Consider the following 42438-nt stretch of genomic DNA (forward strand, 5'->3'; position numbering starts at 1 on the left):
TATTCATCAGACATTGTGCCGATTTTATCCGGTGGCGGCACACGCCTGTCCGCACATATCGGTATTCTGCAAGCGTTAAAAGACATGAATATTGCGTACTCGACACTGGTTGGGGTATCGGGGGGCTCTATTATTGCGTCGCTGTCAGCCTGCGGTTACAGCATCGACGATATGCTTAAACTAGCGGTTGATACTGACTTCAAACAATTCACTGAGTTCTCGCTGTACCGCCTGCTGCGGGAAGGCGGTCTGTCGTCCGGCAACCATTTCGAAAAGTGGATGGATACACAATTAGGCGGCATCACCTTCGCGGACTTACCAAAAAAACTGCATATCCTTGCAACCGACGTTAACGGCGGCGGACCGGTCTTGTTCAATGCCGCTCAGACCCCGGATATGAAAGTCTCCGAGGCCGTTCGTTATTCCATGTCGATACCGATTATTTTTGCCTTCAAACCGTTTAAGGAACACTTGCTGGTAGATGGCGCCATTCTGGCTGAAGATGCGCTGTTTGAAGACTGGCAGGGTGACGGAACACCGTCGGTCTGCTTCCGGCTACAGGCACAGCCACAGACCAAAACCCTGATAAAAAAAGGCGCGCTTCTGCTGCCTCAGTATATTTCCATGCTAATCAGAACGTTTATGACAGCAATTTCTCGCGAATACGTTAATGCCAAGTACTGGCATAACACCATTGTGATCCACACCGGAGATATTTCAGCCGTCGACTTTTCCATGTCTCCCGGGGACAAGCGCCGTCTGTTTGAACTGGGTTATGAGACTACGCGCGATTTCTTACCCAAAAAGCTCGCCAGTTTCCGTAACTATGCCATGAGCACGTCATTGTTTAATCAGGTGCTCAGGTAGCCACCCGCAGCCACGGCACTGTCTGTTATTTTCTGTTAATCAGCGCCAACAGCTCTTTTACCGGGACCGCGTAAGTAATCCCCGTGGGGGAGGACAACGCGCTTTCCTTGGTGTCCCTGACCAGCACTTTGCTGATCACACCTATCACCTCACCGGTGTCAGGCAAATATACCGGGCTACCGGAGTTCCCCGGATACGCTATCGCATCCAGCTGGTAGATCAGATCGGGTGCCTCAAGCCGTTCCAGCATTTTCAAAGACAGCTGCGATGAGTCGCGTGTGGGGATAGCATCGGGCGTGACGGCCGCCAGGACCCCGGTGTGCGTAGCATGATACAGGCCGTTAATCGCGCCAATAGGAAACCCGGTAAAGGCGATGGCACTGCCCGGACGCTCATAGTTCTTATCCGCCAGTGTCATTGCAGGCAGGGTTTCGTTGATGGTCAGCAGCGCCAGGTCGTGCTTGGGATCGACCTTATCTACCTTCGCCTTATACTGCATCACCTGACGTCCCTCACCACTTAATACGGTGTAATACTGGACGATGGTGGGATCGAGCACCTTTTCAACCACATGGTAATTGGTTACGACGGTGCGACCATCACCAATGACAAACCCGGTTCCCAGTACATTGGGCGCAGGACTGTCTAACGGAGAGTAAAGGCCAATGGCAACCACAGAAGGTGTTACCCGCTCAACCGTATCGGGCAATGACGATGCGTAACCAAAAGACGTGCTGACAGCCCATGTCAGCATCAGTAAAATGACTCTGTAACCGTATTTCATCCTTTTCTCCGTCACAGCGTCAGCAGGCTGACGTTGATGGATCGCGTTCACGCGATATGCGGTGATCTCTACTATAAGCCAGATCACCGACTTAATAAATGTTGCCGGCAGCTTTCCATTAGCCGGCTGGTACGTGATTTTTTCTACCCGGAACTTAGCCCCCTTTAAGTGGTGTAAAGCAATAAAACCGCTGCTATACTCAAATTCTGAAGTAGTTAGAGAGTACGGCGATGGAAAGGAATGGCTCGCGTTCAATGCTGGATAAACTCAGCAGCATGGTTGGCAAACAAAACCGGCTGGGTAAACTGCTGTCCGGTTATCAGAAGTTACGTGAAGCCAATTACATTTCTCAGCATTTCTCCAGCTATCTGACTCCTGTTCTGGCTGAAAACGACGCGCTTCGTTCAGAAGCCTACCGCATCCGTCATAATGTTTACTGTGAAGAGCTCAACTTTGAACCGGTGCGCGAAGACCAACAGGAAAAAGACGATTTCGACGCCTACTCGCTGCACAGCCTGATTCGTCATGCCGGAACCGGCGCCTATGCGGGCACGGTCAGAGTTGTGAGACCTCAGGAACCAGGTCAGTTACTTCCGATTGAAAAATACTGTCTGAACTCCATTACCGATAAAGAATTAAACCCGAGCAACTTCGATCGTAATGATGTGTGTGAGGTATCCCGCTTAGCCGTACCGAAAGACTTCAGACGCCGTCAGGCCGACCAGTTCCAGGGCGCGGCAACGGGTGTCATCAACCAGGCTACATACTCGGAAACCGAGCTTCGCTGCTTCCCATTTATTGCAATTGGTTTGTATTTCTCTGCTGCCGCGCTGATTGTAAACCGCAACATTGCCCATTCGTACGTGATGATGGAGCCAAGGCTGGCAAGAAGTATGAGCTTTGTGGGCATTAAGTTTAAACAGTTGGGGCCGGTGGTTGACTACCACGGCAAGCGTGCACCGTATTACATCAACCCAAGTCTGCTTTATGCTAACCTGTCCCCTAGTTTCCGGCTGATGCTGGAGCGGATTGAGGAAGCGCTCGAGAAAAGCGCTTCCTACTAACAAATTACCGTCAGATTTCGTCCTTGTAAAAGTCGAGGTACCACTCGACAAACCGACCAATACCCGTTTCGACTGGCGTCTGAGGACGGTAGTCGACATCCTTAACCAGGTCTTCCACATCGGCATAGGTATCAGGCACATCGCCCGGCTGTAGCGGCAGTAATTCTTTTTGTGCCGTTTTACCCAGCTTATTTTCAAGGTAAGTAATATAATCCAGCAATTCCGTGGGTGACTGGTTACCGATATTGTAAACCCGCCATGGTGCTTTACTGGTACCCGGATCAGGCGCCTTGCCACTCCAGTCAGGATTTGGCTGTGCCGTGTTGTCCAGTGTGCGGATGATCCCTTCAACAATATCATCAATGTACGTGAAGTCACGACGGTGTTTGCCATAGTTAAACACCTTGATGGGCTCATCATTCAGGATGGCCTTGGTAAACAGGAACAGCGCCATATCCGGACGACCCCACGGACCGTACACGGTAAAGAAGCGAAGACCCGTTGTTGGCAGGTTATACAGATGGCTGTAGGTATGTGCCATCAGCTCATTGGCTTTTTTCGATGCCGCATACAATGACAATGGATGGTCGACATTATCATGCACAGAAAATGGCATGGTTTCGTTCGCGCCATAAACAGAACTGGACGACGCATAGACCAGATGCTCGACCTTGTTATGGCGGCAACCTTCGAGAATGTTGGTAAAGCCGACAATGTTGGCATCAATGTAAGCGTGCGGGTTTTCCAGCGAATAACGCACACCGGCCTGGGCCGCGAGGTGAACCACCTTGTCGAATTTTTCCTGCGCAAACAGGTCAGCCATGTTGTCGCGCTCTGCGACGTCCATTTTAACAAACCGGAAGTTATCGGCCTGCTCATGCGCTTTGATACGATCAAGGCGCGCCAGTTTCAGGTTTACGTCGTAGTAATCATTCAGATTATCCAGTCCGACAACCTCATCGCCCCGTGACAATAAATACAGGCTGACGTGAGACCCAATAAAGCCTGCCGCCCCTGTCACTAATACTTTCATGTTTATTTCCTCTGTCAGGCCGCTTTACAGCCTGATATCCACATCCGCTTTATCGAAAACATATTTCAGGTCAAAGATAACGCACTTCTCTTTGCCAAGCTGACGCAGGTGTTTGCCACCCCATTCACGGAATTCATTGTGCGCCACGGCCAGCACGATTGCGTCGTACTTACCTTCTTGTGGTGCGTCAATCAGTGACACTCCGTACTCGTCCATCACCTCTTCCGATTCTGCCCATGGATCATAGATATCCACGTTCATGTGATAATCATTGAGTTCGGAAATCACATCGATCACTTTGGTGTTACGGATATCCGGGCAGTTTTCCTTAAAGGTAATGCCTAATACCAGTACGTTCGCACCATTTGCCATGATGCGCTCGTTCATCATTTTCTTCACCAGACGACTGACCACGTACTCGCCCATGTGGTCGTTGATACGACGTCCCGCCAGAATCACCTCAGGATGGTGACCAATCTCTTCCGCCTTGTGCGTGAGATAATACGGATCAACACCGATACAGTGACCACCGACCAGACCAGGACGGAACGGCAGGAAGTTCCACTTACTGCCGGCAGCCAGCAGAACTTCTTCAGTATCAATATTCAGACGGCTGAAGATCATCGCCAGCTCGTTGATCAACGCAATGTTCAGGTCGCGCTGGGTGTTTTCGATAACTTTTGCCGCTTCCGCCACCTTGATAGATGACGCTTTGTGGGTACCTGCGGTAATAATGCTGCGATACAGTGCATCGACTTTATCAGCAACCTCAGGGGTAGATCCTGATGTCACTTTAACAATGCTCTCCAGACGGTGCTTTTTATCACCCGGGTTAATCCGTTCAGGGCTGTAACCAGCAAAGAAGTCCTGATTGAATGTAAGTCCTGACAGAGCCTCGATAATTGGAATACAGTCTTCTTCTGTTGCGCCCGGATAAACGGTTGACTCGTACACAACTGTGGTGCCCTTACTGATCACGCTGCCAATCATTTCACTGGCTTTTCTCAGCGGGGTTAAGTCAGGTTGTTTATTCTTATCAATGGGGGTGGGAACGGTAACGATAATGTAGTCACAGGCTTGCAGGTCCTGCTTATCAAAACTGAACGTCAGGTGTGGCGTATCGGCCAGCTCTTCAGGCGAGACTTCCAGCGTATGGTCTTCACCCCGTTTTAATTCAGCGATACGTTTTTCATTAATATCGAATCCGACTGTGGCGTATTTCTTTCCAAACGCAACCGCCAGCGGCAAACCTACGTATCCCAGGCCAATTACCGCAATCTTCTCCTTACCCTGCAGAGCTGTCATTCTTATTCTCCTGATTTCTCTACCTGACGTTACAAAGGCTTACCGACCCTGTTTACCGCGTGCGCCTTTGCACCATCAGTCAGTGCATCCATCACTATTCACGCAGGCCCGGTCAGTGGTTTTGTAATCATACATTACCGTGCCACTGAAAAGGTAGCCACTTTAGCAACATATTCCTGTATTACTTCACTTTTCTTTATCCCATTGACGCAGAGAGTTGTTACTATGAGAGAAAATTGCAAAAACCTGCTTGCGCGGCTATATCATTAGGACGCTGCCGGGTGAGGCGACACACCAGGAAACGAGGACATATTGTGACTTTTTGCTATGAGGAAGCTTTTTCACGGAACATTGGCTGGGTAACGGAGCAGGAGCAGCAAAAGTTACGAAATATCAAAGTGGCCTGCGGCGGACTGGGCGGCGTGGGCGGCGATCACATGACCGTGCTGGCTCGCCTCGGCATTGGTAAGTTTCATATTGCCGATCTTGACGTATACGATCTGGCAAACTTTAACCGTCAGGCCGGTGCCTCCATGCGAACCATCGGAAAGCCCAAAGCAGAAGTGATGGAGGATATTCTGCGCGGGATTAATCCCGAAGCCGATGTAACCAATTTTAAAAACGGCATTACCCCGGAAAACCTAGACCAGTTTTTAGACGGTGTGGATATCTATGTCGACAGTCTTGATATCTTTGCTGTGGACATCCGTCGTAAGGTCTTTCAGGCCTGCTATGAAAAGGGTATCCCAGCGATTACCGCAGCCCCGATGGGCATGGGTACATCCATGCTGGTGTTTATGCCGGGCAAAATGAGCTTTGAGGACTACTTTTGTCTGGAAGGGCTGTCATTTGAAGACCAGATCATCGCCTTCGTCGCCGGCGTCTCGCCAGCCCTGTTACAGCGCCAGTATCTGATGAGCACAAAAACGGTTAATTTCACCCGGGAAGAAGCCAAAGTGCCGTCTACTTGTATGGGCATTTCGCTCGCTGCAGGTGTTTTGTGTACCAATGTACTCAAAATTGTACTGGGTCGGGGTGATGTCATTCATGCGCCCTGGGGCATGCATTTTGATGCTTACCGAAATAAGCTAAAGAAAACATGGCGTCCGTGGGGTAACCGAAACCCGCGTCAGGTTTTTTTACGCTGGTATATAAAGCGCCTGCTTAAGCAAACAGACCAGTAGCGTTGTCTAGTCCGGCTTATCGCTGACACTGAGCTCAATAGCCTGGTAGGCCAGACCGACATATTCTCTGAACGCCTTCGCCGCGTTATCCAGCTGTCTGGCGCTGGGCACATGCACTTTCCAGCGTATACCGGACGGCCCGGAGTGATCGACCGGAACTGGAATAACATTTATCCCATAGTGACGGAAGTAGTTAACTGCGCGCGGCATATGGCTGGCTGAAGTGACCAGCGCAATGTTTCTCCACCCCCCGGCGTATATTGCTCGGGCTTCCTGGTGCGTATTTTCGCCCTGCCCGATAACATGGATGTCTTCTTCATCCACCCCCAGATGTAACAGCAGAGTTCTCGCATGTTCAGCATAAGAATTTGGAGATTCCAGAATCATACCGCCAGTAACAATAATCGGCGTGCGATGGTGTTGATACATTAGTGCAGCCTGTAGCAAACGCTGCATTGAGCAACGAGGCCACTGGCTTATCTCTGGTAAGGTGACGTCGGGATAAGCAGTACAGCCAAGCACTGCAATGGCCTGTGACTGACGCCACTGCATACTGTCCGCTTTTACTGCCGGGTACTGTTGTTCCAGGGTATTCAGAAGTACCAGACTTGCAATGGACTGCGACCAAACCAGCCCCCAGAACACGGCCATGCCGGCTACCCATTTCGCCGCAGTGCGTTTGTCATTTCGACGCCAGAGCAGCCAGGCAAGTAAACCCAGCAGCAGACTCTGTACCAACGGAGAGATCAGGGCATGCGCAATCGGGCGAAGTACATAATCAATCATAGAACCACATTACGGTGTTACGGTCTTTGGATCAAAAAAAAGGCCGGACATTGTCCGGCCTTTTTGGGTATCACGTTATTTAATTAAGCTTTACGCTTACGTGCTGCTGCACCGAAGCCAATCAGGCTCAAACCCAGAACCGCGATAGTTGATGGCTCTGGAACATTCAGGCTGAAACGACCAGTGTGGTTAGCTGCCAGCAGAGCTGTGTCACCAGGTGCTGCGAACACGATGTCGCTACCTGAAGTTGGCAGACCGTTCAGGCCGGCAGTTACAGTCTGGTTGCTATCAAACAGAACGCGCTTGTCACCTGCTAACCAGTCAGACAGTGACATAGTTGTGCCATTCTGAGTCAGTGTGAAACCAGCACCTGCGCCGTTTTCCAGAGACGTTTCATCGATTTCACCCAGGAATACCTGCTTAGCCTGACCAAGTACCGGGTCATTACCACCAGACGCCAGGTCAATTGAGAACAGGTTGTTAAAGCCTGTGTCATACCAGCCAAACTGGATAGTACCGCTGGTGTAACGGAAACCTTCGCCATCCCAGTAACCCATCAGGTCGTTGAAATAGAAGCTGAAGATGTAATCCTGACCGTAATCAGCCGGCAGTGGGAATCCAGGGATAAAACCACTTACCAGGTTTTTGTCTACAGTTTCATAGTCAAGCGCTGTCAGCGGGCTTGCTGCACCCAGTGCGTCAAAGCCCATAGGACCGTAACCACCGAAAGACTGGATTGCGTCACCTACTGAGATAACGCCGTCACCGTCGCTATCTACAACAACTGACTGTGAGTTGTACGCGAATACAAATTCTTGAATAGGAACGTTGGAGTCACCAAACCCAAAGCTCCACTCAACATCAGAAGCAGACGCGCCAGTTGCTGCTACTGATAATGCTGCTGCGAGAATTAATTTTTTCATTTGTAGTCTCCACCGGACCTTGCTGATTTAAATTCCCTTAAACATATCCAATTAGCGTGCCAATTTTTAACTTTATGTTTTTAAAGGTTTTTTTATTTCCCTGTTTTTTCTTTGTAAAAAAAACTGACAACCTTTAATTGGTTAACTGCGTGTTCAGCGACTGATAACGCGTTGTACCTTTGTCCGTTTCTTTCACCTGAGCAAGCACCGCTGCAGCTCTTGCGGTGTTGCCCTCAGCAATCAGTGCTTCAGCATAATTCATCAGCAACGCAGGATCATAACGTCCCTTGTTATACGCCTGTTCAAAGAAAAACAGTGACTTCTTGGCATCCCCTGCTCTCAGTGTTGCCAGACCCAGCGTATCGAGCACAGATGGGTTTTCAGGCATAAGTTCAAATGCGCGTTTGGCCAGCGATTCAGCTTTAACGAAATCGCCCTGCCTTATCATGATGCCCGCCAGGTTATTGAGCGCAAACACGTTCTCAGGGTTGAGATCCAAAAGATAGTCGTACTGTTTAATGGCATCCTCTACATTTATTTTTGCCAGCAATGAGGCAAGCAGAGAACGCACCTTCTGATCATCAGGCTCTTCGTTAAGATAAACCTCTAATACCGATCGTGCTTTATCAATCTGGCCGTCAGCCCGCAATGCAAAAGAATACACTTCGGCACTCAGGGAATTATCATATTCATCATGAAACGCTTTAAGTTTGGGCAATGCCAGGGCAATCCGGCCTTTTGAAACATCAACAACTCCCTGAATACCCTGCGCCATTGGCGTAGTAGACCATGGCTCCGGGATTTTCCGGAAAATGCGCATCGCTTCTTCCAGGTTATTTTGTCTCAGTTCAAAATAGCTGTGCAGCAGGTGGAAAGGCTGAGGTGCCGCCACTTTTTCGGCTGCCCGCTTTGCTGTCAGCGCCGCGTTCGCATAATCCCCTACCAGATCATAGCCGGCAATCAGCTTCTGGTTAGCAATAATACTGGTTGGTTTTAACGCAACCCATTGACCAATCAGTTCTATAGCCTTATTTAACTGCCCGTTAAACGCCAGTGCATCGCTGTACACCATCCAATAAGAGTCTGGTAGCGGACCGTCTGTGTCTACCGACGCGAGTAAGGTTACCGCCTCACCAAAACGACGAGCCTGAACCAGTCGGGTGGCATAGGTGACCGCGAAGGTCGCGTTAGACGGGTTTGACTGAACGGCATTTTTCAGCAGCGAAAGTACGCGATGCTGATCACTGTCAGGCACCACTTCACTCAGTGCCTGCACTTTCAGCAAAGCGGCCAGGTTATCGGGTTTCGCGCTAAGGGCTTTTTCCAGCAATTCCAGAGCAACCAGTGGCTGACCGTCGTCTTTTGCTATATCACTCAGTCCAATCAGGGCCTCTGCGTTATCTGGCGACTCACTGAGCACACTCTCATAGGTTGCTCTAGCCTGGGCAGGCTGACCTACCTGTTTATAGACAGAGGCGGCGAAATTATTGGCATCAGCACTGTTATTCTGATGCTCCAGATAGACTGCAAGCTGATCCAACGCACTTTGCGTGTCTTTATTGACCAGGCTGGCAAGGATCAGGGCGCGTCTCGCCTCCGGTTGCTCCGGATCCATTTCAAGCGCTGTTTTTAAGTCGTTGACCCCTTCGCTGTCGTCCAGCGACAACTTCAGAATGCCTTTTTGTGTCAGTGCAGTGGGCGAATTAATCGCAGAGGCATCCAGACGCTTGAGCATAGTCAATGCTTCATCTTTGTTGCCTGTGCGGGTTAGAGAAAAAATATTGGAGGCGAGCAGGGAGAAGTCGGCCTCGGTCAAGGTATTCATATTCTCATAGGTTGCAGCAACATCGTTGTTATAGCCCAGTACGGTTTGTGTCAGGGCAAGCAGACGATGCGCATCATGATCCTGAGGTAATACCGATGACGCTTTCAAAAAATGAGAGTAGGCCTGTTCATAGTTTTGCAAACGGAAACTACTGGCGCCCGCTAACATACGATTGAATGGATCATCAAATCCTGCATTGATGGCTTTTTCAACGAATGTTTTGGCCGATTCAAAATCGTTTTTGTCAAAGCGCGCCATCGCCTTTATCTGATTCACGATGGGCTGATTAGGGTAGCGTTTGAGCAGTTCATCGCTAAGCGCTTCCGCTTTATCGGTTTGCCCATCGCGTATCAGTGCAGACGCGAGGTTCAGTTTCGCTGTTGGATTTGCGGGATACGTCTTAAGGTATGTTTCAAACGCACTCGCAGATTTACCAAATTCCCGCTTCGAAAGGTAAATACTCCCTTTCATGAAATTCGCCTCTGGCAGCAATGGCCGCTCTGCCAATATTTCCTCTACCAGCTGCAGTGCCTGATTGTCGTCACCATTGCTCAGCACAAGATAGGCATGAGCAAGTTTGGTAAACACAATTCCCTTAAGCGCACCAGACTCTTCATTGTAAACAGTGTCTGCTTTTGCCTGCTCGCGTTTGGTGACCAGCGCAAAAATACGGTAGGCAAGAAGCTCCGCTTTTACTTCCTCACCCAGGCCGCTGGCGTAATCCGTCAGGTCAAGGATCTCATCCAGTTTATTCTGCTGTTTGAACGCCTGGAGTAACTGCGGCAGAACTTTGTTTTTGTCGTCACCATTCTCAAGCGCTTTTACCAGCTCTTTTTCGGCCAGCGCCGCATCACCCAGAATAAGATAGCTCTGACCAAGCAACCTGTGTGCTTCTGCCAGTTCAGGTCGTTCAGCAACAACGTTCTTTAATGTAATTGCGGCGGCGTTGAAATCGCCAGACTGAATCTGTGAACGGGCCGCAGCCACTTTATCTTCAGATGATTGTTGTGAGCATGCCGTGAGGCTGATTGCGATCCCGAGTGTGATTGCGCTGAGCGTTTTCATTTTTAATTCCTTTATCTACGCCTTTCTGCTGAAATTATCGTATCAAGTATTGTGGCTGGCTGAAATATAAACATGCCAGTGGTGAGTCAGTGAGTGACCTCTTCGATGACCACATCAGCCATTACTGGCCTGTGGTCTCCGGCCATTGCGCCAAGGACGTGTGCGTTTTTTACCAACACGGATTCATTAACAATAACATGATCAATTCTTACCCCGTGCCAGCGGGTGAATTTGGTGTAGTTTATGCCCGCAGATGCAAGAGATACAGCGTTTTTAAACTCTCCCAGGTGATACTGATATTCTGCTTCAGAGGTTTTAGTATTCAGGTCCCCTAGCACAATGACGGGTTTCTTACTCATTAACAGCGCCTGAATAACACCTAATTCCGTATGCTTTACATACTGATACTGAGCGACATCATCGCTGTCGAAGTCTAAAAACGGTCTTCTCCCCAATGCGTCACGAGGGGTTTCAAGGTGCGTGTTAACCACGGTAACGCCCCCCGTCCCTACCTCTACGTCGTAGGCCGCCGCGAAGTCTCCCCAGTCGTTGAAAAAGCGGCGCCCATAGTTTTGCTTAAGCCTTAATGGATATTGCGTTGCCAGGCATAAATGTGCTGTGCAGTGCGTATTCCAGCTACCAGCGAAAATGGCGTCCATATCCGACTGTCGGGTTTCCTGAATCGCAATAATGTCCGGTTTATGCTGGTCAATCAGCCCTTTAATGGCAGCGGGCGACACGCCCCCACCCCGGTTAAACGTCATGACAGACAGCGTTGTATCTTGTGAGGGCTGCTTAAAAAACAGGTTACTTTGCACATCCTGCACCGCAACGGTTCCGACAAATAGCGTTACAGTGGCGAGGCGAGACAACAAAGAGACGCGCCAGGCCAGAATGACGGCCACTGCCGCGGGGATCAGCCAGAGCCAGAGTGGTCCGTAGTTAAGCGCCACAATCAGGTAATAAAGTTCTGCAGGTGGCTCATGCCAGAAGTAACCAACAACGAATAACAACAACACGGAAACAGTAATGGATACGGATCCCCACCGTAAAAACTGCTTCATTGCCCGGTCATGTCCTCGCAGGAACGCTGGCACGGGCGCCATTGCCATACCACACGGGATATTGCTGGTTCAGAAAAGACCTGTGTCAGCCTGGCTCGTTTCAGCGCGCCTACTGACGTGTAGTGATTATCCGCAAACTCAAAGCGGTAGCGAACCTCTATAGTTTGCAACGTGCGCTTGTTTCGGAGCCGGTAAACACGCCACGCATCATCTGTTTTATCTTCTTCGATATGCCAGCCTGGCGGCAGGAACTGATTTTCGTAATAGCTGGGTTTACCGTCCAGCCAGTTCCCAAGAAATGTGAAGGTCGTCTGAGTATAGTCACCCCCATCGCTCTGCAGGGTTTCGGTATGTTCTGATGACACATGATGGAATACCGGATAGATACGCGCTTCAGAGGTTTGCCCCGCAGGCTCTTCAGCCATCACCTTATGGGTAACACTGGTTCCCAGCACAACCGAGATAACGCCTGCCAACAGCGCAGCGGCAACAACTGACGGGGATAAAGCCGTCAGCGCCGGCGACATTTCTGCGCGTGAGGCATCGTCGGCTTTGGCGGCAATCTTGTTTCCGACATGATAAAAAAGAAACATGAAGGGAATATACAGATACCAGCCGAACATATTGTGATCTTCCATCAGGCTGCTCTGCATATCAGTGACATGACCAATAACAATGAGCGCTGCAATACGCACCCAGTTAGTTACCAGCGCCCCTGCAATAGCAAGTAAAAATAACTTAACCGCGCCCGACGTTTGCCTGACAAACATAAAATTGTAAATGCTGGCAATGGCAAGAGACACAATCATATAACGTAAACCACTGCAGCCATCTGCAATTTCAAACGTTCCTTCCGGGATCTGTACGTACACACCCTCAACAAATACCGGAATTCCGGTCAGTTGCATCATATTAGACACCACCAGCACAGACAGTGACTGCAGCAGCGCAGATAACGTGCCCCAAACCGGCAAAAGGAAAATCAGGTAGCCAAGTGGAAAAACGGTCGCCAGTGAAAAACGAAAAACAACCAACGGCAAGGTGCACATCACCATTAACCACGACATCCAGTATCCCAGACTGATTTGTGCTTTCGCAGTAAGGTAAAGCAGGCCGCAGGCGATAAATGTCAGTATCAGCCATGCCAGTGAGGGTGAGCGTCTGAATTGCAGCCGATGTTCATTCACAGACAAATAAACCAAATAGGCTGAGATAAATGGGATGAGAAATGCGTGCGAGTACGTTCCATCATCAAAGCTGTGTATCCATACGGTTTGCAGCAGCGGCATGTTAGCAAGGCATATCACCACTGCAATCATCAGCATGGCCGCCAGTTGTTGTTTTTTCGTGCTCACTTTCACAATATCCGTTCCATCATCCATGGCAATTCTGCCGTTGTTGAATACACCCACCCAAACCGACGCGGTGGTTTAAGGCGAACTGCCGATTTCCGTGCACTGTCGGCTTTTATTTTCACCAGCGATAAGCCGTCCCGGCAGAGTGTCGCCAATAGCGAAAAGGTATCACCCAACCGATCTTTTTGTTGCACTGGTTCCGAACCGGCCAGCATGCCTTTACCCACCATACTGGCAACTTCGCAGATATGCTGAGGGTCAGTCCATACATTTTGCTCGGTAACCGAATTCTCAGCAAAGGCGCGCAAATAGTGTGGCGCGGTAACAACCTCACCGTTTCTTCGCGTCCCTTCATACAACCCATACTCTTTAATGAATTCAGCAAATGTCTGAAGCAGTTGTTCGGCCTTAGGACTGTCGGTCAGTAACGTTACACGCCAGAGCGCATCAGCAAGTAACGCCATCATCCAGGGAGAGCAAACCGCAACATCTCCCCCCTTGCCTTCATGCGACTGCAAGGTGTGCTGCGGGCATGAGCGAAAGGGCCAGTCGTTTACCGGCCTGAACGTCATTTTATAGGTTGCGTCGATTATGGCATCAATCCGTGCTTTGGCGTCATCACTGCCGGTTAGTTCCCAGTAAGCGATGGCTGTGTTCAGCACCGCCGCCTGGTTTCGCTCTGTCCAGAACCCGCGTCCGACATCATAGTCAGGGTCCCATTCCAACGAGGCATGATATTGCCGGGTTACCGCGTCGCGAATATCATCATCACCGTAAAGTAAAAAGTAATACGTCAGCCCACGACTCATGATGTATTTGACGTCTGGCCGTGACGTCAGACCGAAAAAGCCCTCCTCGGTGATGTTAGCCACATAGAAATTGGCGTAACGCACCGCCTGGCGCAGTGCCCACCGGTCGTTATTAAGCAGGTACATCTGAAAGAAGCTTTGCGGCTTGTCGTAAAGCCAGTGTGAGGCTTTCGTTATGGGATAGTTGTCCTTTTCCATCTCCAAATCATCGGCAATATATCTGGCATGCAATGTCATTGCGTCCCGATACCAGTCGGCCTCATCAACTATCAGCGTATTGAGTAACACGACCTGCTGCAACCAGGGCATAGTGACCCCGGCGCGTTCTGTGTTGGTCAGCGTGCCCCAAAAAGGCCTGATTGCGGCATCTGCAGACTGCCATGTAATGGTGTACTGCCCCGCATCCAGCGGTTGAGCCGGCTCAATGACGAGCAATCTGACGTATTCAACCTCTCCGGTTTTCGGCCATGCCAGCCTGGAATAAAACGTTGCAGAAACAGGCTTCCCCTGATGGCTCAGCGTGACATCGGCTTTTACCGGGATATGATTTTTGATGACAGGAAGCAGAATGCGACTTGCGGTGTGTTCAGCGACAGAAAAAGAAATGGGCTGCGATGCCATGGCATGACAGGATATCAGCAACAGTAGTAGTGGTAATACCATCACGCTATTTCGCACGATAACTCTCCCATGGTGCACTAGCGATAAAGTGCCTCAAACCGGTCTGACGTCGCTCTTAAGGAAAACTGACTGATGACTTTTTGACGACCGGCTTGCCCCATCTGCATTGTGCGCCTTCTGTCTGCCGCCATTTTCAGCAGTGCGTCGGCAAGCGCGTGTTTGTCTCCGTATTCAAAAAGGATACCATTGATATCAGGCTCGACTAAGCGTGGGTTTCCTCCAACATTAGTTGCCAGCAATGCGCGTTCAAATGACATCGCCTCAATCATCGCAAGCGATAACCCTTCGGTTTCACTGGTCACACAAAGCACATCAATGTTGTTGTAGATTTGCTCACGATCACTCACCATGCCGTGAAACGTGACAGGAACGTCTGGCAGATTCTGCGTCGCATAGGCGGTTAACTCTTCCCGGCAAGGACCGTCACCGTAAAAATGAATATCAAAACCTGTGCGTTGGTCCGGTGACATCGCCGCCAGAGTCTCGAGCAGGTGAATTTGTCCTTTTAATGCTACCATCCGACCGACAGAACCGATTCGTAATCGACCAGTTTGTCTGACTGCCTCTCTGCTTTTCATCGCATCAGTATCAATACCATTATCAATTACCTCAACCGGCATGCCCGTCCATTTGTGCTCAGATACAAAAATATCCCGACCTTCTTCTGAGACGAATGTCACAGCTGATACATAAGAACGACTAAACTGATGCAGCATTTTCCATCGCTTACTGCTCAAACTTCTTGCACCATGCCGGGTGTAAATTATCTTCCGGGAGCTAAGCAACGGAAGTAATGGGGATAGTAATTTCAGTGCATGGGGAGAATGAACGTGTATGACAGAGGCGCGCCTAAGCAAATAGTAGGCTTTAAGGAACCGCCAGCCGCGTTTGCGACTTACTGTATAGGTGGGGATATTTTTACTTCTGCTTTCCGTCACCAGTTCGTCGTCTGATGCTCCCAGCGAAAAAATTGCGGGTTTATGTCCCTCTTTTTGCTGAATCTGGCACAGATCAATAACGAAACGCTCTGCCCCTCCGACTTTTAAACTGGACACAATATGAATAATTTTGCGGGCAGCGCTGCTTTCTGACACGACGTTTCTTACTTCTTAGCATTGTTATTTGCCTATCATCTTATCAATCAAAAAATTATGCAAATACCACAGAAGACTGTGTATGCTATGCATATAGAGCTTGTCTGACGTTTACGACGCCACTTTTCATTTCTTTTTTGCCCGGGGCAAACTATGAAAAACTCGTTCAAACACGCAGTCCTTTCCCTGGCATCGTTACCTGTGGTTAAGCCGCACGATGTGACCAGCAGAATGCTCATCGATCTTAATCAGAATCTGGATGCGGAAAGTGCCCGCAGAGTAATTGAGACATTTTTCGGCAACACGCCCTATGACGCTCTGGTTCATGCCGCCGGATTTAATCCTCGACAAACTTTTTCTGGCAAAAAACGGTTAATACAGCACACGCCATCTTTTCATTCTCCCAAAGAGATATTTTTTTCACGTCTGTTACTGCGCTGCTCTGCAGTCAATCAGGTGTCACTGGACCTGATGCGGTTTAATAAAGGGGGCGCTATTCCCCCCCATGCGCATGTTGGCGTTGCCTCCGGTTTCTATGTCCTGCAGGGCGCAGTCCGCATTCAGCACTATCATGTAGATGAATACAAAAACGATGGCGTGCATGCTCACAGAACCATTGACCGCCGGCTCGACGCTGGCATGTTTACCACCAATTCAGATGAAAAAGACAACATACACTGGCTGGAGAGTGTGGAAGACGATACCGTTTTGTTCCGGGTTAACAAACTGGGTATTCCGAGCCGGCTGGAGAATATGCTGACAGCAGGCCGGTTGTATGTTGATCCGACTGCAGTTTCAGACACAACCGGTATGATACCGTTTGTCAGTATGCAGGATGCGCGGACACTGCGAATGGCACCGGCAAACTTGTCATAATGGACACCATCGGAAAAGGAGATCTGACAATGCCAAGGATAATGGAGATAGTACAAAGCCTCGGAAAAGGCGGCAGAACAACACGGTTTGCCGATACGGTAGCAGGGCTGCGTGAACGAGGTCACACGGTATTCCCGGTCTGCTTTGAGCCTCCAGCCCCGTGGGTCAATATTGACGGTATATCAGTTATCCCGCGGCATTCGCTCAAAATCGCCACAGTATGGCGCTTATGCAGGTTCATTCGCGCACAAAACATTGAACTTATTCACGCGCACTGTGAATGCAGCCAATTATACGCAGGTGTCGCCGCAAAACTTTGTGGCATTCCGATGGTATCGACATTCCATCGTTCCGACATCTCAAAATACCAGCCTTCGCTTTCCAACAGTATCATCCGCTGGTGCAGCAACGCCTGTGTGGCGGTAAGTACAGAGCGTGCAACCTTGCTTGATGAAAAGCTGAAAATACCGGCATCACAACGTTTTGTGGTGCATGGAGGTACGCGCGTCACGACCCCGCCTAACCCCGAAAAGAAGCAGGTTGCAAAACAGCAACTTGGTCTTGATGAGCAACAGTTTCATTTGCTTAGCGTGGGTCATTTGGGAGAAATCAAAGGCCATAAAGATACAATCAGCGCCCTTGCAGCATTGCCGGACGCATTGCGCTCCCGCACTATGCTCCACATCGCAGGCAGCGGGACTGTCGAGGAAGAGAAAAGTGTACAGCAACATATCTCAGCACTTGGCATGGATAACCAGGTACAGCTTCTTGGGCAAATAACCAACGTCGGGCGATGGCTGACTGCCTGCGATTTGTTTGTTCTCCCCTCTCATGAAGAAGCCTTTGGACTAGTATTCATTGAAGCCGGTGCCAATGAGCTTGCGACAGTAGCGACCCGTGTGGGCGGCATTCCTGACATTATTGAACATGAAAAAACTGGTTTGCTGGTACTGCCTGGCCATGCCGAACAGCTCGCCGGTGCACTGGCCCGCCTGATAGAGGATGAAGACCTTCGCCGGACTATGGCAAAAAATGCCTACCAGCGCGTTGCATCACAGTTTTCCACTGATAATATGATTGAACGTTATCTGAACATTTTTCACCGGATTTATTCCCATAGTTAGGGCATCGTTATGGACATGAACCTCGCAAACGCACAAGTGACAGTAGTGATAACGCCACGTGACCGTTATTCAGGCATTATCGAGTGCATCGAAAATCTGTACAAAGTCACTCGCCAGCCTTTCTACCTGAAGGTACTTGACCTCGATTACCCAAAAGCGCTCAAAAAGGCGATTGTTGCTAAACTGGCAGATCTTCCTAATGCTGAGGTACTTGAATACGGAAAAATTATTCCAATGGAGGCGTTACGCAACGTAAGGGATTCGATAACAACGCCGTATACGATGTTACTGGATAATGACTCAAACGTAACCGAAGGATGGCTGGAGCCGCTACTGGAAACCGCCAAGCAGGAACATGCAGCAATTGTTAACCCGTTAACGCTCGAAAAAGAAGGCGTCGATGACGGTGCAGAGCTGCGCAATCATTTGTATACCAATGAAATTCGCATCATCAATGTGGAAGGTGAAGATTATCTGATTGAGGATAAACACTATCGCAGAGCGTTACCAGAAGACATTCCGAATGAGGTTGCGCCGTCAGAAATGTTCGAACTTCATGGCGTGTTATTTGACACTGAGGTTCTGAAAACCATTGAGCTACCTCAAATGGTGATTCGTGAGCATATCGACATTGGCATTCAGATTAAGCGCATGGATCGAAAAATTCTTACTCAGCCCAAATCCGTTGTTATTTTTGACAATCTGGGCACGCGAATGGAATTTGATGACATGGCGTTTTTTAATTTTCGCTGGGGCAAAAAGCTGACCTGGGCCTCCTCCCGTTTGTTTGAAGAGCGTTGGGGTTATAAATTTTACGCGGAACAGGCCATGTACCACTGGGTTTTCCGCCGCAAAATTTTCCTGTTTTGCCGCTGGTTACATTTGCCTATTTCCACATCTAACCTGATCACCCGCGTATTTGCGAAACTAAAAACCATGATCAAGCCGGTCTGGGATCCGGTAAAGAATCCCATCGCGCAATCGCAGAATTATTACTCCGCGAAAGGGATCTGACATGACCGGCAAGGAATGCCAGAGAAAAGGCGAGAAGCAGAAAAAAATGAGAAAGGTTGTTGGAAAGTTTGAGTTCTCTCTCTGAATTAACTACAGATACTCGTCGGATGCCCGAGGTTATGTGGCAACAGATAAGCAGTGTTGATAGCTTACCCGATTTGTATCCCGGCTGGGAACAACTGCTGAAGAGAGCTGCGTGTGATCCCCTGTTTAATTCTCCCTTATGGGTAGATACCTGGATTAAACATTACTGGCAACCTCACTGGATACTGAAAGTAAATTATGCAGTCTGCAACGACGAAGTCGTTGCGATTGTGCCGCTTTATGTGCAGCCCTCTTCATCGGCGCTACTTCCTTCTGTCTGCTTTCTGCTTGGACAAGGTGAGCCTGAAGTGGCTGAGATAGCATCAGAATACCAGGACGTTATCGTAAACCCTGACTACGCCAGCGCGCTCCACAAGGATATCGCACTATTTCTTACACAGGCCGCGGGCGAATTTCGCGGACGTGCACTGCTAAGCACATCGATGGTGACGGCAGCGTTATCATCTCTGCCATGCACGACCCGACACGCGACCCGCTATATTATCGACAAGACGAACTGGACACGCTCACTGATGACAAAAAACCTGCGCAGTCAGGTAAAGCGTGCGGAAAATAAACTTAAAAAAACAGTACATCAGTTTTACTGGGTTCATCGCGACAAAAAAAAGCAGGCATTTAGTCAACTGGCCCGGCTTCATAACAAACGCTGGCACCAGCGTTCGCAGACTGGCGCTTTCTCAGGTAACCAGTTTCTCTCGTTTCATCAAAACCTTATAAAAAAAAACGATGTGACCAGATTAGCCGTGCTGGCGATTGAAGATGAAATTATCTGCATTCATTACTATTTTGAACGGGACAATACCCTCTATTTTTATCAGTCCGGATGGGACCCCGACACCTCGACGCACTTCTCTCCCGGTTTACTTTTACATTGTTGGGCGATAGAGAACACAAACTGCCAGTATTATGACTTTATGATGGGCGCTGAAAACCATTCCTATAAATCACGTTTTGGCGCAAGCCGGGTCCCCATGGTCAGTATCACCCTACCGCTGTCTTTCGTTGCAAAAACGTTCGCGAGTTTACGCCACATAAAAGCACGACTGCAGGGCCTGAAACGGCCCCTTGCTGATGCTTAGCATTCTCGTTCGGCCTGGCTTTGTAATTTAAAAGGTTGGTCAAACAGCGCCTTGTACCTTCCTGAGAAAACGTGCTCATACAGTGCAACATATTCATCCGCCATTCTCTCTATAGAAAAGTACGATAAGCCGAGCCGCGTTTTTTCAATATTGGTAATATATGCCTTCGGGTTATCAGCAAACGCTTTTATTGATTCGCACAGTGCCTGAGGTGACAGGCCTGTTAAAGGCGTTGCACCTTTACCGGCCGTTTCCCGCATGCCCCCCCGATTAGCATACAGCGCTGGCAACCCAAACCGACGCGCTTCCAGCGTTACCAGGGGGCATGCCTCCAGGATCTGCGTAGGAACAATGAGGAAGTCGGCATCCTTGTAATACGGAGACGGATCTTCCTGATAGCCGACCAGCCTGATCCGCTCTGACAATCCGTTTTCCAGAATGAATTTCTGCAGAGGTTCAAAAGACGGCCCCGTGCCGACAACGGTGAGCGTTAAGGCGTTATAATCGTTATCTTTGGCAAGCAAGGAAAAAGCATTCACCAGATTATCGATACCTTTTTCAGGTGTTAAGCGTCCGACATAAAGCGCTTTTTCAGGCGTGCGGGGCTTTCGACGGTAAGGCGTAGAAACATCACTGATGCCATTATGAATAGTTGTTACAACCTCTCCATGCAATGCCCTATTTCTGGCAGTCACTGCATCGGAGACGCCAATAATCACTGTTGGCCCGGCATTGACCGTTCGTAATAACCGACGTATCCAACGCTTCCAGGATGATACCGGGGCATGGCCAAGTCGGTGCTCTGTTTTTATCCATCGTCTGCCAGGCCTGAATATTGTCAGCAAATACAGCGGGATATTTCCGTAATAAGAATGTGTATGAAATATGACCCTGTCGTACTTGCGTGACAATTTCCAGAGCGAGAAAAGCCAGGTCAGGCTGGTAAAATCAACCATGCGCTGATGCTCGGGTGATTTTGACGACGCGGGCGTGAAGCTTTTATAGAACTGAAAAAAGTCTGTAGTACCTGTCAGTTTTTTTTCTATCAGGTCAGGAAACTCATCCCACCAGGAGAATTGTCCACTTGGCGTATTGCAAAAAGAAAAAACCGCAGTGTTCGTTTTTCCGGAAGCCATCGCTATATCCTTATATCAATGTGCCTGCCTACCAGTAAACCATACCTGAAAACAGGATTACAATTGCATTAACGCGATGAAAGGTACTTTTGGTTGGGGAGATCAGGTAGACTTTGTGTGATTGGAAAATATTTACTGCACATTTCATGCAGTTCGTTGTGGATAGACGGCAATGCAACAACAGATTGGAACGCAGCCCCGGGCACTCTCATCGCCATCTCAGTCTCAGGCTGGTCTGGCATTTTTCTTTCTGTTTCTTTACACCATATCGGTATTGATACGTCCCCACGAGTTTTCGCCAGAGACGGCAGAATATGTTTTTATCAAGGTATTCGCGATTACGTCTTTTGTGCTGACGTTACTGACGCTGCGCCCGATAAAACTGCAACCACAGCATCTTATGCTGATAGGGCTTACGCCATTCATTATTGTATCCGGTTTTCTTAACGGCTGGGGAATGGGTGGTATCGAGCAGTCTGAGCGCCTGATCACCTCATCAATTATTCCATTTTTTCTCTACACGTCGCTGGTAACCTCAATCAAGCGACAAAAGCTACTTATGTTAGTGTGTCTCGCTGCTGCCTGGATGATGGTTTACAACGGCCATATACAGCAAGCGTCATTCGACGGAATCAGAGGCTATGGACTGGGCGACAGTATTACCGTTGGCAGAGAAGAAATGCGTATCAGTTATCTGGGCTTTTTCAGTGACCCGAATGATCTCGGTATGTTTATCGTCATGTGCATCCCCTTTACCGTTTATTTGATGGTAAAAGGCGGTGGTGTAATGAAGTTACTGATGCTAACAACGCTCATAGCGATTGGTTACGGTATATATATGACCGGAAGCAGGGGAACCCTTTTGGGCGCTCTCGCGGTTATTGCCGCTTACTACTTTATCAAAAAAGCTGGCGCCAAGCTGATTATCACCGGTGCTGCGCTTGCACCGGTGGTAGCAACTCTGATGGCCTCTTTTGGTGGCCTGTCATCCGATGATTCTTCAGCGCATGGGCGCCTGGATGCGTGGTACGACGGCGTATTGATGCTATTACATAATCCTGTATTTGGCGTTGGCATGGGTAACTTTATGGAAGAACACGGTAAGGTTGCCCACAACTCTTATATACATGTTGCCGGAGAACTTGGGATCCCCGGTTACTCCTTATGGGGCACTGCACTCATTCTGAATATGCTGGCCGGTTATGACATGATCAAAAAGCACAGCAACTGGAAGGCCCCGGATGAGAAAACCCAGCTACTTTATAACGAGGAAATGCTGGTTAATAAGGTGCTGTTTTATTCGATGGTCGGTTTTATGGTCACCGCTTTTTTCCTGAGCCGGCAGTTCACATTAACCATGTTCATTTTTATGGGTATGCAGACGGCAAGCCTGGTCAGAATTATCAGAGTTCGTCCAGAACTCGCGTATGTCTTCCAAAAGAAGAACATTCTGAAAAGCCTGGGGATGGCATGGTGTATCATTATCGCTGTTTATATGGCGCTGAAGGTGGGGCTGTAGATCACGGTGAGGAAATTCCCTCACCGTCTGACATGCTCTGACTAGGACCGGTTGAATAATGAAAAGTCCGGGGCTCCTAAACCCAGCTTGTCCGCCATGATAGAGAAGTGCTCCTGATAAACAGATACACACTGATTTCTCACAGCCATTAACTGTTCTTCACTGAATGACACTGCTTTTTCCACTGCATCAGGGATATTTGCAGGAGCGACATCTCTGGGCATACCCTCAAGATCCCATGCATTCATGTAGTTAATTTGCTTTCTGACTGTCAAAATACCTACGCGAGGCGTGTTATACGCAATCGATGTAATAACACCATGCAGGCTGGTTCCCATATAACATGCCGCATGTTTAAGAAGATATATGGTGTCGTAAACATTACCTTCATCATATACCGCGCATTCTGTTTTTTCCGAAAGCAGTGCTTTGACGCTCGCGATGCCAACGGAGTCCTCATGCCCTGCGGCATTTCCAATTGCCAGGAACACGACAGGGACTCCCGTTCTTTCGAACAAGCTGTCCAGCGCTTTAGCGAATGCTTGCTGGTTTTTTACCGCCCGTGGCCCTGACACCTGAAAAATATAATACCCTTTGCCATGATTAAGGCGATCCACTAATTGCTTCACGCTATCACTAACACGCTCATCGATGGCTGTATCATCATAGACGGTCGAAAGCATACACACAGAATCGGGCGCCAGCATAACCTGCGTTTCCGGCGAAGTTGCCTTCACCGTTAATGATTTGGAGAACTCATCTCTTACCGACAGAAAATCTGCGTCTTTCAGTGCCTCGCCAACTTGCTGTAATTCAGCATCGGAGAGACTCGACAGGCTGGTTGCGCCAGCGGAGTTATACACTACTGAAGACCCAGCTGGTAACAGCGACTTCGGTACTGTGAAAGGAAATGGCGATTTCAATCCCATCCGCGAACAGATAAATGCGCGCGTTAATGAAGGAAAAAAGCGGGCAATATAACTTTCGACTACCCGGCTCATAGATTCAGATAACAAGTAGCTGTAGGCCGACACCCAATCGCACCCAATGACGTCGCCTCCCGCAAGCATAAGAACTGAATTTTCATCCATTTCTGCCATCATGCTTTTCGCACTGATTGTTTCGAGCGCGCCAACATCAGTCAGATTACTTTCAACCAGTCCGCAGGTGAACACCTCCGTTGTGGGATACACGCCTTTAATCAGCCGCTCCATCACCATTGGAAACAACAGGTCTCCATAATTGTGCCGGTCAAAGGCACCATACAAAAAAAACTTCATAACTATCCTTTTCTCTACGACCGTTGGAGCTTCATTCGTTCCAGTCTTCTGAATACGCTTTTTTTCAGTGCAATTGATGGAGACTCGACAAGAATCCAAGAAAAGTAAGCGAAAACCAAAGAAACAAAAAATGAAAACATCATGTGTTGGTAAATACCTACATCAGGCCACAAATACACCAGTAACTGCTGCACAGGCCATGCATAGATATACATACCATAGCTATAATCACCCAGCTTATTGTAGCGCAATGCAAATTCTGACTTATAAAAAGCAAGGTAGAAAATGAGGTAAGGAAGCACAAGTGTGTAAAAAACATAAAATTGCGTTTTAACAAAAGCAATAAGCAATAACACACCGCAGACAAACAACCAGCCCTTCAGAGGAATAAAGCGGGCAAAGACGAAAAAGGCGCCGCCATAAAAGAACAGAAATAGAAAACGCGATAATTTCCAATAGAAACCAGAGTCTTCTCCTGTGATGAACTTCAAGTAGAAATGCCCGCACATCGCGATAAACGCTATGATGACAACAGCCCCTTTGACGAATATCTCAAACCCCTTCCCCCGCAACCTGAGCACGAGACCAGCAATACCAAGAAAGAACAGTACGGCATACATCCGTAATTCCCAGGGAAGGGTCCATAGTGAGCCATTCACGCTGTTATCAAAGGGCTGATTAGCGAAGACGCCACCTAGTTCCTGATAATCTGTGAGAATAATCGTTGAGTTATAGAACAAGAATTGCAGCGTAGCACTGTCGGCTAAATACGAAGCGACTGAAAGTTCGGTGACAGCAAGCCCCATCAGCACACATAAGAAAACAGCCACCCACAATGCAGGATATATCCGCAGAAAACGGGAAACGCAGAACTCAACAAGATCTTTTCGGAATACCAGACTCCGTGTGACTAAAAAACCACTAACAACGAAAAAAATATCGACCGCGATATGCCCGGCTGCGAGACCAATGACCTGCTTCAAAGGCTCTAAATCTCGCAGGCCTGATACCAACGCATAGGAATGACTGAACAAAACGGCGCTAGCCGCTATCATCCTGATTAAATTGAGGTTGTTATCTTTTCCCTGAAGTGCGCCGTCGATGTTCATAACGTCCTCTGAGTAATCGCTTTGCCGTTAACGCCTTATCAGGGCTCTCAATTCAGCAAGCCCAGCGCGGTTTATCACGGCTGCAGTAAGTGTGTACGCCACAGCCCCTACCCCAATGTATATCAGCAGATTTAAAACAGACTGTTCCGTAAGCACCATTTTGGTTGCATACACCGCACCGGACATTATGACACCGCACCCTGCTGATTTCAGAAAGTTAACCAGCAGCTCTCCGATAGAAACTCCCACCTTTTTGCAGTTTCTGGCCAGTATGAATAAATAAGCGATGGGAAATGACAGCGCCCACGCCAGCGAAAGGCCCACCGCGCCTCTGTCGATCATCAGTATCAACCCGCCTACGAGTAAGCACGTTGCGATAAGCACGTTCACTATCATGTGTGATACAGCATCCTGACTCTTGAGAGCAGGGTTAAACAACTCGTCACTAAACCGTAGCGGCATGATAGAAAGGATGATAATGGCTGGCAGAATTGCATTATTCCACTTATCTCCCAAAATAACCGGAATGACCGTGTCAACGACACTTGCTAACCCCCAAAAAATAGGGATGGTCAAAGAAAAGCAAATCCGCTGCGACTTGAGGATATAAAAAGACACACTTTTCTTGTCGTCCTGGATGGTAGAAAAAGCCGGAAACGCCACCTGCTTAAGTAACGGCAATAGTTTACGCTGAGGCATCAGGGCTATTTGTGTTGCAACAGCATAAAACCCCACCTCAGTCAAAGATAGCACCCGCCCCGCAATAAACACATCCAAATGCAGCAGAATGTAAAACAGCGCTACATGAACGGATAACATACCGCCAAACCGAATATGGCTGCCAATTTCCTGAAAGCGAAACTGTGGAAGTAAAAAAACCGGTTTGATAAACAACAAAAATACAGTACGAATCGAATAGTTGATGATTTCGCCAATAATAATTGCCCAAAAGCCAAAATCATTGTACGCCATGATCAAGGTAGATATAGAGGCAACGATATTGGAGGTGGCTGTGATCATGGACTCTTTTTTAAATTCCATGTCTTTATTGAGCAACGAGCCCGGAATGATGGCAAATATATTGATTAGCAGAATGACGGAGTTAACGTACAGAATGTTTGTTACCTTGGGCTCGTCGTAATACAGGCCCATCGGCACCGCGGTCACTATTTGCAAAACAAACAGAAAAGCATGAAAAAGGATAATCAAACCAAATACTTGCTGCAGTTTCGCCGTTGTTAACTCGCGGTCCTTAATGATACTTGCAGTAAACATAGCCCCTGTGAACAGGGTTAGAAATCCAGACACCACATCCGACATTGCTACCAGCGCATAATCCTCCGGCAACAGCATTCTTATTACCCAGAACGTTGTGATCCATCGAATTGCCTGAGTCGCGATTTTGCCAAGCGCCACCCATTTTAGAGAGTGCATTACCCTTGATTTCAGGGAACTATCGTTCATTCTCTCACCTGGTTTTTATTTAGTTTGAAACACGACGTTTGGCATTTTGTAACGCCCTGAGCAACGGCGACGGGACTACTGTGTATAACCAGCCGTTCAGAAAGCACGACCAATCAGGTTTTGCACGATGTGCGTCGAAAAATGCCTGTTTCGCTAAGTCAAAGTCAGAACTAAACACATACGAAACCGCATACTTAAGATGAAGATCATGTTTAACAGAATCCCAGTCTACGTTTTGTGCACCGGGTAAGTTAAGTGCGATGATTTTGTCGAGACACACTAATTCCGCATCATGCATTTTCTTATCATTCAATGAATAGTTGTCGCCATGAAAGACATGTATAGCAAGATGCTCAGGAACAAAGTCGACCTCAAAACAGGCAGACAGCTTTATCCACAAATGCCAGTCGTCAACGCCCATCAGCGCTCTGTCGTCATCAAAACCACCCACCTGTTCAACCGACGATTTCCTGACCACAGCCGTGCAGCATGTCAGCATGTTTTGCATCACCATGTCAGCAAAAACGTGGCCTCTTTTTTTATTGGTAAAGCCGGGCTTGCTGGTTTTGTTATACAGCTCATAGCGCGCTTCCGCGCCACAATACACTAACCCAACATCTGGGTTAGCAAACAATGGCACCTGCTTTTCCAGTTTAGTGTCATACCACAGGTCGTCCTGATCACAGAACGCGATAAACTCGCCACTTGCCTGTTCCAGGCCGAAATTCCTGGCGTTGGCAACACCACCATTTTCTTTATGAAATACACGAATTTCGGGATGCGCGTGCGCAAGCTGGTCGAGGACCGCAGCACTGTCATCGGACGAACCGTCATTGATGAGCAGCACTTCAAATGAAGGGTATGTTTGCGATATCAGGGTAGCAACAGTCTTCCGTATGTACTGTGCGCCGTTATAAACCGGCACAATGATTGAGACCATCCCTTTATTCATGAATTTCTGCTCCTGTAATACGATTGTTGGCTCAATCACCCTGATTATCGGGCAATAGTAGCCCGTGAGCGTTCCTGTGCCAATACAGGCAGGGTAAAAAGGCAAAACAAAACGTTGTTTTCGGCCTGAGTTTCATGGATATAATGGGTAAAAACGGGCTTATTATCAGACTAAGCCAGAAACGTAAGGAAACATCACCTCATGTCACTGTACCCAGCGATTTTTCGCTCAATACTGTTACCCGCACTTGATGCGGTAAAAGGAAAAGGGCTTGGGGCACTGGTAGATGAATACGAGCAGCACCTGACGTGGTCTGCTGATGATATTCTCGCGCTTCAGTGGCAAAAGACACAGTCTTTACTTCATCACGCTTACAAGCACACGCGTTTTTACCCCAGAGTATGGGCTGATGCAGGTGTGCAGTCTGCAGAGGACATCCGGTCCATGGATGATTTTTCCCGTCTGCCTCTGCTTACCAAAGACCTGGTCAGGCAACATTATGATGAACTGGTATCTGATCTCCATCCGCACAACATAAAAAAAAGCACCGGCGGCTCTACTGGTCAGCCGTTTCACTTTGAACTGGATCTGGAAAGCAATACACGTCGGGAAGCTGTGATGTGGCGCGGATATGGCTGGCTTGGCGCAGGTTTAGGAACCCGCACCCTGTTTTTGTGGGGGGCCGACCTTGGTCAGCCTTCACGAATAAAAACACTGAAAGACGCGCTTTATCACGGGTTTTATAACCGCACCATGCTGAACTCCTTCAGAATGACGCAGGACAATATGCCCGACTATGTGCGACGAATTAACACTTACCGTCCTAAAGCTATCGTAAGCTATGTGAACCCGCTGTATGGACTGGCAAGGTTTATTCAGTCTGAGGGACTTCGGGTTCATTCACCCAATGTAATATTAACCGGCGCTGAGCCACTGCATGATTATCAGCGCGAAGTGATTGAAGCAGCCTTTGGATGTCCGGTGCACAACACCTTTGGCTGTCGTGAATTTATGCTTATCGCTGCCGAGTGTCGCGCGCAGCGTCAGTTACACGTTAATGTCGATCATCTGGTCGTCGAGACCGTCAATGCAGCAGGTGCATCAGTCACCGGCGAATCAGGCGATCTTGTCATTACCGACTTACATAACTACGGCATGCCATTAATCCGCTATCTTAATGGCGATCGCGCCACCCTTTCTGACACACCATGCTCGTGTGGCAACCCGCTGCCAGTAATGAACAGTGTGGATGGCAGAAAGCTGGACGTAATTAAAACCCCCAGTGGCAGACTGATTCCGGGAGAATTGTTCCCGCATATGTTCAAAGAGTTTAAATCTGTTCAGCGTTTTCAGGTCAGACAAACCGAGCTGTCGTCGGTCACAGTTAAACTGGTATGCCCGGACGGGCTGCTGCAAAGCGATATCGAGCGTATTCGAAAAGAAATAGACAAATATGCCCAGGGTGAACTGACAGTGCATCTCGACTTTGTTGACGAGATTCCGCTGACCAGCAGTGGCAAACACAGGGTTACCATTTGTGAAGTCTGATAAACCGGCATTACTGATAGTCACCAATCTCTATCCCCTGCCGTGGGAACCCAACAGAGCGACATTTAACCGTCAGCAGTTCTCGCAGCTGGAAGAAGACTACGCGCTATACTTTCTCATTCCGGTTCCGCTACCTGTTTGGTGGAAGCACCGTCATGATATTCCCCTGCAGGACAACATCCGTATTGTGCCGCAATTGTATATTCCTAAATTCGGACGCCGCTTTTACGGCCTGTTGATGTGGTGGTCGTTGCGCCTGTTTGCCGGAACGTGGCTTGAGCATATCAATCCCGACAAGATACTGGCCAGCTGGGCATATCCTGATGCGGTGGCGGCAAACAAAATCGCTCACTGGTTAAACACGCCATTTTATTTCAAAGTACATGGCAGCGATATCAATATGCATGGCACCGTCCCTGCCCGTGCACGTCAGATTGTTAGCATGTCTCGCAGTGCACGCGGTATTCTCTCAGTATCGAAGGCGCTGAAGTCCGCAATGGTGAGTCTGGGCATACAGGAAAATAAAATTCATACCATTTACAACGGCGTGAATCATGATCTGTTTTCCTCGCCTGCGGCGTCACCTCTCGACGAACGCTATGTGCTGTATGTCGGCAACCTGAAACACGACAAAGGTGTGATGGAATTATTACGCGGATTTGCCGCACTGGCTGATGCTCAGCCAGACCTGCATCTGGTGTATGCGGGTAACGGGCCGATGAAAGCGGAAATAGAAGCCTGGTGCGCCGCGACCCCGTCGCTGAACGGTCGTGTAACGCTGCTTGGGCAGGTTAATCATGCTGCATTACCCGCGTGGATTCAGCATGCCACAGCACTGGCTCTGCCGAGCTATAATGAAGGCGTACCGAATGTGGTACTGGAGGCCATGGCCTGCGGCACACCGGTGCTCGCTACCCGTGTCGGCGGCATCCCGGAAGTACTTCCGGGCGATTGCGGTGTACTGATTGACCCTCGTAGCGATGAGGCAGTGACCCAGGGGTTAGCTGAACTGCTGCAAACCACCTGGAACAGCGACACCATTAAGACGCATGCGCAACGCTTCACCTGGTCAAGAAACCGGGAGCAGCTATTGCAACTGCTGTCGCTTTAGGCAACACTTTCGACAGCAATAAACCGCGTCGTCTTACTTACTGTGCGCGATGAATAACTAGAATGATAAATAACCAGCATGCTCCGTAAATTAATCAATACCGTCCGAAACGCCATTCTGGGCACCACACTGCTTGAGTTTACCGGGCACCCGGGTGATCGCGCGCTTTACCTTACGTTTGATGACGGCCCCTCTCCTGGCATCACTGACAAGTTACTGGATCTGTTTCAACAACAGGGTGTGAAAGCAACGTTTTTCGTCATTGGAACGAAAGTGGACCGCTACCCTGAACTGACCAAACGGATCATTGATGACGGGCACACTATCGGTAATCACTCGTACTCGCACCCAAACTTCGACACGCTGCCCAAAGCGGCGCAGTTTGCAGAAATTGACAAGGCCAGCAAGGCGATAGCAACCCATACCGGTGTTAGCAGTAATTTATTTCGTGTACCGCGGGGGCGCTGGCCACTGAGCCTGCTGATAAGGCTGAAAGCCAGAAAGGTTCGCTGTATCCACTGGACAACGGACTCAATGGACTATACCGATACCGATCCGGACAGCATCACGCGACGGGTAGTGAACAGCGGCTTAAAGCCAGGTCAGGTGTTATTGTTCCATGACGATGCCTCGTTGTGTCTTGACGTGATGGAGCGCTTAATTCCTCAATTAAAAGCGATGAATTTTTCTTTAAAAGCAATGGAATCGACAAAATGAATATCCTGTTTCACCACAGAACGCGCGGAAAAGGCGCAGAAGGCGTGCATATCAGAGGGGTGACAAAAGGACTTCGCCAGCTCGGTCACACCGTTTCTATTTTGTCACTTCCGGGGGCTGAGCCCGAAGCTGAAGAACAGGCAGCACCGGCAAAAACACCCTCACCAGGCGCAACACCGGCGCCCTCTGCCGACAAAAAGGCAAAGCCAAGCGCTGCTGCTAAGCTGGCAGATGCTACAAAATATGTGCCGGAGTTCGTTTTTGAATTAATCGAAATACTGTTTAATCTGATTTCTGTTTTTCGCGTCCGGAAAGCCGTTCGACAGCATAATGCACAGGCCATTTATGAGCGGTATTCGTTGTTTTTGTTCAGTACGGTATGGTGGGCTAAGCGACACAATATTCCTGTGGTTCTGGAAATCAACGATTCCTGTTTAGTACACCGGGTCCGACCGTTATTTTTTAAAGGGCTGGCCAGACGCTTCGAACGATGGATTTTTCAGAACGCAACCGGATTGGTCTTCATTTCAACTCAGTTTAAAACAACAGCAGAAAAAGGGTACGGCACCATCGCACCGTGCGTCGTGTCGCCCAATGGTGCAGACCTCGATGCGTTTCAGCCTGACGATTCCCGCCGACAGGCGCTTAGGAAGCAACTTAATATTGATGACAAACTGGTGCTGGGTTATGTCGGCGCATTTGTTCACTGGCACGGTATTGACTGGTTTGTTGAGGAGGTCGCTTCCCGGCTGAAGGCGCACCCAAACCTGGTGCTGTTACTGGTGGGTGATGGCGTGTGTTTTGAGCCTATTAAAGCACTGGTGGAAACTCATGACATTCAGGATCAGGTACTCCTGCCGGGCCGCGTACCGCATCATCTTATTGCAGATTATATTGGTGCCATGGATTATGGCATTTTGCCAGACTCAAACGACTATGGCTCACCCATGAAGCTGTTTGAGTTTATGGCCATGGCAAAGGGCATGGTAGCGCCTGACTTTTCGCCGGTAGCAGAAGTGGTCAAAGACGGAGAAACCAGTTGGCTGTTCCCTGCCGGGGACCGAAAAGCCTGTATCGAGAAAACGCTTTCTCTGGCAAGTGAACGCGCTGCGCTGGACACCGTAGGCGCCAATGCCCGCCGTTACATCGAACAGGAACGACAATGGCGTCATAATGCCGAACAATTGATGACCCTGATTGAGAACGCATCATGATTAAGCAGGATTTTGCGCGTAAACGAGAAATATTTGAAGAGGACGGCGCATCCGTAGGAACGCTTCGCCTGATGTTGTCTGACGGCACGTCTGCCAATGTCATTTATCGGATGGTTCGCTGGTGCGCCAGATACCGTCTGATTCCATTGTGCTATGCCCTGCAGTATCTCAATAAACTGCTGAACAGCTGCGTTATCGGGTACGGAGCACAATTCGGCAGCGGGTTTGTCATCATGCATCCGGTTGGCATTGTTATTAATAGTAAGGTCCGCGGCGGTAACAATATTACGCTGGAAAGCGGTGTTGTCATCGGTGACGAGAAAGGTCAGTCTCCGGTCCTCGGAAACAATGTATTTGTTGGCGCCGGCGCCAAAATAATCGGCCCCGTAAAAATAGGCAACAACGTTAAAATTGGCGCCAATGCGGTAGTCACCAAAGATGCACCGGATAACGCCACAATGCTTGGCATTCCTGCTAAGCCGCTGGTGAAAAAACAGGAAAGCCAAGCGTGATTGAATTTCTTTTCTGGTGTTCAGCCCTGTTGATTATCTACAGCTACTTTGGCTATCCGTTACTGTTGATGGCGGTCGCCCGCCCACCGGCAAACCAGACCGACGATGTGAGTGATGACGCACTACCACCGGTCACTATTGTCATTGCCGCATATAATGAAGAAGACTGCATTGAGGCGAGGATTAAAAACCTCGAAACGCTGGATTATCCTTCCTCTCTGCTAACGGTACTGATTGGCTCTGATGGAAGCAAAGACGCCACCCCCGCAATACTTAACCGCCATGCCAACGGTATTATTCAACCGGTAATATTCACCGAAAATCGTGGAAAAACCAGCGTTATCAACGACCTGATTAGCCGGGTAGAGACCGATATTGTGGTTATGTCTGATGCCAATACGGAATTTGCCCCCGACGTCATTCGCAAGCTGGTGCGCCATTTTTCAGATCAACAGGTTGGTGCCGTATGCGGTGAGCTCAACCTGATTGAAGCCGGTAATACGACAAACAAAGACGGCGTCTACTGGCGCTATGAACGGTTTTTAAAGCAAAAAGAAAGCTATCTGGATGCCTTGCTGGGTGCAAACGGCGCTAATTATGCGTTCCGCAAGGCCGCTTACACGCCGTTACCCACCAACACTGTGGTTGATGACTTTCAGGTTGCCATGAATATTGCCAGGGCCGGATACCGGGTGATTTACGATGCCGAGGCTAAGGCGACAGAAGAGATCGCGCCCAACCTGCAGTCAGAGGAAGGGCGTCGTATTCGTATTGGCGCCGGTAATTATCAGGCGTTTCTGGCCAACCTGTGGGCGCTGAACCCGCTCATAGGCTGGCGATGCATTGCTTACATCAGCCATAAGGTACTTCGATGGTTTGCTCCGCATCTCCTTATTCTGGCTGTCATTGCAAACCTGTTACTTTTACCGCATCCTTTTTACTCGCTGACAATGGCTGCACAGGTTCTGTTTTATCTCATGGCCTACTGGGGCATTAAGCAGAAAAAGCGCGGTAAGACTGTGTCCAATATCGTCGCCATCCCAGCGTTTTTTGTGGCGATGAACTGGGCACTGCTGCGTGGATTTATCCGATTTTTACGCGCTGATATAAGTGGCGCATGGCAAAGGACTCAACGATGATTTTCTTCATGCTGATTGTTGTCGCAATCGCTGTATTAACCCTGGCGTTTATTGCCGTTCTCAAGAAAAAGAACATGGCCGGCTGGTTGCCGAATTATGTTCGCCAGTGCATGAAAAAAGAGGAAGACATTGCGGGGCCTGTCCACATTATCTTTTCTTTTGTCGATCACTATGAACCTCAATGGGGCAAGCCCAACAGTCTTGAGGTTGAGCGACAGCGCGTTGACCGCTGGATGAAAGACTACCCGGCTATGGCGTCTAAACACAAAGATGCCGACGGTTTTCATCCACAGCACACCTTTTTCTTTCCCGAAGAAGAATACCGTTTCGAGCATTTAAACAAGCTGGCCAGGCTGTGTCGCGACGGATTCGGCGAAATAGAAGTTCACCTGCATCACCATGATGATACCCGTGAAAATCTGACGCGATTGATCAACGGCTTTATGAAAACCCTGCATGATGACCATGGCGCGCTGGGTCGCAATCCCGACACCGGCGAACTGATGTATGGCTTTATTCATGGCAACTGGGCACTGGATAATTCCGACCCGACAGGAAACAACTGTGGCATTAACGATGAGTTACTGGTACTGAAAGAAACCGGCTGCTATGCCGATTTCACGTTTCCGTCGGCGCCACACCCTACGCAGCCGGACAAAATAAACAGTATTTATTATGCCAAGGACGATCCAAACCCTAAATCACACAACACCGGTGTTGATGTGGAAGTGGGCCAGCCTGAATGGGGTGATCTGATGCTGGTCAATGGTCCGTTAATGCTGAACTGGAAAAAGCTCAAGAAAGGCATATTCCCACAGATTGAAAATGCAGACATTCGTAAGGGAATGGAACCCACCCGGGATCGCGTTGACCTTTGGGTGAAAGCCAATGTGCATGTGAAAGGCCGGCCAGAATGGAAGTTTATCAAAGTACACACCCATGGAACGCAGGAGCGCGATATGGACGTGCTGCTCGGTCAGCCTGCAGACGATATGTTCAGTTATCTTGAAAGTGCCTACAACGACGGTGAGAAGTACAAGCTCCATTATGTGAACTCCCGCGAGATGTATAACATTATCAAAGCAGCGGTAGATGGAAAAAGTGGCGATCCGGGTCAGTATCGTGATTACTTTATCAGTCGCCCTGAGTATAAGGTGACAGAAGAGTGAAAGTACTGTCACTGACCAAACGCCTGCTGTGCGAGGCGGGTTTAACGGATGTACTGTGGTCACTGCGCCCGAACGGGCTATATTGCTTTAACTTTCATCGCATTGGTGACAGTCAGTCAACCGACTTCGATCCCTGCGTATTTTCCTGCAACAAAGATGACCTGCGTCAGTATCTGACATTTATCAACGCTAACTTTGAGGTGATTGATATTCCTGCTTTGCATACGCTCATTGAGTCAGGCAAAGCGCCGGATAAACGGTATGCGCTAATCACGTTTGACGATGGCTATCGCGACAACTTTGACAATGCCTTCCCGGTGTTACAGGAGCTGGGGTTAAGTGCCGCCTTTTTCATTACCACCAGTCTGATTGGCTCAGCGCAGTTACCCTGGTGGGACGAGATTGCCTGGTATGTGAAACACCTGAAAGGCCGTACACTCGATTTACCCGGGTTTGACGTCCCGATAACCATTCCTGAAAAGATCACACCAGACGTCATAAAGAGTGTGCTGAGCAGGGTGAAACGCCACTCAACCGACTTTGATGCATTATTAACAGCATTAAAAGAAACCAGCGGCGGCCAGGTTCCCTCATTGTCGTCCAAACAGAACCTGTTTATGACATGGGAGCACTTGCGCGCTCTGCTTGACGGCGGCATGAGTATCGGCGCTCACTCTCATTCACACCGTATCCTCTCATTTCTGTCGATGAAAGAGCTGGAATTTGAGTTGTCTCATTCAAAGCATATTCTGGACTCTGAGCTGAATACTGAAATAAACACCCTCTCCTATCCGGTGGGCAGTGCCCATACCTACAACGAGATGGTGTTGCTTACTGCCAAACGTCTGGGCTACCGATCGGCGTTTAGTTTTGGTTCCAAGATTAATGTGAATATTGCAGACAATCACATGGAACTGGGCCGGTTCTCAATCGACCGTCCTTTCGACGAAGCGTGGTTTAAGAAGCTTTGCCTGACATCAGGCTGACAAAAAAGCCGGTTTAGTTTCCTAAACCGGCTTTTTTCAGGTTTGTTGCGTTATCTTCCTTTCCCAAACAACACCACTTCAACCGTTCGAATCAGAATAAGAATGTCTAGCAGCAGACTTTGGTGCTTAACGTAGTAAAGGTCAAACTTGAGCTTCTCCATCGAATCTTCGACACTCGCGCCGTAGGGATAATTTAGCTGCGCCCAGCCAGCAAGACCTGGCTTAACATTATGTCGCTGATTGTAGTATGGTACCTCGCGCACCAGCTTTTCGACAAACTCCGGCCGTTCTGGACGCGGGCCGATGAAGGCCATCTCACCTTTGAAAACATTCAGTAACTGTGGCAGTTCATCAATGCGGTATTTACGAATAAAGTGGCCGATACGGGTGACGCGATCATCATTTTTTGTCGCCCATTTCGCGCCATCTTTCTCTGCATCGGGACGCATGCTGCGAAACTTGATGATCTTAAACAGTTTACCGTTTAACCCCACCCGCTCCTGCTTGTAAAAAACAGACGTTTTGGTACGCCGGCCGTCATCAAGCCAGATGATCACCGCAGTAAACAGCATAATCGGCCAGACAAAGAAAAAGATAAAGAATGCCAGCAGGGCATTCAGGCTGTAATCCAGCGCATCACGCAGGTAGTTATTGCTCTGGAAACCATTGGAATAGATAACCCAGCTCGGGTACATCAGGTTAACCACAATCTGCCCGGTTTCACGCTCCATAAAGTCCAGCAGATCGGTGACTTCGATACCACGCAAACGGCTTTCAAACAGCACGTCTACCGGCAGTGTACCGCGGCGCTGGTCACAGGCAATCACAATCTCTTCGATATCATTGTCATTCAGGAACTGCTGCAGGTTTTCATCCACTTTGACATGAATAATCTTTTCTTTGTGGATCCCTTCTTCGCGGTTATCACCCGGAACAGGAATAAAGCCCAGCAGTTCAAAACCGATGCGGTCAACATCCCGGCGCATTCGCTTCTCAATAATTGAGGCGCGTTCACCGGCACCCAGTACTACAATCCGCACTTTACCCAGACCAAGCAGACCAAGACGGTGAGTGAAGTAACGGAAAACCACCAGGGTAACGATAATTGCGCTGACCGAAACAGGCAGGAAATACGGGTCCATGACCAGATCATCAAACAGAGCACGGCTTATCACCTCAACCAGGAAGTAACTTAACCCGACACTCACAAAAATGCGCCGGATGATACCCCTGAAGGTTTCGCGTAATTTGGCCTCATACAGACCAACAGACAATGAGCACACCAGAATACACAGGGTCAGCAACCCCAGGTTGACGACCAGTTTTTCGATGGATACGGGTTCGCTGAACCCCAGATGGATAAGAATGAAGTGGGATAGGTATCCGACGTAGGCAATCAGTAACGCCTCTGTAACCACTAATATGTTTGAGCGTTTACTCTGATTTTTCTTGTGTACTGCCACGCCTCTCTCCCTGCAGCTTGATAACCGTGTCTATCATATAGATTATTTTAGTCATAGACTACTGTTTACGATGGCATTATAGTGGCATAGAAAATCGTCATACAACAAAAACCAGCTCTTACAGAGTGAAGGATTTAAACATGGACAGCTTGAAACGCCCTCTGCAGACACTCCTGGCGATCGCCGTTGTTTTGGTGACAGGTTGCAGTTCATCGAACTCGCTCCCGCAATCTAAAACACGCCCTTCGCTCACCACCAACGTCGACAACTATCAGTACCTCATCGGTCCTGGCGACACGCTTACCATTTTCGTATGGCGAAACCCGGAAGTATCCGGTCAGTTTATTGTTCGTCCTGATGGCAAGGTCACCACCTCACTGGTTGAAGACATTGATGTTTCAGGTAAAACGCCCACCATGCTTGCACGCGAAATTGAAGAGCAGCTTTCAACATACATCAACAACCCGCGCGTAACGGTGAGTGTAAACAACTTTTCAGGTCCGTTAAGCGAACAGGTCCGCGTGATTGGTGAGGCGACCAATCCGAGTGCCGTGAACTACACGGAAAACATGACCCTGCTTGATCTGATGATTGCGGTTGGCGGCCTGACAGAGTTTGCAGACGGCAATAACGCAAAGCTGGTACGTGTTGTGAACGGGCAGGAAAAAACCTACGAAATTAACATCGACGACCTTATCAGAGACGGTGACATTACCGAAAACGTCGACATGTTACCGGGCGATATCGTTATCATCCCAGAAGCCTGGTTCTAATAAAGCAGTAAATGGAAGTCTGATTACATGCAGGATTTACAGCAAACGCTCACCCAGGCGCTTGACTATGTCAAAGGGATCTGGATAAAGAAGCGATATGTAATGATTTGTTCCTGGCTGATTTGTCCTGTTGGGTTTGGCCTGGTCGCCATCCTGCCGGATCAATATTCATCCGAAGCCAGGGTTTATGTGGATACGCAGTCTGTACTCCAGCCCCTTTTGAAGGGGCTTGCTATTCAGAACGATCCCAAACAAGAAATTGAAATGATGACAAGAACGCTGCTTAGTCGTTCTAATGTCGAGACCATTGCCAGGGAAAGCGATCTGGACCTCCAGGCAAACACCAGCGCAGAGTTCGATGAGCTTGTTACCGAGCTGACGAAAGAGATTCAGTTATCCGGCACCACCCGCAGCAACATTTTCAATATCACCTACTCGCATCCCAGTCCGACTACCGCGCAAAAAGTGGTACAGGAAACCCTCGACCTGTTGGTTGAAGGTACGCTGGGGAATAACCGTCGCGATACCGATACTGCCGAGCGCTTTCTGAACGAGCAAATTGCCGAATACGAAAACCGGCTGTCGGAAGCCGAGCAGCGGCTGGCTAACTTTAAGCGCCAGTATAATGACGTATTGCCACTGGCCGGTTCCTTCTACAACCAGCTCCAAAAGATAGATGAAGACCTTGCCGGAACCCGGCTTGAAATTAAGCAGACACGACAGCAGGCGGATTCTCTGAAAGCACAGTTATCCGGTAACAAGTCAGCCGACAGCTTTGGCGTGACCAGCGAAGAAGAACCTGCGCTGAGAACCCGCTATGATGATCGTATTCGTGCACTTGAGGAAGAGCTGGACAGACTGCGTTTACGTTTCACTGACAAACACCCTGATGTCATTGAAACCACTGCCTTGCTTGAAAGCCTGGAAGAGGCGCGTAAAAAAGAAATCGACGCGTTCATGAATGCAGACGTCGACTCATCGTCGCAACCGTTGAGTGAACTGAATCGTGAACTGAAGCTGGAAGTCAGCCGGCTTGAATCCCAGATTGCCTCGCTCAAAGTAAAAGAGCAGGACCTGGTCACTAAGCGCGCTGAACTGGAGTCTAAGGTAGACCTCATCCCGCAAATTGAGGCGGAGTCTTCTGCCCTCAACCGTGATTATGAAATTACCAAGGATAAATACGAAGAACTGTTGTCACGACGCGAAGCGGCCGACATTTCCCGTCGCGCGGATGTATCGTCAGAAGACCTGCAGTTCCGTATTATCGAGCCGCCAATGTTGCCACTGCGTCCGTCAGGCCCTAATCGCCTGCTATTCTATACGGGTGTGTTGTTCGTCGGCTTCGGTGCGGGCATTGGTCTGGCCTTCCTGATTAGCCAGCTGAGTCCGGTGATTGTCAGACCAAAACAGTTGTTACAGATTACCAACCTGCCAATCTGGGGTACGGTGAGTCATTTGAACAAAGAGGCGCTGGACAAAGCAGCCCGCCTGAGACTGATTGTGTTTTTAGTGTCATCCGGCACCATTGTTTTAATGTATGGCGTACTGATGACGGCAGAAATTCTGAACGTGGATATTGTTGATAAAGTAAGGAGCGTTCTATGACCCGCAATACGATAGAGCAGGCCTTACAAAAACAAAAGGAAGCACGCGAAAAGCAAAAGCTGGCTGAACAGCAGCAGGCGGAAGCGTCACAAGCGGCACCTGCACCTTCATCAGAACCTGCGCCGGCGCCAGCATTGCCTGTTACCAACGAAACAGACGGTGGCTCACCCAATTTAAAGCCGTTTAATATTGATTTGGACAGCCTGTCAGGAAAAGGGCTGGTGTCGCTCTCGGGTGACCGAAAAGCGATTAATGAAGAGTACCGTGAAATTAAGCGAAAGCTGCTGACAAACGCGTTTGGCAAGCTGTCAAAAACGCTGAAAAATCCGAACATCATCATGGTATCCAGCAGCCGCCCGTCTGAGGGGAAAACCTTCACGGCGACTAACCTGGCACTGAGTATCGCCTCTGAACAGGATAAAACGGTGCTGCTGGTAGATGCTGATGTGCTGAAACCCAATGTGCTTGCTACATTGGGGCTTGAGCGCCGAAAAGGGCTAATGGAATACTTAACCGGCGATGTGAAAGACATTTCCGAGGTACTCTACCCCACCAATATTGATAAGCTGAAAATCATACCCGCGGGTAAGTCACACCATCTGTCTACTGAATTACTTGCCAGTCAGAAGATGCATGACACCGTGGACGAGTTCGCCAACCGTTATCCTGACCGCGTAGTGATTTTTGATACACCGCCAATGATTGGGATTAACGAGTCAGCCATTCTTGCCAGCTTCGCCGGACAGGCGGTGATCGTGGTAGAAGAAGGCAAAACGAAAATTTCAGATATCAGACACTCGGTAGAAGGCTTGAATCCAGACATGGCAATTGGCTTTGTGGTGAACAAGTCGGTGCATGTCGACTCTGAGGGAACAGGTTACTATGGCTATTATTACGCTGAGCGCAATGACTAACGCATTGCCGTCCCACAGCAGAATATCCCGACATGTGCTGGCCTGTGCCATTGCATCAGCCTTACTGGTCCCCGTATCCGTTCAGGCAGCAGGTCTGGACGTGCGAGCCAGGGTCAGTGCAAAGACTATTTTTCAGGAACTAAAGCCTGCGGAGCAGCAAAAGCGCTCCCTGACAACGCTCTCAATAGAGCCGGAAGTCACCGCCACTTACGAATCCCGAACGCTGAACGGGCTTTGGCAAGGCAGCCTGAATCATCTTGACCGGGATCGCGAAGATGTGGGGCAGACCGACAATTACGGTGAATACAATTACGATGTTCGCTGGACCCCGCTGGACAACCTGTTATTGTTTCAGGCTAACGGAGCACTGACCTATCAGAATGCAAACGCCGCTAACTTTCTGGTTACTGACGTACTGACAAACTCACAGAATTTAGTAAAAGCGCGATCCAACCGTTACTCGGCAAGTTTACAACTGAATAATGGCAATTATGTGCGCGGTACCGGTACCCTGTCTTATTCTGATGTTCAAACGGAACGCGCCGTGTTCACCAACAACCAGGGGCTCGATAACGATACCTACCTGGCCAGCGGTTCATTACGTAACGGTGAGCGGGCATCGCGCTTAATCTGGAACGTGAATGGCGACTATGTGGTAACCAAGCGTAATGGATTTGTTTCATTTCAGAGTGACTTCATCAGCCGCAGCGGTGATGCTGCTGTAGATTACATGGTGTTACGCAACTGGGGGGTGCGTGTTAACGCAGCCCATGAAGCAAACCAACTTTCGCAACGCACTGACACGGCAAGCCGGGTGCGTGAATTCAACAGCTATGGTATCGGTCTGACGTACCGCCAGGGCGAAAACCGGTATATCGCGGTTACCGCCAACCAGACTGATTCCAGCGTTGCTGAAGATGATAACATAGACTTTGTGGGGGTTGATATGGCGTGGGCGCTGAGCAGCCGCAGTGACGTGGCAGCAAAGTACAGTCGCCGTTTTTTTGGTGAAACCGCGCAGGCGTCTTTCAACTACAACACCAAACATTTTCGCTCATCCTTTCGCTACAGTGAGGACGTGACGAATACGTCCCGACTACTGGCTAATCCTGAGAATCTTGGCGTTTTTGTTTGTCCGGTAGACTCCTCTGCCCTGGCGGAATGTTTCCAGCCCGCCAGTCTGGGTTATCAGCCAGGCTCCAGTGAGCGTCTGGTTCAACTGACAACCCAGAACATTGAGTTTGATGACAACATCATTGTCAGAAAGTCAGGTAATGGTGAGCTGGGTTACAGTTTTTCACGGGTGACGCTTGGCATATCCGGGCGTTATTCGGAAGACAACTTCATTGACGATGACCGGCTCATACGTACCTATTCTGGCGGTGTGTCACTGGCCTATTCACTGGGCAGCTATACGCAGCTTACCGCCAAGGTTGACTATGCCGACATAGAACAGCGCTCGACTGACCTGCAAAGTGGTTCAAGTCAGAACTGGAATTCGAAGATAGGTCTTCGCCGTGAAATCGGACGTTATCTGGTTGCTGATCTGGATTTTTCCTACCTGGATAAACGTGGCGACCTGGCGATAGGCAGCCTGTTTGGCCCTGAGTATACCGACCGGCGGGTATCTCTGAGTATCAGCTACCGGTACGAGTAAAAAAAGGCGGTGATTTGAAGTGACCCCATAAAGTTGGACTCATTTCTAAGCGGCGACCAAGGCCTGATTTCGATATTGTATCGGACTCAGGCCTTTTAGTTTCAGCTTAATACGTTCGTTGTTGTAATAGTCG

The 42438-nt window shown here is 49.1% G+C and carries 37 protein-coding genes (1 of these 37 cut by a window edge); 20 read left to right on the forward strand and 17 right to left on the reverse strand.

Annotated elements, in window-relative coordinates:
* Positions 1-867 carry the 3' portion of a patatin-like phospholipase family protein gene (locus AB1N33_RS12530; RefSeq protein WP_411271896.1) on the forward strand. 21 nt of this gene lie to the left of the window's left edge, so only the last 867 of its 888 coding nucleotides appear in the window; the start codon falls outside the window, past its left edge; its stop codon occupies positions 865-867.
* 25 nt (positions 868-892) lie between these two features.
* On the opposite strand, the gene AB1N33_RS12535 is transcribed toward AB1N33_RS12530, so the two are convergent.
* Positions 893-1651 carry a S1 family peptidase gene (locus AB1N33_RS12535; RefSeq protein WP_411271897.1) on the reverse strand — a complete coding sequence of 253 codons (759 nt, stop codon included), beginning with the start codon at positions 1649-1651 and terminating at the stop codon, positions 893-895.
* A 230-nt stretch (positions 1652-1881) separates the two neighbouring features.
* On the opposite strand from AB1N33_RS12535, the gene AB1N33_RS12540 reads away from it, so the two are divergent.
* Positions 1882-2715: a PEP-CTERM/exosortase system-associated acyltransferase gene (locus AB1N33_RS12540; RefSeq protein WP_411271898.1), complete on the forward strand. Its 834-nt coding sequence runs from the start codon at positions 1882-1884 to the stop codon at positions 2713-2715.
* Between the two features lie 10 nt (positions 2716-2725).
* Here the strand turns inward: AB1N33_RS12540 and AB1N33_RS12545 are convergent, their stop codons facing one another.
* The gene (locus AB1N33_RS12545; RefSeq protein ID WP_411271899.1) at positions 2726-3748 is read right to left on the reverse strand and encodes an NAD-dependent epimerase; all 1023 of its coding nucleotides are present in this window, start codon (positions 3746-3748) and stop codon (positions 2726-2728) included.
* A gap of 24 nt (positions 3749-3772) precedes the next feature.
* Positions 3773-5053 carry a Vi polysaccharide biosynthesis UDP-N-acetylglucosamine C-6 dehydrogenase TviB gene (gene tviB, locus AB1N33_RS12550; protein ID WP_411271900.1) on the reverse strand — a complete coding sequence of 427 codons (1281 nt, stop codon included), beginning with the start codon at positions 5051-5053 and terminating at the stop codon, positions 3773-3775.
* A 314-nt stretch (positions 5054-5367) separates the two neighbouring features.
* Here tviB and AB1N33_RS12555 point away from each other — a divergent pair, with 314 nt between their 5' ends.
* A complete protein-coding gene (locus tag AB1N33_RS12555) occupies positions 5368-6237 on the forward strand; it encodes a ThiF family adenylyltransferase (RefSeq protein WP_411271901.1) in 870 nt (289 codons plus the stop codon).
* 6 nt (positions 6238-6243) lie between these two features.
* On the opposite strand, the gene AB1N33_RS12560 is transcribed toward AB1N33_RS12555, so the two are convergent.
* From AB1N33_RS12560 to AB1N33_RS12590, 7 genes are all read right to left on the reverse strand, one after another.
* The gene (locus tag AB1N33_RS12560) at positions 6244-7023 is read right to left on the reverse strand and encodes a YdcF family protein (RefSeq protein ID WP_411271902.1); all 780 of its coding nucleotides are present in this window, start codon (positions 7021-7023) and stop codon (positions 6244-6246) included.
* 83 nt (positions 7024-7106) lie between these two features.
* Complete coding sequence (locus AB1N33_RS12565) at positions 7107-7946, reverse strand: PEP-CTERM sorting domain-containing protein (protein WP_411271903.1); 840 nt, start codon at positions 7944-7946, stop codon at positions 7107-7109.
* A 133-nt stretch (positions 7947-8079) separates the two neighbouring features.
* Positions 8080-10836: an XrtA/PEP-CTERM system TPR-repeat protein PrsT gene (gene prsT, locus AB1N33_RS12570; RefSeq protein ID WP_411271904.1), complete on the reverse strand. Its 2757-nt coding sequence runs from the start codon at positions 10834-10836 to the stop codon at positions 8080-8082.
* A gap of 86 nt (positions 10837-10922) precedes the next feature.
* A complete protein-coding gene (locus AB1N33_RS12575; protein ID WP_411271905.1) occupies positions 10923-11900 on the reverse strand; it encodes an endonuclease/exonuclease/phosphatase family protein in 978 nt (325 codons plus the stop codon).
* Positions 11897-13282: an exosortase gene (gene xrt / locus AB1N33_RS12580; RefSeq protein ID WP_411271906.1), complete on the reverse strand. Its 1386-nt coding sequence runs from the start codon at positions 13280-13282 to the stop codon at positions 11897-11899. The genes AB1N33_RS12575 and xrt overlap by 4 nt, the downstream gene beginning before the upstream one ends.
* The gene (locus AB1N33_RS12585; RefSeq protein ID WP_411271907.1) at positions 13258-14742 is read right to left on the reverse strand and encodes a hypothetical protein; all 1485 of its coding nucleotides are present in this window, start codon (positions 14740-14742) and stop codon (positions 13258-13260) included. The genes xrt and AB1N33_RS12585 overlap by 25 nt, the downstream gene beginning before the upstream one ends.
* A 20-nt stretch (positions 14743-14762) precedes the next feature.
* Complete coding sequence (locus tag AB1N33_RS12590) at positions 14763-15839, reverse strand: glycosyltransferase family 4 protein (protein WP_411271908.1); 1077 nt, start codon at positions 15837-15839, stop codon at positions 14763-14765.
* A gap of 153 nt (positions 15840-15992) precedes the next feature.
* Between AB1N33_RS12590 and AB1N33_RS12595 the strand changes: the two genes are divergently transcribed.
* From AB1N33_RS12595 to AB1N33_RS12610, 4 genes are all read left to right on the forward strand, one after another.
* Positions 15993-16715, forward strand: coding sequence for a cupin domain-containing protein (locus AB1N33_RS12595; protein WP_411271909.1), 723 nt, complete (start codon positions 15993-15995; stop codon positions 16713-16715).
* A 29-nt stretch (positions 16716-16744) separates the two neighbouring features.
* Positions 16745-17839, forward strand: coding sequence for a glycosyltransferase family 4 protein (locus AB1N33_RS12600; RefSeq protein ID WP_411271910.1), 1095 nt, complete (start codon positions 16745-16747; stop codon positions 17837-17839).
* A gap of 9 nt (positions 17840-17848) precedes the next feature.
* The gene (locus AB1N33_RS12605) at positions 17849-18853 is read left to right on the forward strand and encodes a glycosyltransferase family 2 protein (RefSeq protein ID WP_411271911.1); all 1005 of its coding nucleotides are present in this window, start codon (positions 17849-17851) and stop codon (positions 18851-18853) included.
* Between the two features lie 119 nt (positions 18854-18972).
* Entirely contained in the window at positions 18973-20037 is a 1065-nt protein-coding gene (locus AB1N33_RS12610; RefSeq protein WP_411271912.1) for a GNAT family N-acetyltransferase, read from the forward strand.
* On the opposite strand, the gene AB1N33_RS12615 is transcribed toward AB1N33_RS12610, so the two are convergent.
* Positions 20034-20993 carry a glycosyltransferase gene (locus AB1N33_RS12615; RefSeq protein WP_411271913.1) on the reverse strand — a complete coding sequence of 320 codons (960 nt, stop codon included), beginning with the start codon at positions 20991-20993 and terminating at the stop codon, positions 20034-20036. The genes AB1N33_RS12610 and AB1N33_RS12615 overlap by 4 nt on opposite strands.
* A gap of 352 nt (positions 20994-21345) precedes the next feature.
* On the opposite strand from AB1N33_RS12615, the gene AB1N33_RS12620 reads away from it, so the two are divergent.
* Entirely contained in the window at positions 21346-22692 is a 1347-nt protein-coding gene (locus AB1N33_RS12620; protein ID WP_411271914.1) for an O-antigen ligase family protein, read from the forward strand.
* Positions 22693-22733: 41 nt separating this feature from the next.
* On the opposite strand, the gene AB1N33_RS12625 is transcribed toward AB1N33_RS12620, so the two are convergent.
* Genes AB1N33_RS12625 through AB1N33_RS12640 form a run of 4 tightly spaced genes read right to left on the reverse strand, consistent with a single transcriptional unit; the run spans position 22734 to position 27497 of the window.
* Positions 22734-23972, reverse strand: coding sequence for a polysaccharide pyruvyl transferase family protein (locus AB1N33_RS12625; protein WP_411271915.1), 1239 nt, complete (start codon positions 23970-23972; stop codon positions 22734-22736).
* Between the two features lie 14 nt (positions 23973-23986).
* The gene (locus AB1N33_RS12630) at positions 23987-25081 is read right to left on the reverse strand and encodes an acyltransferase family protein (protein WP_411271916.1); all 1095 of its coding nucleotides are present in this window, start codon (positions 25079-25081) and stop codon (positions 23987-23989) included.
* A gap of 27 nt (positions 25082-25108) precedes the next feature.
* A complete protein-coding gene (locus tag AB1N33_RS12635; protein WP_411271917.1) occupies positions 25109-26545 on the reverse strand; it encodes a lipopolysaccharide biosynthesis protein in 1437 nt (478 codons plus the stop codon).
* A 19-nt stretch (positions 26546-26564) separates the two neighbouring features.
* Positions 26565-27497: a glycosyltransferase family 2 protein gene (locus AB1N33_RS12640; protein ID WP_411271918.1), complete on the reverse strand. Its 933-nt coding sequence runs from the start codon at positions 27495-27497 to the stop codon at positions 26565-26567.
* Between the two features lie 201 nt (positions 27498-27698).
* Here AB1N33_RS12640 and AB1N33_RS12645 point away from each other — a divergent pair, with 201 nt between their 5' ends.
* The 8 genes from AB1N33_RS12645 (at position 27699) to AB1N33_RS12680 (ending at position 35893) form a co-directional block, all read left to right on the forward strand.
* Positions 27699-29045: a phenylacetate--CoA ligase family protein gene (locus AB1N33_RS12645; RefSeq protein WP_411271919.1), complete on the forward strand. Its 1347-nt coding sequence runs from the start codon at positions 27699-27701 to the stop codon at positions 29043-29045.
* Positions 29035-30156 (forward strand): glycosyltransferase, encoded by a 1122-nt coding sequence (locus AB1N33_RS12650; protein ID WP_411271920.1) that lies wholly within the window; start codon positions 29035-29037, stop codon positions 30154-30156. The genes AB1N33_RS12645 and AB1N33_RS12650 overlap by 11 nt, the downstream gene beginning before the upstream one ends.
* A 78-nt stretch (positions 30157-30234) precedes the next feature.
* A complete protein-coding gene (locus AB1N33_RS12655) occupies positions 30235-30873 on the forward strand; it encodes a polysaccharide deacetylase family protein (RefSeq protein WP_411271921.1) in 639 nt (212 codons plus the stop codon).
* Positions 30870-32087, forward strand: coding sequence for a glycosyltransferase family 4 protein (locus AB1N33_RS12660; RefSeq protein ID WP_411271922.1), 1218 nt, complete (start codon positions 30870-30872; stop codon positions 32085-32087). Before AB1N33_RS12655 ends, AB1N33_RS12660 begins: the two co-directional genes overlap by 4 nt.
* Positions 32084-32599: a serine O-acetyltransferase gene (locus tag AB1N33_RS12665; RefSeq protein ID WP_411271923.1), complete on the forward strand. Its 516-nt coding sequence runs from the start codon at positions 32084-32086 to the stop codon at positions 32597-32599. Before AB1N33_RS12660 ends, AB1N33_RS12665 begins: the two co-directional genes overlap by 4 nt.
* On the forward strand, positions 32596-33738 hold the full coding sequence (locus AB1N33_RS12670; RefSeq protein WP_411271924.1) for a glycosyltransferase family 2 protein: 1143 nt from the start codon (positions 32596-32598) through the stop codon (positions 33736-33738). Before AB1N33_RS12665 ends, AB1N33_RS12670 begins: the two co-directional genes overlap by 4 nt.
* Complete coding sequence (locus tag AB1N33_RS12675; RefSeq protein WP_411271925.1) at positions 33717-34907, forward strand: hypothetical protein; 1191 nt, start codon at positions 33717-33719, stop codon at positions 34905-34907. Before AB1N33_RS12670 ends, AB1N33_RS12675 begins: the two co-directional genes overlap by 22 nt.
* On the forward strand, positions 34904-35893 hold the full coding sequence (locus tag AB1N33_RS12680; protein ID WP_411271926.1) for a polysaccharide deacetylase family protein: 990 nt from the start codon (positions 34904-34906) through the stop codon (positions 35891-35893). Before AB1N33_RS12675 ends, AB1N33_RS12680 begins: the two co-directional genes overlap by 4 nt.
* 50 nt (positions 35894-35943) lie before the next feature.
* Here the strand turns inward: AB1N33_RS12680 and AB1N33_RS12685 are convergent, their stop codons facing one another.
* Complete coding sequence (locus AB1N33_RS12685) at positions 35944-37356, reverse strand: TIGR03013 family XrtA/PEP-CTERM system glycosyltransferase (RefSeq protein WP_411271927.1); 1413 nt, start codon at positions 37354-37356, stop codon at positions 35944-35946.
* A 140-nt stretch (positions 37357-37496) separates the two neighbouring features.
* Between AB1N33_RS12685 and AB1N33_RS12690 the strand changes: the two genes are divergently transcribed.
* From AB1N33_RS12690 to AB1N33_RS12705, 4 genes are read left to right on the forward strand one after another with little or no spacing between them, the layout of a single operon-like run.
* Positions 37497-38129 (forward strand): XrtA/PEP-CTERM system exopolysaccharide export protein, encoded by a 633-nt coding sequence (locus tag AB1N33_RS12690; protein WP_411271928.1) that lies wholly within the window; start codon positions 37497-37499, stop codon positions 38127-38129.
* Between the two features lie 27 nt (positions 38130-38156).
* A complete protein-coding gene (locus AB1N33_RS12695) occupies positions 38157-39734 on the forward strand; it encodes an XrtA system polysaccharide chain length determinant (protein WP_411271929.1) in 1578 nt (525 codons plus the stop codon).
* Positions 39731-40648, forward strand: coding sequence for an XrtA-associated tyrosine autokinase (locus AB1N33_RS12700; protein WP_411271930.1), 918 nt, complete (start codon positions 39731-39733; stop codon positions 40646-40648). Before AB1N33_RS12695 ends, AB1N33_RS12700 begins: the two co-directional genes overlap by 4 nt.
* The gene (locus AB1N33_RS12705) at positions 40617-42305 is read left to right on the forward strand and encodes a porin family protein (RefSeq protein WP_411271931.1); all 1689 of its coding nucleotides are present in this window, start codon (positions 40617-40619) and stop codon (positions 42303-42305) included. Before AB1N33_RS12700 ends, AB1N33_RS12705 begins: the two co-directional genes overlap by 32 nt.
* 45 nt (positions 42306-42350) lie before the next feature.
* On the opposite strand, the gene AB1N33_RS12710 is transcribed toward AB1N33_RS12705, so the two are convergent.
* Positions 42351-42438, reverse strand: an 88-nt coding sequence (locus AB1N33_RS12710) for an IS3 family transposase (RefSeq protein WP_411269965.1), incomplete at its 5' end; no start/stop codon positions are given.

The organism is Alteromonas nitratireducens, assembly GCF_040812025.1.
Classification (GTDB): Bacteria; Pseudomonadota; Gammaproteobacteria; order Enterobacterales; family Alteromonadaceae; genus Alteromonas; species Alteromonas nitratireducens.

Coding starts and splice junctions, on each gene's coding strand:
- AB1N33_RS12625 (WP_411271915.1), bottom strand. CDS start 23,972: ATGAAGTTTTTTTTGTATGGTGCCTTTGACCGGCACAATTATGGAGAC.
- AB1N33_RS12645 (WP_411271919.1), top strand. CDS start 27,699: ATGTCACTGTACCCAGCGATTTTTCGCTCAATACTGTTACCCGCACTT.
- AB1N33_RS12565 (WP_411271903.1), bottom strand. CDS start 7,946: ATGAAAAAATTAATTCTCGCAGCAGCATTATCAGTAGCAGCAACTGGC.
- AB1N33_RS12675 (WP_411271925.1), top strand. CDS start 33,717: ATGGCAAAGGACTCAACGATGATTTTCTTCATGCTGATTGTTGTCGCA.
- AB1N33_RS12560 (WP_411271902.1), bottom strand. CDS start 7,023: ATGATTGATTATGTACTTCGCCCGATTGCGCATGCCCTGATCTCTCCG.
- AB1N33_RS12655 (WP_411271921.1), top strand. CDS start 30,235: ATGCTCCGTAAATTAATCAATACCGTCCGAAACGCCATTCTGGGCACC.
- AB1N33_RS12610 (WP_411271912.1), top strand. CDS start 18,973: ATGTGGCAACAGATAAGCAGTGTTGATAGCTTACCCGATTTGTATCCC.
- AB1N33_RS12665 (WP_411271923.1), top strand. CDS start 32,084: ATGATTAAGCAGGATTTTGCGCGTAAACGAGAAATATTTGAAGAGGAC.
- AB1N33_RS12615 (WP_411271913.1), bottom strand. CDS start 20,993: ATGGTTGATTTTACCAGCCTGACCTGGCTTTTCTCGCTCTGGAAATTG.
- AB1N33_RS12535 (WP_411271897.1), bottom strand. CDS start 1,651: ATGAAATACGGTTACAGAGTCATTTTACTGATGCTGACATGGGCTGTC.
- AB1N33_RS12620 (WP_411271914.1), top strand. CDS start 21,346: ATGCAACAACAGATTGGAACGCAGCCCCGGGCACTCTCATCGCCATCT.
- AB1N33_RS12600 (WP_411271910.1), top strand. CDS start 16,745: ATGCCAAGGATAATGGAGATAGTACAAAGCCTCGGAAAAGGCGGCAGA.
- AB1N33_RS12540 (WP_411271898.1), top strand. CDS start 1,882: ATGGAAAGGAATGGCTCGCGTTCAATGCTGGATAAACTCAGCAGCATG.
- AB1N33_RS12635 (WP_411271917.1), bottom strand. CDS start 26,545: ATGAACGATAGTTCCCTGAAATCAAGGGTAATGCACTCTCTAAAATGG.
- AB1N33_RS12705 (WP_411271931.1), top strand. CDS start 40,617: ATGGCTATTATTACGCTGAGCGCAATGACTAACGCATTGCCGTCCCAC.
- AB1N33_RS12545 (WP_411271899.1), bottom strand. CDS start 3,748: ATGAAAGTATTAGTGACAGGGGCGGCAGGCTTTATTGGGTCTCACGTC.
- AB1N33_RS12660 (WP_411271922.1), top strand. CDS start 30,870: ATGAATATCCTGTTTCACCACAGAACGCGCGGAAAAGGCGCAGAAGGC.
- AB1N33_RS12690 (WP_411271928.1), top strand. CDS start 37,497: ATGGACAGCTTGAAACGCCCTCTGCAGACACTCCTGGCGATCGCCGTT.
- AB1N33_RS12605 (WP_411271911.1), top strand. CDS start 17,849: ATGGACATGAACCTCGCAAACGCACAAGTGACAGTAGTGATAACGCCA.
- AB1N33_RS12575 (WP_411271905.1), bottom strand. CDS start 11,900: ATGAAGCAGTTTTTACGGTGGGGATCCGTATCCATTACTGTTTCCGTG.
- AB1N33_RS12595 (WP_411271909.1), top strand. CDS start 15,993: ATGAAAAACTCGTTCAAACACGCAGTCCTTTCCCTGGCATCGTTACCT.
- AB1N33_RS12640 (WP_411271918.1), bottom strand. CDS start 27,497: ATGAATAAAGGGATGGTCTCAATCATTGTGCCGGTTTATAACGGCGCA.
- AB1N33_RS12695 (WP_411271929.1), top strand. CDS start 38,157: ATGCAGGATTTACAGCAAACGCTCACCCAGGCGCTTGACTATGTCAAA.
- tviB (WP_411271900.1), bottom strand. CDS start 5,053: ATGACAGCTCTGCAGGGTAAGGAGAAGATTGCGGTAATTGGCCTGGGA.
- prsT (WP_411271904.1), bottom strand. CDS start 10,836: ATGAAAACGCTCAGCGCAATCACACTCGGGATCGCAATCAGCCTCACG.
- xrt (WP_411271906.1), bottom strand. CDS start 13,282: ATGGATGATGGAACGGATATTGTGAAAGTGAGCACGAAAAAACAACAA.
- AB1N33_RS12700 (WP_411271930.1), top strand. CDS start 39,731: ATGACCCGCAATACGATAGAGCAGGCCTTACAAAAACAAAAGGAAGCA.
- AB1N33_RS12630 (WP_411271916.1), bottom strand. CDS start 25,081: ATGAACATCGACGGCGCACTTCAGGGAAAAGATAACAACCTCAATTTA.